This window comes from Marinobacter lacisalsi, assembly GCF_042651045.1.
GTDB lineage: Bacteria > Pseudomonadota > Gammaproteobacteria > Pseudomonadales > Oleiphilaceae > Marinobacter > Marinobacter lacisalsi.
The window spans coordinates 57,672-115,342 of record NZ_JBHSDI010000064.1 but is presented as its reverse complement, the minus strand read 5'-3'; the positions used below and the strand labels follow the sequence as shown (position 1 = coordinate 115,342).

The following is a 57,671-nucleotide window of genomic DNA, read 5'->3' as shown; positions in this document are numbered from 1 at the left end:
AGAATCAGCGCAATATCCACATGCTCCGGCACGTTCTCGATAAAACACCGACTGATCGTGGTCTTACCGGTGCCCACCTCGCCGGTAATCACAATGAAACCGCCCTGCCCCTGGACACCATACATCAGATGGGCCAGTGCTTCTTTGTGGCGTTCACTGAGATACAGATATCGGGGGTCCGGCGCTATGGAGAACGGCGGCTCCCGAAACCCGAAAAAATCGTAGTACATGGTATTCCAGTCAGCTGGCGGCCGGTTTCCGGGCCTGTCCCTTTCAGTTGAAGGCCCGCGTTATAGTGCCGGCCATGATACCGCCCGCGGCGGATACCTGTCACCACCGCCTGTCAACGGCTTCCCGTGGATGGGACCTGTATCCGGTAAGTGCAGGATGAACGCCAACCGGTGCTCAGAAGTCATCCAGCATCAGATCTTCGTCCTCACTCTGGGTGAAGGGATCCGAGCCGGTTTTACCGTCCCTGATCAGGTATTCGCGCCGTTGCAGGTAGGCATTGCGGACAAAGGTATAGCTGTCACCAGACATGAAGCCTTCCGCCGCCAGCAGGTCTGCCCGGGTGTCCACGATGAACAGGCCCAGCAGGTACCACTTCTCCGGACTCTCCATGTAGTCCCGGGCCGTTGGGAAAATCACGCTGTCGGTCAACGTACCCGTGAAATCACGGGGACTCGACGGCCCCATGAGCGGCAGTACCAGGTAGGGACCGGAACCTACGCCCCAGTAACCCAGGGTCTGGCCAAAGTCTTCCGGACGCTCCGGCAAGTCGAAGGCCGTCGCCACATCGAACAGACCGCCAAGGCCGAAAACCGTGTTGTAGGTAAACCGGCCAGCCGCAACCACTGCGTGCTCACCCTTCAGCTGAAGCACACTGTTGATGAAGTTGGGTACTTCCCCGAGGTTACTGAAAAAATTGGTGACCGCCCGGTCCGCCATATCGGGCATCACCCACTGATACCCCTCCGCAACAGGGCGGAGAACCCAGTCGTCGACGGTCTGGTTAAAAGCATAGACCTCGCGATTCCAGGGTTCCCAGGGGTCAACCTGTTGCGGGCCAGCATCGGAGGTCACCTCCGGGGGTTGCCCGGCGGAGGCGGTTTCCGTATTGCGGTCATCGGGTGAGGTAGCGCAACCGACAAGGGCCAGCGCACCGAACGTCAGCATTGTCAGCGCTCGGGAAATGTCACGAAGCATGGTTATTCCTGGTTAGCTGTCTTCGTCGGGTTACAGGACCGATTGAGTTCTGGCATTCCGCTCAACGCTTACGTACGACCACGCTGCCAATGGAGTAGCCGGCACCAAAGGAGCAGATCACGCCCAGGTCTCCAGCGCCAAAATCATCCTTGTTCAGGTGATAGGCAATTATTGACCCGGCGGAACTGGTGTTGGCGTACTCATCCAGAATCACGGGGGCTTCATCGATGGTTGCCTCCCGCCCCAGTACCCGCTTCGAGATCAGCTGATTCATGTTCAGGTTGGCCTGGTGCAGCCACATGCGGCGCAGATCGTCCGAGCCCAGTGACAGACTCTCCAAGTGAGCCACGATCAGCTCCGCCACCATCGGGGAGACTTCCTTGAAGACCTTGCGCCCCTGCTGAACAAACAGCTTGTCCGGTTTACCAACGCCGGCCTCATCACCCCGGTTCAGGAAACCGAAATTATTACGGATGTTGTTGGAGAATTTCGTCTTCAGACGGGTGCCCAGGATTTCGAAACCCTGTCCGGCACCAACCTGATCATCACGTTCCACCAGCACCGCAGTGCAGGCATCGCCAAAGATAAAATGACTGTCCCGGTCGCGGAAGTTCAGGTGGCCTGAACAGATTTCCGGACTGACCACCAGCACGGCATTCGCCGTGCCATTCTCCACCGCATTGGCCGCAGCCTGTATGCCGAAGGTGGCGGAGCTGCAGGCCACATTCATGTCGTAGGCAAAACCGTCGATCCCCAGCGCTTCCTGCACCTCGATGGCAACGGCAGGATACGCCCGCTGCAGGTTGGAACAGGCCACGATCACAGCGTCCACATCATCAGTGGTACGGCCAGCCTGCTTGAGGGCCTCCCGGGCGGCTACCACCGACATGTCACACTGGATGGACCACTCGTCATTACTGCGATCCGGCAAACTCGGACACATGCGCTCGGGATCGAGGATGCCATCCTTGTCCATGACATGGCGGCTCTTGATGCCCGACGCTTTCTCGATGAACTCCACAGACGATGGCTGCAGGGCGTCAACCTCGCCGTTGGCGATTTCCGCCGCATGGCGCTCGTTGAACAGCTCAACGTATTGGTTGAACGAAGCAACCAGCTCTTCATTGGTGATGGAGGCGGGCGGCGTATAAAGCCCGGTACCGGTGATAATGGCGGTAATGCTCACAAATGACCCCGACTTTTCTGGAAATTATTGTGGACTTCTATCCGGATGTGCCCGATGCGTGTTGGCGAAACGCATCATTACTGACTGTGAATAATATCACAAAGATAGTCCAGTGCCCGCCCGGGAGACCGAATGTCCATGATTTCACACCGGGTCCATGTGGCGGCGACCTGATACCAGCCCCGGCCCGTCAATGCACCTGCGACCACTGCCGGTCGAGGCGTTTGACCGACACCGGCATGGCCGTGCCGAGCTGCTGGGCAAAGAAGGACACCCGGTATTCCTCGAGCATCCACCGGTAGAGGCCGAGCTCGGGATCCAGGACGCCCTGGCGCCGATGCTGTTCAGCCTTTTGCTGGTAGCGGTTCCACAGCGGCTCAATGGTGTGGAGGAACTCCCGCTCCCGGCCCATTTCACGGGGCATCTTGTCCAGACGGATGTCCGCAGCTTCGAAATAGCGGGGAAAACAGGCCAGCCATTGGGGTGGTGTGGCGATCAGGAACCCGGGATAGACCAGCTGCTCCATCTGGAACTTCAGGTCGGCCATGCTATTGGCCACGGCAAGGCTGATCTTGCCCTTGAGCTGTTTCATGACGCGGTGGTAGCCCTGCATCAACTGGTAGAGTTGCTGGTCGGCCTCCTCCAGTGCCGGCAGGAAATCCCCCCGGCCGGCATCGTACACACGATCAAGTTCGGCAGCGCTGCGCGGCAGATCTGTGGACGGCTGGTCCGGCCCTCCCAGGAAGTGGTTCGCTGCACCGGCCAGCAGGAAATCGTCCAATAACACCCGCGTCTGCCCCACCGGAGCAAACATCAGCGCGGAATCGCGGAAATGGCGAAGCCGGCCGTCGATTCTTTCAAGGGTGTTGCCAAGCCGGTTGAGAATCAGCCGGGCCACAGCCCGGCGATGGGCATTCGCCGCCGTCAGCGGATCCAGGAAGCGGGTCTCCCGGACCTGATCACCGAGATCCTCCAGTGCCGGGTACACGGTCACCTGCATGCCGCCCCTATCGGTATGCACCGACGGAGAAAGGGAACCGAACTGCCAGTCAGTGCCCTGGCGGGCTGGTGCCTTGCCCTCTTCCTCGTCGATCTGGCTGAGGGCCTGCTCCGCCTGCTTTTCCAGTTTCTTCTGCAATTCGTCCGGGTCACGGCCCTGGGCCATCACCTTACCGCCCTCACCCAATACCTTGAGGTTCATCCGCAGGTGCCTGGGCAGACCGTCACGAGGCCAGTCTTCCGGAGCAATGCGCACTCCGGTCATGCGACGGAGCTGGTGGGCCAGCACGTCGGTGAGTGGTTCGTTGGATGGGGTCATGTTCTCCAGGGCCGCATCCACAAAATCCGGCACCGGCACGAAGTTACGCCGCACCGATTTGGGCAGCCCCTTGACCAGGGCGATGCATTTTTCCCGCACCAGCCCGGGCACCAGCCATTCCAGCCGGTGGCCAGGCAGTTGTTTGAGGGCCATCAGCGGTACCTGGATGGTCACCCCATCGTCATCGCCGGTGGGCTCAAACTGGTAGCTCAGGGGGTATTTCGCACCCTCCCATTCCAGCTCGTCCGGGTACTGCTCCAGTTCGTTGTAGTCCAGGTCCCGCTGGAGAATGTCTTTCTCCGTCAGCTCCATGGCCTTGAGATCTTCCGCCGACAGCGACTTCCACCAGCTCTCGAAATGTCGGCCACTGACAATATCCGCCGGCAGGCGCTGGTCATAGAAGGCCACCAGTTGCTCGTCATCCACCAGCAGGTCACGTCGGCGGGTCTTGTTTTCCAGGTTCTCGACGGTGTCCAGCAGCTCCCGGTTACGGGCAATGAACGGCGCCTTTGTGCGAAAGTCCCCTTCCACCAGGGCCCGGCGGATAAAGAGCTGACGGGATTCCACCGGGTCGATCTTGGCGTAGGGCACGCGGCGCTGGCTGACCACATCCAGGCCATACAGGCTGACCCGCTCAAACGCCATGACCTGGGCGCGCTTCTGTTCCCAGTGGGGCTCGGAGTAGTGGCGCTTGACCACATGTTCCGCCAGGGGCTCCACCCACTCCGGCTCGATCTTCGCCACCATACGGGCAAACACCCGGCTGGTTTCCACGATTTCCGCCGCCATGATCCATTTGGGCGACGATTTGGCCACCTTCGACCCCGGGAAGATGAACACCTTGCGATTGCGGGTGGCCAGATACTCCTTCTTCTCCAGCTTTGTGGCCACCTGCCCCAGCAGGCCCGAGAGGATGGCCTGGTGAACGGCTTCGTAACTGGCGGCGTTACGATTTAGGGTGAACTTCTGCTCCCGGCACAGCAGGGTCAGCTGGCGATGGATATCGCGCCACTCCCGCATGCGCATCCAGGAAAGGAACTGCTTCTTGCAGTAACGGCTGAGCTGATTGTTGGACAGTTCCTGGCGCTGCTCCTCGAAGTGATTCCACAGATTCAGCAGGGTGACAAAGTCGGACTCCTTGTCGGTCCACTGGGCGTGAGCCTGATCCGCCGCCTGCTGCCTGTCCTGGGGGCGCTCCCTCGGATCCTGCACCGTCAGGCCGGCAATAACCACCAGCAGCTCGGCGAGGCTGCCCAGCTCACTGGCCGCCACCAGCATACGTGCCAGCCGTGGATCCAGGGGCAGCCTCGCCATGGTCCGGCCCAGACCGGTGATCCTGCGTTTGCCGGAGACTGCGCCCAGCTCTTCCAGCAGCTTGTAACCATCGTTGATCTGCCGGTTGTCCGGTGGTTCGAGGAACGGAAACTGGCGGATATCCCCCAGCCCGAGGGTGACCATCTGCAGGATGACTGACGCCAGGTTGGTGCGCAGGATTTCAGGATCGGTGAACTCGTCCCGGCTGACAAAATCCTGTTCATCGTACAGACGAAAGCAGATACCCGGCGCCACCCGGCCACAACGACCCGCCCGCTGGTTGGCACTGGCCTGGGAGATGGCCTCCACCGGCAGTCGCTGGATCTTGGAGCGTACCGAATAGCGGCTGATACGAGCGACGCCGGTGTCGATCACATAGCGGATACCGGGCACCGTGAGCGAGGTTTCCGCCACATTGGTGGCCAGCACGATGCGCCGGCCCCGGTGGGCCTGGAAAACCCGGTTCTGCTCCTTGTTGCTAAGCCTTGAATACAGCGGCAGCACCTCGGTGTGGCGCAGGTCGGCGTGACGCAGCTGCTTGCTGAGGGAGCGTATTTCCCCCTCGCCGGGCAGGAACACAAGAATGTCGCCCGGTGGCTTGCTTTCAGAACGCTCGTGACTCTCAATTTCCTCCACCGCCGCGACCACGGCGTCACCCCACCCCAGGTCCCGTTCCTCGGCGTCGCCCGCCAGGGGACGGTAGCGAACCTCTACCGGGTAGGTGCGCCCGGACACCTCAATCACCGGCGCCTTGTTGAAATACTCGCTGAAGCGCTCCACCTCGATGGTCGCCGAGGTAATGATCACCTTCAGGTCAGGGCGCTTGGGCAACAGCTGCTTCAGATAGCCCAGCAGGAAATCGATGTTCAGGCTGCGCTCGTGGGCCTCATCAATGATGATGGTGTCGTAGGCGTCCAGGAAGCGGTCATGCTGGATTTCCGCCAGCAGAATGCCGTCGGTCATGACCTTGAGGCGGGTGGCCTCCGAGGTGGTATCCGTGAACCGCACCTGATAGCCCACCTGTTGGCCCTGCTCCGGCCCCAGTTCCTCGGCAATGCGACCGGCCACGGTGCGGGCGGCAATGCGACGGGGCTGCGTATGCCCCACCACACCACGGGTGCCTCGACCGGCATTAAGGCAGATCTTGGGCAGCTGGGTGGTCTTGCCCGAGCCGGTCTCCCCGGCCACGATAATGACCTGATGCTCCTCGAGTGCGCGGGTAATATCCTCCACCCGGTCGGATACCGGCAGACCTTCCGGGAAGCTGGCGGGGCGATGGGCCTTGCGGCGGGCCTCCGCCTTGTCCAGCCCCTGCTCCAGCCAGCGGTTCAGCTTGCGCAGCTCCGCCTCACCGGGCCGGTTCTGGGTGCGGGCCAGCAGCTTGAGAATACGGGCGGTTTCCCGCTGGTTGCAATCGCCAAGCTGGCTCCGGATCTGATCGGTGTCCAGCAGGGTCCGGGTGTCGGAAGCGTCGTTGCCGGGCGGGGTCTTGCTCATGAATGGTCCGGTTGGTCAATGAATGGCTCGGTTGGTGTGAGACGGGCGCTATTGTAGCGGAAGCGGGATGTTAACGAAAAAAGCCCTGCCGAGGCAGGGCTTCTTCATGAATCGGAACCCGGTTTACTGGTTCTTCTTCATTTCCTCGTCACGCAGCTCGCGACGCAGGATCTTGCCGACGTTGGTCTTGGGCAGCTCTTCGCGGATCTTAAAAGTCTTGGGCACCTTGTAGGCGGTCAGACGCTCGCGACAGAACTCCTTCAGCTCGTCCGGCTTCAGGCTCGGATCGGACGGCACCAGGAAGACCTTGACGGCTTCGCCGGTCTTCTCGTCGGGAATACCGACGGCCGCGCACTCGAGCACCTTCGGATGGCCACTGATCACGTCCTCGACCTCGTTCGGATAGACGTTGAAGCCGGATACGATGATCATATCCTTCTTACGGTCGACGATGCGGATGTAGCCGTCTTCCTGAACCAGGGCGATATCACCGGTGCGCAGGAAACCGTCCTCGGTGAAGGACTTCTGGGTCTCTTCCGGCCGCTGCCAGTAACCGCGCATGACCTGTGGCCCTTTAACACACAGCTCACCCGGCTCACCAAGGGGCAGGTCGTTGCCTTCCTCATCCACGGCCTTGCAGATGGTATTGCAAACCGGCAGACCAATGGTACCCAGCTGGATGGCATTGGGCGGGTTGATGGTGACCACCGGAGAAGTTTCCGTCAGGCCGTAGCCCTCGCCGATCTCGACACCAGTAACTTCCTGCCAGCGCTTGGCGGTGGCGCTGGTCAGTGCCATACCACCGGACGACGTCATCTTCATGTTGCTGAAGTCAAGCTGGCGGAACTCCTCGTTGGCCATAAGACCGTTGAACAGCGTATTCAGGCCTGCCAGCGAGGTGAACTTGTGGTTCTTCATTTCTTTCACGAAGCCCGGGATGTCTCGGGGATTCGGGATCAGCACGTTATGGGCGCCGGCCTCCAGCATGATGCCGCAATTCAGGGTGAAGGAGTAGATGTGGTACAGGGGCAGCGGGGCAATCATCACCTCCTGCCCTTCCACGATCTTGTCTTCCAGCAGCGGACGGGTCTGGAGCACGTTGGCCACCAGGTTGCCGTGGGTCAGCATCGCGCCCTTGGCCACACCAGTGGTACCGCCGGTGTACTGCAGCGCCGCCAGGTCGTCCTGGGTGGGCCTGGCCGGATCCAGTTTCTCCTTGGCGCCGGCTGCCAGCACGGCGGGCAGCTTGTGGGCCTGAGGCAGGTTATAGGGAGGCACCATTTTCTTCAGGTACTTGACCGCCGCGTTCATCAGGGTGCGCTTGAGCGGAGAATGCATGTCAGCCAACTCGGTCACGATAACGTGCTCGATCCCGGTCTGGGGCAGAACCTGCTCAGCATTGGCGGCCATATTGGCCAGAACCACCAGGGCCTTGGCGCCGGAGTCGTTGAACTGATGCTCCATCTCGCGAATGGTATAGAGAGGGTTGGTGTTAACCACCACCAGTCCTGCACGCATCGCACCAAAAACAACAACAGGATACTGGGAAACGTTGGGCATCTGGATGGCAATGCGGTCACCGGGCTTCAGATTGGTCTTGTTCTGAATCCAGGCAGCGAAATTGCGGCTCTGGGTATCAAGATCACCATAAGTCAGGGTCGCACCAACGGCACTGAACGCCGGCCGGTCAGCGAATTTCTTTACCGCCTGCTCAAAGAGGTCCACCATACTCTGGTATTTGTTGAGATCGATCTCACGGGGCACACCAGGTGGATACTTGTCCTGATAGAACTGTTCGAAGTCCATCGCACCATCTCCTGTCATTCATTACTTTATGATTATAGTTTCGCAGCCCTGCCTACCCGACGTCCCTGCCGGGGACAGCCAGGGACTGCCGCAGCATCTCGGGATACCATCCAGCCAGACCTTCGCGGGAACCTGCTCCGGCGAAAATACAAGCAGACTAAAGTATCAGCCTCAAAAGAAAGGCGAGAATACCAGTTTTGCGTGCTTTCAGGTAGATGCTGGCCCGCAACAGACTGAATGCGGACGATGAATGTGACGCCTTTCGCGCAATTCCGTCAGGCTTTTTTACAACTCATCTTATCGAGCGACTGACTCTGAACTAAAAGTCAGCACACCTCATTGTTTAAATTAAATTTTTCACTTCTGGCAAGGTAACTGCTTGGCAGTAAACCGACGCAGGTACTTACTGGAGGTGCCTCGCGTTAAATGCCGAGCTTGGCCGATACACACTCAACCGTGTATCGGCTTTTTTTATGGGCTCTGCATAAGATTCATCGTGAAGACAGTAACAAGACGATGGTGGCAAGCTGGTGGAGGAAGGTGAAAACTGACAGGAGACCGTTAAAGAACACGTCCCGCTCAACATCGGACACAGGACCATTGGTGCCGGCGCAACAACTCTGCCGGCACCGGGCGCGTTTATCAGGCGCCCAACTTCGACTCGCAGTTGGAAACGATCAGCTTGGAAGCGGTTTCCAGATCCATGCTTTCATCGGCGTAAATCTGGGCAACAGATTCCTTCAGTACGCTGGCGGAAGCCTCGCTGCTGGCGTTCTCGTCGATGGCGGAGTAGACCTCCTCGATAGCGGTATCGTTATCGCGGGCGCCCACCAGATCCGGTGCAGCAGCTTTCTGTGCCTCGCACACGGGGTTGGCCATGGCCATGGAGCTCATGCCCATTCCGGCAACCAGTACGCTGACAGCAAACAGTTTCTTGTTCATAGAACAGGTTCCTTCCTGAAATTGTAGGTGTTGGGGAGCCCCGGAATACGGCGCGAGGTTCCGTCTCGGCAAACCAGGGCATATCAGAGAGCCCCCTCAGGCTCAGGGCGAATTGAAGCATAATGAGACATTAACTGAAAATGTCTTATTTTTTACCACATACCAAAAAGCCCGGGATAGGACCCGGGCTGTTTCTGGCGTTACGCCGGAACTGGCACATTGTGACGACCATCACTGGAACTTTTTTCGTTCAGGCCGTTCCGGATGGCAACCTGATCACTTGCTGAGGTAACGCATGGCCGACTCAAGTCCGTCAATAGTGAGCGGGTACATGTGATCTCCCACCAGTTGTCGGGTTATGCCCAGTGAGCCTCCCCTGCCCCAGTAGCTCTCCGGTAACGGATTGATCCACACCACCTTGCGGAAATGTTCGTAAACCCGCTGGAACCAGACGGCGCCTGCCTCCTCGTTCCAATGCTCGATAGAGCCCCCCGGGTGGGTGATTTCATAAGGCGCCATGGTGGCGTCACCAATAAAGATGACCTTGTAGTCCGGACCGTACTTGTGAAGCACGTCCCAGAGCGGTGTGGTCTCATGGAGGCGCCGCACATTCCGGGTCCATACCGACTCGTAGATGAAGTTATGGAAGTAGAAGTACTCCATGTGCTTGAACTCCATCCTCGCTGCGGAGAACAGTTCCTCGCACACCCGCACGTGGGGATCCATGGATCCGCCCACGTCAAAGAACAGCAGTACCTTCACCGCATTGTGGCGCTCCGGCACCATTTTCAGGTCCAGGTAACCCGCATTGCGGGCGGTGGAGCGGATGGTATCGTCCATATCCAGCTGGTCTGCGGCCCCCTGCCGGGCGAACTTGCGCAGCCGCCTCAGGGCTACCTTGATGTTGCGTATGCCCAGGGTAATGCTGTCGTCCAGATCCCGGAACTGGCGTTTCTCCCAGACTTTTACCGCACGCCCGTGGCGCCCTTCGTTCTGACCGATGCGGAAACCTTCCGGATTGTACCCATTGGCACCGAACGGCGACGTGCCTCCGGTGCCTATCCACTTGTTACCGCCCTGATGACGCTCCTTCTGCTCCTCCATGCGCTTCTTGAAGGTGTCGATCAGCTCCTCAAGTCCACCGAGGGAATCGATCTTTGCCTTTTCTTCCTCAGAGAGCTGTTTCTCGAATTCGGCCCGCAGCCAGTCATCGGGAATCAGCGCCTCCATCAGCTCATCCAGGTTCTCGATACCCTTGAAATAGGCATCGAAGGCCCGGTCAAACTTGTCAAAATGGCGCTCGTCCTTCACCAGACACAGGCGTGCCAGGTAGTAGAACTCTTCCATGTTCGCGAAGGCGAGCCGCTTCTGCAGGGCCTCCAGCAGGTCCAGAAACTCGCGCAGACTCGCGGGCACCTTGGCCGCACGAACCTCCATGAAAAAATCTATCAGCATGACGTCCTCCCAGAAGAGGCCGGTGAATCAATAGTCCGCCGGGGCAAACAGCCCCGGACGCCCTGCGTTACTTCTTGCGGCGGGCCATGAAGGCCAGCTTCTGCAACAGGTGCACGTCCTGCTCGTTCTTGACCAGGGCGCCATACAGCGGCGGCAACGCGCTGCTGGTGTCCTTTTCCTGCAGCATCTTGCGGGACAGGTCGTCCGCCATCAGCAGCTTGAGCCAGTCGATCAGCTCCGAGGTGGACGGCTTCTTCTTCAGGCCCGGCACCTTGCGCACGTCGAAGAAGACCTCGAGGGCATCGCGGACAATATCCTGCTGAATACCGGGGAAATGCACATCCACGATGGTCTGCATGGTGTCGTGTTCGGGGAAATTGATGTAGTGGAAGAAGCAACGGCGCAGGAAGGCGTCCGGCAGTTCTTTCTCATTGTTACTGGTGATTACGACGATGGGCCGTTGCTTCGCCTTGACGAACTGCTGGGTCTCGTAAACGAAGAACTCCATGCGATCCAGTTCCAGCAGGAGGTCGTTGGGGAACTCGATATCCGCCTTGTCAATCTCGTCGATCAGCAGGACCACCTGCTCGTCGGACTCGAAGGCCTCCCAGAGCTTGCCCTTGACAATGTAGTTGCTGATGTCGTGAACCTTCTCATCCCCCAGTTGCGAGTCACGCAGACGGGACACCGCGTCATACTCATACAGGCCCTGCTGGGCCTTGGTGGTGGACTTGATGTGCCAGGGTATCAGCCTGAGCCCCAGGCCGGCGGCCATTTCCTCCGCCAGCAGGGTTTTACCGGTACCGGGCTCGCCCTTGATCAGCAGCGGGCGTTGCAGGGCGACGGCGGCATTGACCGCCATTTGCAGGTCTTCAGTGGCGACGTAGTTATCGGTACCGGTAAACTTCATGACAATGGATCCTGTGTTCGGTGTATCAGATCGATGGGTAGACAGGGTGATGGCGCGGGCTGGTCCCCCGGGCACATCACCCGTAATCGCTGGTAATGGTGGACGAGTATAAGTTTTTTACCCGTCGATGATAAGCAGCAGTGTCTGTGCGGCACAAACCGGCAAACTCCGGGTGTTACTCGTTCTTCTTCCTGCCGTCAGACGAAGGCTTTCCGCGTTCTTCGTCTTCCTCCTCGTTTTCCAGATCAGGCAGGTCGTCGATATCCGACAGGTCAAAATCCTCCAGGCCGAACTCCTCATCATCGTCGTCCGGCAGGCTGTCATCCGTATCCAGGGAGTCAGGGTCCGGTATCCCGGGGTCCTGGTCCGGGGACACTTGCTCAGCAGGCTGCTCCTGTTCCGGCTCCACCGGTGGCTCGTCGGTGGTGTCTTCGGCCGGGGCTTCCTCGGGTTCAGGGACATCTCCCGCCGCAGGCGTGGGCTCCGGTTCTTCATCATCCGGTTCCATCTCCGGGGGCGGCTCCTCAGGCTCCATGATGCTATCGGTTTCCATTTCCGGCCCGGTCACGCCGGTTGGGGTATCCTTCTCCGCGTCGGCTTCTGTCGGAGTGGCTTCGGCCGATTCAGCAGGGGACTGTTCCGCCGGACGGGGAGAGATCTCCTCACCCTCCTCTGCCGGTTCTTCCTTCTGACCACCCCGGCGTTTCAGTAACACCAGCGCCACAGCGCCCAGCATCAACAGCCCGACCACTCCCGCGGCCCATGGCCACCAGGCCAGCAATCGGTCTGTCAGCGACGGTTCAGCCTGTTCCGGCGCCGGCGAAGCCTCCACTTCCGGTTCAGAGACTGCTGCCGGCTCGGGCTCGGGTTCTTCCAGCTGACTCAGGTCGACGGGTCCTGCCGGTGGTTCCGGTTCCGATATGGGCTCTTCCGGCTCTTCGGCAGTCTCCGGTGCCAGGGGGATTTCGGTGCCCCCTGTGGTCGTCGGCTCCCCTTCCGGCGCCTCCAGTACCAGCGTCTTGCGGAATTTGCGGGAGAAGGTGCCGCCGTCGGCCTCCAGTTCAAGCAGGTACTGACCCGGTTCGGGCAGTCTGGAAATGGTGTCCTGATAGACACCGTCAGCTGGCGGCTCCCCCTCACTCAGGATGCGGGTGCCCCGCCGGCCATCCTCGGTGGTCATGCTCAGGCGAACGGTAATCACGCCGAGGAAGTCCGGGTCGGTGATGCGCTCCCCCTCCTCGGTGAAAAAAGCTTTAAGATCTGCTTCATCACCGAGCTGGAACCGGGCCGGCATGGGCTCCACCTCCAGTCTCAGATCACTGACTACGGTAACCCGGCTGCCCTCGCCCAGAACCCCTTCAAGCTGCCACTCCCCGGCGGCGGGCTGGTCAATGGTGATGAGGTCGTAGCCGCTCTCCCGCGCCCAGCGCACCTTGTCACTAGCACCAGACGCCCGGTACCGGCTCCCGTCGGGGCCGATCAGTGTGAGCTCCCTCTTATCCGGTGATGTGGCACTGAAGATCAGGGCGGTGAACTCCTCGACACCGCCGTCCACTGTGAACCGGTTGTTTTCCAGCGGCACCTCGTTGGCCGGCACCGCCTGGCCCAGGGTATCGGCAAAGATCCGGCTCAACTCCTCGGCGGAGTCCGCCACACGGGCGACACCACCGGTCATATCGGCAATGGCCCCCAGCAGATCAAGGTCGGCCTCACCGGACAGGGCAATGGTATGGATGGTCAGGCCCTGATCGGCCAGAGCCGGCACGAGATCGTCCAGTATCCGGTCCCGTTCCCGGTCGTTGCGGGCCTGGTTGGCGGAAATATCGACCTTGCCGTCGCTGAGCAGGATCAGGTGGGTATTGGCCAGGGAGCGGTCCGGGGCATACCAGTCGCTCGCGGCCTCCTCGATGGCGCCGCCGATATTGGTGCGCTGGGCCACCGAGTTGATGTCTTCGGAACCGTCAATCAGCCGGGCCCGCAGGTCATTGTCCAGGGAATCGTGGGGCACAAGCATGTTGACCATGCTGCCGAACGTCCACAGGCCAACGCCCGTGTCATCGGGCAGCAGGCGCGCAATGAGCCGGACGGCGGGCCGTCGGAGGTTGTCGGGGTCGTTCACCTTCATGCTGCCGGATATGTCCACCACCACGCGGACATCCCGTGCCGGCTTGCTCTGCCCATCCTGGGCCTGTGCCGGTGAAAGCGTCATCGTTACCAGAAGGGTTAACGTGAACAGCAGCTTTCGCATCGCCATGAACAGGTCCTCTTTCTTATTGTCGGATGGCTTCAGGCCCCATGGTCGTCTGACGGGAACACCACCAGCCCGGTATCAGCGACGGGTAAACCGGTAGCGCACCAGATCCAGTATCCAGACCAGGATCATGATCATGGCCGCGGCACCCATGTTGAAGAAGGCCCGGGCGGCCTCGGACGGGTCCCCCAGGAACGTCTCGTACCCGCCATAAAGCCAGGCCGGCACCCACCAGCCATCCACTGTGGCTGACTGCACCGGAGTGGCGATGAGGACGATCAGGGCGGCCTTCAGCAAGGTGCGCAAGCCGTACAGCGGCACCCAGCGGATCAGTTTGGACATGGCCCAGTAAAACAGCGCGAAGCCCGCCGCATAGATGGCCCAGAACAAAGCGTAGGCGGTCTGGGAGTCCGCATCCAGCGTGGAGATAGCCAGTGAGTCAGTCATAGGTCGAAATGAGTCCTTCACAATACCCAATGAATAATATGTTCCTGCCAGTCTTCCTGCGGCACCTGGTCCGCCGGTATTACCCGGTGAGCGACGGAGACGCCCGCCCGGTGAACCGAATCCGGATCACCGGAGCGCAGCGGATGCCACTCTGGCAGGGGCCGGTCCTCGGCGAGTGTCCTGTAGGCGCAGGTATAAGGCAGCCAATGAAACTGGCCGATGTTGTCCGGTGTCAGCACGGTACACTCCGGAACCACCTGCTGGCGGTTGCCGTAGCTTTGGCACTGGCAGGTGGCGGAGTCCATCTGGGAGCACGCCAGGTCGGTATAATAGACCTCTCCGGTCTGCTCCTCTTCCAGTTTGACCAGGCAGCATTTGCCACACCCATCGCAGAGGGATTCCCATTCCGCCTGGGTCATCTCCGCAAGGCGCTTGCGCTGCCAGAAAGGAATCTCCGCTATCACGCGCCGAAATCCCTGAGTTTTTCCTTGAATGCCACGATGTAACTATCTGACTTTTCGGGAAGCTGGAGATAATAATCTTTCTCACGGATAGCCTCCAGCACTTCCCGGCCAGTGGTGCGGGCCAGTTTGCGCTCCGGCGTCAGCACCAGGTCAAGGGCCGGAACCGGCTTGCCGAATATCTGCCGCAATGATTCCGGCAATTCGTTCCAGTCCTGCCCCCGCCGCACATACAGGTAGGTGTCCTCTTTCGCACTGCTGCGAAACACGGAAACAAAGGTTTTCTCAGTCATGGCTGTCCTGTTCTTCAAGCAAGGTCCTGATCTCGGGCAGGACAGGCTCAAGCACCTGCCCACGCCAGCCGGTATTGAATACGGCCAGGGTGTCCATGTCAGGCCGGTCATGTCTCAGCAACGCTTCAAGGCGCTTGCGCGGGGCCAGCAATTCCACTGGCACATCCGCCTGCTCGGCGGCGCGGACCATGTGTTTCTTGATCTTGCGATAGCGATCCTGCTGTGGCCGCGTCAGTGGCCGGTCGATCAGCACTCCCGGCACCTCACCTGACTGCTTCGCCTGCTGTACAAGCTCTATAATCCCGTCGCCATAACGACGCACCACCACCGGGGGCACGCCCTCCACCGCCGCCAGCGCACCGACACTGTCCGGTAGTCGTTCAGCAATACCAATCAGTGCGGCATCGGCCAGCACCCGGCTGCGGGGACGGTCACGACGACGGCATTCCTGTTCCCGCCACCGGGTCAGTGCCCTCAGTACATGCTGTCTCTCCGGGGACAGCGGCCATCCGCCCCGCAGTTTCAGGTAGGCATCCTCGGGGTCCGACTGGGCCAGCAAATCCGCCGCAAAACGGTCGGACTCGTCCGCCATGGCACCGTCCAGGCCGCGGGCCCGCAGGCGTTCGCTCACCCACTGGTACATTGGTTCCAGGAAGCGGATATCATCCAGGGCGTAGCGTTCCTGTGCCGGCGACAGTGGCCGCGCCAGCCAGTCAGACCGGGTGGCCGACTTGTCCAGCACCTCACCGAACAGCGACTCCACCAGCCGGGCATAGCCAACGGAAAACCCGGCTCCGGCAAGCGCAGAGCCCAGTTGGAGGTCCAGCAGACCTCGGGGTTCCAGGTCCAGCCAGTGTCGGAACAGTTCCAGGTCCTCCCCCATGGCATAGAGCAGCTTGGGCCGGCCCGCGTCCGCCAGGGTTTCCCGGAAACGTGCCGACTGCTCCGCCACGGAGGGGTCCACCAGTCGCAGGGACTCACCAGCGCCCAGCTGCACCAGCCCGGGTATGGGGTAGAACGTGGAGACGCGCTCGAATTCGGTGTCCAGCGCCAGGGGCTCGTGCTGATGTTCCGACAGCCACTGGTCCAGTTCAGCGGGGGTGGTCAGCCACCGTGGCGCGGATTCCTCCGGAATGGGGGGAACACGGGGAAACGCATGATTCATGAAAACTCCCGGTCAGTCATGGTTCAGTCCGCCAGGGGTTTGCGGCCGCGGAAGGCATGGGTCAGGGTGAAGCCGTCGACATAGCCCAGCTCACCTCCCACGGGAATACCATGGGCCAGCCGGGTGGTCAGCACACCGGAACCGTCGAGGCGATCGGCTATATAGTGGGCGGTGGCTTCCCCTTCCACGGTCGGGTTGGTGGCCAGGATCAGCTCGGTCACACCTTCCTCCCGGACCCGGCGCAACAATACCTCAACGCCAATGTCTTCCGGCCCGATGCCATCAATAGGTGACAGGTGGCCCATCAACACGAAGTAGCCACCCTGGTAGTCTCCTGCCTGCTCAATAGCCAGCAGGTCCGAGGGGCTTTCCACTACGCAAATGGTGCCACCGCGACGTTCGGGCTTCTCGCAGATGGGACAGATCGCCGTGTCGGAGAAATTCTGGCAACTGTCACAGCGGCGTACACCGCTCATCGCCGAGGAAAGCGCCTCGGACAGGCGCTCGCCGCCTGCCCGCCCTTTCTCCAGCAGATGAAAGGCCATACGTTGGGCCGTTTTCTGGCCGACGCCCGGCAGGCACCTCAGAGACTCGACCAGTTCATCCACCAGCGGGCTGAAAGCCATCCATACTCCTGCATTAACAACATTGGATCAAAAACAGACAACCGGGCCCCATGTGCGGGCCCGGTTATGTGGGTATCGGCCGTCAGAACGGCATCTTGAAATCGGATGGCAGCCCCATGCCGGACATCATGCCGGACATGCGCTCCTTCTGCTCTGCCTCCACGCGCCGCACCGCGTCGTTGACAGCAGCAGCGAGCAGGTCTTCCAGTACTTCCTTGTCTTCCGAGAGCAGGGAGTCGTCGATATCCACCTTACGCACGTCATGGCGACCGTTCATGGTCACCTTGACCAGCCCGGCACCGGATTCACCGGTCACTTCAGCCTTGGCGGCTTCCTCCTGGGCCTTCTGCATCTGCTCCTGCATCTGCTGGGCCTTTTTCATCATATCGCCCATACCATTCATCATGTCATTTACCTCGCAAAAGCTGTCAGTGTCGCTATCCGGCGGAATTCTCAAGGGGCCGGATACTGTCTTTGACGACCCGCCCCTCAAACCGTTCCACAATGGCATTCACATGGGGATCCTGCTCGATGGCCTGCTCCGCCTGCTGCTGGCGCCTGGCCTTGTCGCGGGTCTCCCAACCAATCGGAGTCTGTTCACCGGCGTCGCCCTGAGTCACTTCAAGGGTGGCATCCCCACCAAAAGCGGCACGGAGCCCCTCCAGGATCTTCTGCCGGTGGCGGTCGGTCATCAGCCGGTAATGCCCTTCATCCAGGGTCAACCGAAACCGGTTTCCTTCCCGATCACAGGAAGCCTGACTGGCCAGATTGCCTGGCATACCCACGATACCAAGCTGCCGAAAGTCCCGGGCCCACACAAACCCTTCGGCGTCGGCCAATGGCTCAGGCTCCGGTGGTACCGGCTCCTGCCCTGACGGCTCGGGCACCGCCGCGGCGGGCTCCGTCGGTGCAGCCTCTGAAGGCGCCGGTACGGACGGTGATTCCGGCTCCATGTCCCAGGGCACGCCATCATCAGCCGCATCCCCGCCACTGGCCATCTGATCGGCCATGGCCATCAGGCCGTCATCGTCGGGGTACGCCATGGGCGGCTGTTCCGGTGCGATCTCCGCTACCGGTGGTTCTCCGGGAACGGGCTGGGCTGCGGCATCAGAGCCTGCCGCACCGGTGTCGCCAGGGCTTTCTGCTGGCTCGGCCGTCGGAGGCTCGGCGGGCTCAGACTGAGAGCTCGCTACTGTACCGGGCTGCTGGCTGGCCGCAACGGCCTGCCCCGAGGCGCCACCCGCGTATTCATCCTCGGGTGATTGCTGTTGATTGGGCTGCTCCGCCGGACTTTCAAGCGCGGCGGGGGCAGGTTCCTCACCCTGGTCCCGGTCTCCGGTGCTGCTATCAGACGAGCTCTCCCGGGACCGGTTACGGTCCGGAGCGCCGGCACGGGCCACAGGCGGGTCACGGCGCTCGGCCCCGGGCCGGAAGGCCAGCATGCGCAGCAGGGTCATCTCGAAGCCCATGCGCGCGTCCGGGGTAATTTCCAGGTCTTTGCGGCCCACCAGGGCCGCCTGGTAGAACAGCTGTGCATCTTCCGCGCTCAGCTGACGGGCGAGCTCCTGCACCCGGTGGGCATCGCCCATGGAATTATCGGCGCTACCAGGGACCACCTGCTCCATGGTAATGCGATGAAACAACGACAGCAGATCGGCCAGAATCGCGCTGAAATCCGGTGCAAAATCCGAGATCCGGTCTATTTCCGTCAGCAGTTCGGGGCCATTGCTGTCCACCAGCGCATCCACCAGTTTTTCAATATCACGCTGGTCAATGGTGCCAAGCATGCTGCTGACGTCGCTGGCACCCAGCTTCTGGTTACCAAAGGCAATGGCCTGATCCGTCAGGCTGAGGGCATCGCGCATGCTGCCGTCCGCCGCCCGGGCCAGTTGCCACAGAGCAGGCTCCTCGAAGGGCACGGTTTCCTCACCCAGGATGTAACGGAGGTGGCTGACGATGTGCTCCGGTGTCATGCGCTTGAGGTTGAACTGCAGGCACCGGGAGAGCACGGTGACAGGAAGTTTCTGGGGGTCCGTGGTGGCCAGCAGGAACTTCACATGCTCCGGCGGCTCTTCCAGTGTCTTCAGGAAGGCGTTGAACGACTGGTTGGTCAGCATGTGCACCTCGTCAATGAGGTACACCTTGAAACGCCCGCGGGTGGGCGAATACTGCACGTTGTCCGTGAGCTCCCGCATATCGTCGACACCCGTGCGGGAGGCGGCGTCGATTTCGATCAGGTCAACAAAGCGGCCGTCCAGTATTTCCTGGCAGCTGGAGCATTCGCCGCAGGGGTCGGGCGTAATGCCTTTTTCACAGTTCAGGCAGCGGGCCAGCAACCGGCCAATGGTGGTCTTGCCCACGCCCCGGGTACCGGTAAACAGGTACGCATGGTGGAGGCGATTGTGCTCCAGGGCATGGACCAGGGCCTGGAGCACATGCTCCTGACCAACCATGTCACTGAACGTTCGGGGGCGCCATTTGCGGGCTAGTACCTGGTAACTCATGATCCATCAACTACGGCTGCTTGATGGCGCTAACCTTAGCACGGACCCGGTAGCAGAAGAAGGTGAAAAGTTCGCTTCCGGGCACCCGGCCAGGTAGCGGTAACATGCCGTTACCAGGCTTTACCCATTACCGCTCAAGGAGCTGATGACCCGGGCAGCGCACTAGGCTATGCTCTGAAAAAACAAACGGTAAGAGTCTGTCTCTTGAGCATCTTCCGCACAGCGTTACGTCTTGCCATACTGCTGGTAGCCCTGCCCCTGACCAGCCAGGCAGCTCCGGAACTACCGGAAATCGAGATCAACGCCCTGAGCGATCAGCTGATACGGTCACCCGCCGAATACCTCCGCACATCGGAAAAGACCACCTTCGGACAGATACAGGGTGGCGACTTTCAGCCCCTGACCCCTGCCAGCGTTAACCAGGGCATCAGTGGCGATACCTTCTGGCTGCGTTTCAGGCTGAGTAACCGCCAGGGGACAGACAGCGTTCGCTGGGTGCTCCACCATGAGACCAGTTACCTGGACAATATCACGGTGTATTTTTCGGACAATGACAGCCCGTTTCAGTCCGTTCACCTGAGCGACCGCAAGCCCTTCAATGAACGCATCCTGGCCTACCGCACCCTGGCCTTCCCCCACGAAACCACTGCCGCCGGTCATACCGATGTGTACGTGAAAATGGCCTACGACAAGGCCGATTCGGTCAGCCTTAACCTGGGCCTTTCAGAAGCAGATCATTTTGCGGAACGCTCCCGGGGCGAATATTTTGCCTATGGCATCTACTTCGGCGTCATGGCCACTCTGCTCCTGATTGCGTTGCTGGGTGCGGCTCTCCTCAGACAGATGGTCTACCTTCATTACGGGCTGTTCCTGGTCTTCAGCACCCTGATGTGGGCGGCCCTGAATGGATTTTCCTACCAGTACCTGTGGCCCTCTTCGGTCTTCCTGCACAATGAGGGGTTCCACATTCTGTTTCTGGCGACGTCGATTACCGCACTGCAGTTTTCCCGGCACTTCCTGAAAACCCGTGACAACTTTCCGCGCTTCAACCGTGTGATGGCGGCACTGCAGCTGATCATGCTCTCCGGTATCGGATTGCGATTGGCGGGGGTATACGATCCGGTACTGGTTCTTTCGTTCCTGTCATTGGCGATCCTGGCCGGGCTGCCAGTACTCGGGTACATAGCCTGGCGCCGCGGGCAGAACTACGCCCGCTGGTATGCGCTGGCCTGGCTTGTCTACGGAGTGGGACTTCTGGTCAGCGTGCTCAGCGCCGGTACACCATTGTTCAACTGGGGCATGGATCCACTGCTATTCACCCAGATCAGTGCGGTGCTGGAGTCCGTGCTGTTGCTGGTGGCGCTGGCGGAACGTCTGATCGCCTGGGAGCGGGACCGTCGTCAGGCGCTGACCCTGGCACGCCAGGACGCCCTCACAGGGCTCAATAACCGGCGTGTTTTCCCCCAGGCGCTGGAACATTACCAGGCCCGCTTTCACCAGACCGGCCACCCCGTCTACCTCATCATGATCGACCTGGACCACTTCAAGGAGCTGAATGACCAGTACGGCCATGACGCCGGTGATCGCGTCCTGCGGGAGTTCGGTCGGCTTCTGCGCAACCACTGTCGTCCGGGCGATACCTGCCTGCGGTACGGCGGTGAGGAATTTGCGATGCTGGTGCAGGTGCCCCGGGAGAGGGAAGCCACGAGGATCGCCGAACGCATTCGGCAGGCCTTCGAACGGCACCCGACCCAATACGACGGCGCTTTCATCCAGCATACCCTGACCGCGGGCCTGGCGCCGATTTTCTCCGCCGACCGTCTGGTCGCCTGGGATGACATCGTGCGCGAGGCGGACAAGGCGCTTTACCTGGCCAAGGAACAGGGTCGTAATAAAGTGGTGGTCTTTGAGACGCTGGCCAAAGCACGAGGTGATGAGCAAGCGGAGCCATCCATTGCGGGCGGCATGAAATCGAACAACAAAGAAGAAACAGACGCTTACAGGGAAGGAAAAACGTAGAGAGGAAAAACTGGGGGTGACCCCACCAGCGACACCCCGGCACACAAGTCCACCGCTGCGGCTGCTCCCTTCCGGGCCTGACCGGGTTCACGGTTTATCGTTGCGGGGGCACCAGCGGGGCCACCATAACGGCGGCCCGGTTTGCCCGAGCGCGGCGCGCATAGTAGCAGCAGGTGGGGGCGGTATCAATCCCCGCAAACAACTTCTGTAGTGCGCCGACGAGACACTGGTCAGACTCCGGTCAGCGGAACCGGCACCACATCCTGGCGGAACCAGCAGGCAATACTGTGGCGTGTGCGCTGGGCCGGCAGTACCTCGTGGGGCACTTCCTCGCTCAGGAATAGTACCGCCCTGCCCGATTCCGGCGCCACCCGACCGCATACCTCATCAGGGCTTTCCCGGTTGAATACCTGCAGTTCACCGCCATCGCCTGGTCGCCAGCCCTCGTTCAGGTACAGCACCAGGCTGACTACCCGGGACGCGCGCCCGCGGAAACTGTCCAGATGGCGGCGGTAGAAGTCCCCTGGCTGATAACTGGCATAATGGGCCTCAAACCGTTGAAGGCCCAGGTATAACCGACGATTCAGGCCCACGCGGATTTCCTCCAGGGCACTGAACAGTTGCTGCTGTTCCGGCGTTTCGCCGTTCATCCAGGCGATGCGGTCCCTGCGGACCGAACGATCGCGGGTAAATCCGGTTCCGCGGCCGACCCCGGCCCGTTCCAGTGCCGCTGTTTTCTCCAGGATGTCCACTTCGCGACGCAGGCTGGCAAGCAACTCCTCTCCCAGCCGGGACGAAAGATCCAGCGACAGCCAACCCCGTTCGGACAGGTCATCGGCGACATGGTCGAGCCACTGCTGGTCGCTGGTATCCGGGCCCGTTGCAGCCAAATCAGCTTTGGCGAGGGAAACAATGGTCATAGGGAGTTTTCCCCGCAGGTAAAAACCGGCATTCTAGAACTTTTCCGGGGAAGCGGAAGCTTCCGCGTACGATTTCCCGTAAGCATTTACCCTGAGGCCCCCCATGCACGAGCTGGACAACGCCCGCTACACGCAACTGGAAACCCTGGGAGACCTGGACGCCATCCGGATCAGCCATCCCCTGGTTGAGGCCACGGTGGTCCTGCAGGGAGCCCACCTTGTGCATTTCAGTCCGGCCGGCCAAGACAACTGGCTGTGGATGAGCCCGCTGGCACGGTTTGAAAAAGGTGTCGCCATCCGCGGCGGCATTCCGGTGTGCTGGCCCTGGTTTGGCGATCCTGCCCGGAACCCCGACCCCGTAAGGTCAAAAATAGACACGTCGGGGGCCCATGGGTTCGCCCGTACGGCGATCTGGACGCTGGAACGCCTCGAGGAACTGGAGGAAGCCGTTATGGTAACGCTAGCCCTCGACGCGACACCTGCCAGCGCCAGTTCCTGGAATGGCCATGCCCATGCAAGCCTGACCCTGCGCTTCTCCCCCGAAGGGCTGACGCTGGCGCTGACCACACGCAACGACGGCAAAGGGCCACTGGCGATCACCCAGGCGCTGCATAGCTATCTGCCGACGACGAACGTGTCGGATACCGTGATCCAGGGGCTCGAAGGTACCCGCTACCTGGACACCCTGGATGGCTGGGCACTCAGGCAACAGGAGGGCGTTATCACCTTCACCGGTGAAACCGACCGGATCTACCAGGCAGCCCGGGACATGCTCATCCAGTCTCCGCACCACCACACCCGGCTGACCTCCGACGGCAGCGCCTCCACCGTCGTCTGGAACCCCGGGCCGGTGAAAGCTGCCAGGCTATCCGATTTCCCGGACGACGCCTGGACGGGCATGCTGTGCGTGGAGACCGCAAATGCCGCCGACGATTATCGGGAGCTACAGCCGGGAGCCAGCCACACCCTGACCATGACGCTGGCCGGCGCCCCCATTGGCTGATTCGCTGACCTACCGGGCCACTGATAGCCCTGGGAGCAGGATGCCAGCGTCACGCAGCAGGTCAGCGCGGTACCCCGACAGGACACGATTAACTGATCCCGGTCAGAAAAACCGGAAAATCATGGATTCGCAAGCTGACGGCAGACGGCAATTGCCTATACTGCTACTGCGGAAACAATCAGAGGAAAGGAAGACCGATGAGTCTGGCAGAATTCCTGAAACGCCATCTGGTGTCCAAAGAACTGGATGAACAAATTGACCAGATCGGCAAGCCTATAGGTTCACTCGGCTACGATCCCTGGGGTTACAGCAATGAAAGCCTGAAAATCGGCTATGCCATCACCCGGGAAATCTACGAAAAATACTTCCGTGTCGAAGTGGATGGCATAGACAGAATACCCGCCCACGGCCCGGTACTCATTATTGCCAACCACAGTGGCCAGTTACCCATTGATGGCCTGCTGATCGGTTATGCCCTGGCCTCCCGGAAGGTAAGACCTCGCATCCCCAGGGCGATGATAGAACGCTTTTTTCCCACGGTTCCCTACCTTGGCAACCTGCTCAACCAGTTTGGCGCTGTTCTGGGTGATCCGGTGAACTGTGCCAAGATGCTGGCCAATGACGAGGCTGTCATCGTGTTCCCCGAAGGCATCCGGGGCTCCGGCAAACTGTACCGTGACCGCTACCAGCTCAAGCGTTTCGGCAACGGGTTCATGCACCTGGCCATGCAATACAACGCCACTGTGGTTCCGGTTGGTGTTGTGGGCTGCGAGGAAACCATTCCTGCCTTCGCCAACATCAAGCCACTGGCCAAACTGCTGGGGCTGCCCTATTTTCCGCTGGCGGCACCGGTGGTATTACCGGCCAAGGTTCACATCTGCGTTGGAGAACCCATGGTGTTCAGTAACGACAATATTCCCGAAGAGCAGGTCACCGCCCGGGTGGAGCAGGTCAAGGCCGCCGTCGGCGAAATGGTCAAGAAGGGACTGGATCAGCGGAAAAGGATATTCTGATGCCTGCAAGCAAACGGCCACAAATACTGGTAACGGGCGCCGCCGGCACCCTAGCCCAGGAAGTGATCAGCCAGCTCCGGGAAAGCTGCGATATAGTCGCGGTGGATTTTCGTGAGCAGGTCTGGCTGGGCGATGACATTCCCAGCTACTGCATTGACTTTAACAAGCGTGTGTTCGAGGACCTGTTTCGCCGCTTCCACTTCGACGGCGTCATTCACCTGGGCCGCATCATGTCGAGCCAGGAAACCCGGTTGCGGCGGTACAATGCCAATGTCCTGGGCACCCAGAAACTGCTGGATCTAAGCCACAAATATGGCGTCAGCCGGGTGATCATCCTGTCCACCTATCATGTCTATGGCGCCGTGCCCTTCAACCCCGCCCTGATTGATGAAGAGGCGCCACTCAAGGCGGCGGGGCTGACCATGGACCTGGTGGATTCGGTGGAACTTGAGAACCTGGCGAATATCTACCTGTGGCGCTATCCGGACCTGAATATTGCCATCCTGCGCCCCTGTAACATCGTGGGGCCGGGAGTCCGAAATGCCATCAGCACATTGTTATCCGGTGAACGGGCGCCCGTACTGGCCGGCTTCTCGCCCATGATGCAGTTCATCCATATTGACGATATGGCCGACGCCCTCGTGCTCACCTGGCGTGGTGAGAAACGGGGCATCTACAATGTGGCGCCCCATGACTGGGTGGCCTACCAGCGGGCACTGGAACTGTGCGGTTGTCGCCAGCTGCCAATACCCTCCATTCCGCCGGTCCTGCCACGGACACTGTTGCGAATTCTGCACCTGAGGCGTTTCCCTCCATACCTGATGGATTTCTTCAAGTATCCCGTGATTATCGACGGGCGACTGTTTGCAAAAGACTTCGATTTTCGCCCCAAGCGCAGCCTGGATGATATATTCCACTATTATCGGGAGAACAAACACCCCGTATAGGCGCCCGGCAAGGACTCGGTGTGGCAGAACGTCTGTATTGCTGTGACGTTGACTCCGCGCGGACTCCCGGGTGCCCTCAGTATCACAGGATGTGCCGTCGATGTTCAATGAATTCGGACTGATCAGTTACGCAGCCGCCGCCCTTGCCTTCCTGTTGCTGGGGGGGGCTGATCATGACCCGTTACCTGCGCCGGACGTCAGATCGGGTGTTACTGGTGTCCGCGATCCTGTCGTTTCTCTGGGCCGGCTCGCTGGTTACCCAGCAGGTCTGGGGCGAGCCCACCTTCATTATAAGGTATCTCCTGGAACTGCTACGGGACGCCGGCTGGGTGATGGTTCTTCTGGCGTTGCTGCGTGCAGCGGAACAGCCGAGGATGGGGTCGGACCGCACCCGCCGGGTGCTCGGCTTTCTCACCTTCTCTGTCATCTTTGTCCTGTTTACCCTCGCCGCGCTTGAATACCTGCTCAACTTCCCGCTGGTCAGTGGCAAGCTGAAAATCGTCGGGCAGATCGCCCTGTCACTACTGGGCATTTGCCTGGTGGAGCAGATCTGGCGGAACTCCGTGCAATCCAGCCGTTCCAGTATCCGTTACCTGTGCATCGGCATCCTGACGCTGTTCGCCTACGACTTTTTCATGTACACGGACGCCCTGCTGTTTGGCCAGATCTCCTCCGGGTTCTGGGATGCCCGGGGCGCCGTCAACACCCTCATCGTTCCGCTGCTCGGCGTGACCATGATGAACACCCGCAAGCAGCCGGTGGAATTCCAGCTCTCCCGCAACGCCATGTTCCATGTCAGTGCCCTGGTGTTTGCCGGTATCTACCTGCTGTTCGCAGCGGCGGGGGGCTACTACGTGCGGGTGCTCGGCGGGGATTGGGGCGACGCCCTGCAGATGCTGTTCATCACCGGGGCGCTGGCATTCCTGGCACTACTGCTTACCTCGCGACGGTTCCGTGCCCGCCTGATGATCTTCATCAGCCAGAACTTCTTCGACTATAAATACGACTACCGGGAAGAATGGCTGAAAATGACCCGGGAGCTCGCCAACCTCAGCGACGAACCGCCGCTGCCTGAACGGATCATCCGGATTCTGGCCGGCCTGGTAGAGAGTTCATCCGGTGCCCTCTGGGTCCGGGATGAAGATGGCAACTTCATGCTGCAGAGTGCCGTCAACCTCAATCAGCCCCGGTTCACCAGTATCGATGGTGACTGCGAGCTGGCCCAGTTCTTCAGTAGCCGCGAGTGGATCATCGACCTGGAGGAGTACCGCAACGACCCGGTGCGCTACAACCTGCTGGAGATCCCCGACCCGATCCTCAAGTTCGAACGGGGCTGGCTACTTATCCCCATGTACCTGGGTAATGAACTGTATGGCATCACCCTCATAGGTCGGGCGAACGCCCGGGTGGAGCTCAACTGGGAGAACTTCGACCTGGTCCGGGTCGTGGCCCGCCAGACCTGTAACCTGCTGGCCCAGGCCGACGCCCAGAACCGGTTATCCAGGGCCATGCAGTTCGAGGCGGTGAGTAAGGCCTCCGCGTTTATGGTGCACGACCTCAAGACACTGATTGCCCAGCTCTCATTGCTGGTGCGCAATGCCGCCCACCACCGGAACAACCCGGCCTTTATCGATGACATGATCAGCACCACCGATCATGCGGTCCAAAAGATGTCCAACCTGGTGGACCATATTCGCAAGCCAATGTCGGACCACGGTGACCAGGAACCCCTCGACCTGCAGAAGATGATCACCGAGCTGGCAGCGCACTATGCCCGCAACCAGCCACGCCCGAAGGTGCTGGGACCTCAGGACGCTGTCATGGTGAGAGCCGACCGCGATCAGCTATGGAGTGTACTGGGCCATCTGATCCAGAATGCCCAGGATGCCACGCCCCCTGACGGGGAGGTTTCCCTCACGCTCAAGGCATCCACCGGGCACGTGGTATTGTTCATCCAGGACAGTGGTACCGGCATGAGCGAGGAGTTCATTCGCATGCAGCTGTTCAAGCCGTTCGAGAGTACCAAGGGGCTCACTGGTATGGGCATTGGTGCCTATCAGGCCCGGGAATACGTTCGCCAGATTGGTGGTAATATCGATGTCACCAGTGAACCGGGCATGGGGTCATGCTTTTCAGTACTGCTGCCCACCGTGAAGATCGCCGCCCGCTCCGACCGGCAGCAAATCACCGATGAACCAGTCGAGCCAACCACGGCCCAGGCCGGCGCCGGACGGGCCGGAGGATTGCATTCCTCGTGATTTCATCCGACACTTACGACATACATAGTGTGTGTTATGTAACGGTTTCAGGCCAACAACGAAAAGGATTTGCTCTGTTGTGACCAAACGTTTGCTGATTGTTGAAGATGATCCGGGCCTCCAGAGCCAGATGCGCTGGTGTTTCAGTAGCGACCTGGAGGTAGACGTGGCGGCGGACCGGGCGACAGCCCTGGCGAGTCTCCGCCGCAACGAGCCCCAGGTAGTCACCCTGGACCTGGGACTGCCACCGGATCCGGGCGGCGCCTCCGAAGGCTTTGCCCTGCTGGACGATATCCTCCGCCTTTCGCCCATGGTCAAGGTCATTGTGGTTACCGGCCGGGAAGACAAGGAAAACGCGGTCAAGGCCATCGGTATGGGCGCCTCCGACTTCTACCAGAAGCCCCTCGACCCGGACATCCTGACGTTTGTGGTCAACCGCGCTTTCCGCCTGGCCGAACTGGAGCGGGAAAATCAGGAACTGGCCAGCCGCCAGAACGGCACCAACATCAAGGGCATTATTGCCGCGAGCCCGGAAATGCTGTCAGTCTGCCGTACCCTGGAGAAGGTGGCACCCACTGATGTCACTACCCTGATCACCGGCGAAACCGGTACCGGCAAGGAATTGCTGGCCCGCGCCCTGCACGACCTGAGTCACCGCTCGAACCAACCTTTTGCCGCCATCAATTGCGCCGCCATCCCCGAAAACCTGCTGGAAAGCGAACTGTTCGGGTATGAAAAAGGTGCCTTCACCGGTGCAACTCAGAGCAAGAAAGGCAAGATCGAGAGTGCCAACGGCGGTACCCTGTTCCTGGACGAAATTGGCGACATGCCCATGTCCCTCCAGGCCAAGCTACTGCGATTCCTGCAGGAACGTTCCGTTGACCGGGTGGGCGGTATCAAGCCGGTCGAAGTGGACGTACGGGTGGTATGCGCCACCCACCGTGATACCCGCCGCCTGATCGACGCGGGCGAGTTCCGTGAAGACCTGTATTACCGGATCAGTGAAATCACACTGGACGTACCCGCCCTCCGTGAGCGCCGGGGTGATCCGCTGCTTGTTGCCCGCTCTTTGCTGCAGAGTCTGGCCCGGCAGATGGACCGCCCCGCTCTCTCCTTCAGTGATGATGCGGTACGCGCCATCAATGGCTACAACTGGCCCGGCAATGTGCGCGAGATGATCAACAAGGTCAAACGTGCCACCATTATGGCGGAAGGCAAGCGCATCACCGCCGCCGACCTTGAGTTGAGCGGCGATGGCGAAACCGGTGAGAACCAGCTGAACCTCCGTCAGGTGCGGGAGGCGGCCGAGCGTAATGCCATCACCCAGGCCCTCAAGACCACCGGTTTCAACATGGCACAGGCATCCCGACTGCTTGGCGTCACCCGCCCCACCCTTTACAACCTGACGGACAAGTATCGCATCGATACATCGGCGGAACCCGTCCAGGTCTGACGCCCCTCCGGCCCGGATTCATCAGATCACGAACAGATCCATGAACTCCGGAACCGGCGTGATTTCCAGTTCATGCTGGTCGGCGCACAGCCCGTCAATACGCTGGCAGGTCTGGCCGGGAAACCGGGTTGCCAGGTTGCTGCGGAACTTGTCTTCCAGCAGGGGGATACCCTCCTCCCGGCGCCGGCGATGGCCTATGGGGTACTCGACCGCCACCTTGTCGGTACTGCTACCATCCCTGAAGAACACCTGAATGGCGTTGGCAATGGACCGCTTGTCCGGCTCCAGGTATTCCCTGGTGTACCGTTCGTCCTCGATGACGGTGATGCGGTCACGGATCCGGTCAATGATCGGGTGTGCCTCATGGAAGCCGTCCTCGTAGTGATCGGCGTTCAATGCCCCGAAAATCAGCGGCACCGCCGCCATATACTGCAGGCAATGGTCCCGGTCTGCGGCGTTGGCCAGTTTGCCCTGTTTCGAGATGATGCGGATAGCCGATTCGTGGGTGGTGATTTCGATACGGTCGATGTCGTCCAGCCGGTCCTTTACCTGAGGGTGCAGCGTTACCGCCGCCTCTGCCGCAGTCTGGGCGTGGAATTCCGCCGGGAAGGAAATCTTGAACAGGATGTTCTCCATCACGTAGCTGCCAAAAGGCTGCGAAACGGAAAACCGCCGCTGCGATTCCGGCTTGATGGCCTGGTCCCGGTTGGTCTTGCTGAACAGTACGTCGTAGAACCCCCACTGCGGGGCGGTCAGGGCCCCCGGGATGCCCATTTCCCCCCGCATCGCAATATCGGCCAGTCGCACGGCCCGGGAAGTGGCGTCCCCCGCCGCCCACGATTTACGGGAGCCGGCATTGGGTGCGTGGCGGTAGGTACGCAAGGCCTGCCCATCGACCCAGGCATGGGACAGGGCTGACAGCATCTGATCACGGTCGGCGCCCATCAGCCAGGCGGTCACCGCGGTCGAGGCCACCTTGACCAGCACAACGTGGTCGAGCCCCACGCGGTTGAAGGAGTTCTCCAGGGCCAGCACACCCTGGATCTCATGGGCTTTGATCATCCCCTCAAGCACGGTTTTCATGGTCAGCGGAGAATAGCCGCGGGCTACGCGTTGCCGCGACAGGTGATCAGCCACAGCGAGGATGCCGCCGAGATTGTCCGACGGATGCCCCCACTCCGCCGCCAGCCAGGTATCGTTGTAGTCCAGCCAGCGGACGATGCAGCCAATGTCCCACGCCGCCTTGACCGGGTCCAGCTCGAAAGACGTGCCGGGAACCCGTGCGCCGTCGGGCACAACCGTGCCCTGCACCAGTGGCCCCAGGTGCTTGGTGCATTCCGGGTACCTGAGCGCCAGCAGGCCACAGCCGAGGGTGTCCATCAGGCAGTGACGGGCTGTGGCCCAGGCCTCTTCACTGTCGATGGTTGTGTCGAGGACGTAGTCCGCGATCTGTTTGAGCAGGTCGTCGTAATCCGGGCGTTCGTTCAGGTCTGCGTTGGCCGTCATGGTTGCTCCTCGGTGTTGGTGTTCCACCAGGATAGTGTAGTACCAAGCCAGTGTGCCCCGGAAAGGAATGCTGAGGTGACCTGCAACCGGTCAGTTGCTGGCCAGCCGGTAACGCTCGTGGAGGATGCCGACCCGTTTTACGTAGGCCTGTGTTTCGGCATAGGGTGGAATGCCGCCATGGCGCCGGACGGCGCCCGGGCCGGCATTATAGGCGGCGGTAGCCAGTTTGATGTCGCCATTGTGGAGTGAAAGCATCCTGGACAGGTAGGTCACCCCACCGCGAATATTCTGCTCGGCGTCCAGGGCGTTACCGATGCCCACTTCGCGGGCGGTTGCCGGCATTAACTGCATCAGGCCCTGCGCTCCCTTGGACGACACCGCCTGCGGATTAAAGGCACTTTCCGCATGGATAACCGCCTGCACCAGCGCCGGATCAACATCATACTCCCGGGCGGTTTTCTCAATGGCGTCCTCATACCGGCCCACAAACAGGGGCGTCCTGTGCCAGTTCACCTTCGAGTCTGGACTGCAGGCGTAGCATTCAAACCGGATGACGTCGTAACGGGCGCCCGCCGGACGGGCTTCGCTGAACGTTACCACCCCGTTTTCGTCCGTATACTTATAGACGGTTTCGCTACGGGTACTGGCACGGGCGGATTTGCCCGACGAGGTATTGGTGAACTCCACCCGCCCGTCATCATGAACAATACGACGGACCGAATCTGCTGCTGCCGCTGAACACAGCATGACCAGGCAAAGGCAGGTAATGGCATGGGAGGTCAGGGATTTAACAGCAACTCGCATTGGCACCTCAGGGAAACATTCGGGCCCCATCACGATGACTGTGATATGGCCAGGATATTAACGAAAGTATAGCGAAATCACACGACTGAAACAGGAACCTGCCAGCATTTCCGCGAGTCAGATCACTGAATCGCCGGTGCTTTTCTTCCCGGCCTTACTCCCCTACCGCAGGAACGGGTCATTGGCTTGGTCGACCGGGTCACACCGGTATAAAACAGCTCACAATTTCAGACTGTTAAGAGGATATAACGTGACCGCGGGGTGACGTCGGGGCAAGGTTTCAACTCCAACGGAACTGGATTCGAGGCCCGAAACGTGAACATGCCTATTTCCGTAACACCCGCCCCCAGGGGCGCCGGCTATGGCGAACAACTGTGGCTCCGCCTTAGTGAGGTTGCCTCCAATAACGCGCTGATTGTCTGTCGCCTGCAGGGTGAAGTTGATCCGCACCGATTGGCGGAAGCCCTGCATCTGACCGCTGCCGCACATCCCATGCTCAGGGCCCGTGTCAATTACCGGGGCCGGAAGCCGGAGTTCGTATTCAGCCCCCTGCCCGCCATGCCCTGGCGTGTTGTCAACCGCCTGTCAGAGCAACACTGGGACTCACTGGTACGGGAGGAACTGGAGGACGCAATCTCACCGGACGATGCGGCGCTCTGGCGCGTCACGCTGGTGCATGGCTACGACCGCTCGGAACTGATCATTACCTGCAATCACGCCATCACCGATGCCCTGTCATTGCAGATGATTCTCGACCAGGTACTCAAACTCTGTTCCGGTGAGGAGTCCAGGCCAACGATCCGGCCGATGTGCCATACCTATGAACACTTTCTGGCCAGCTCGGGGCGCCTCAGGATCCTCGCCAAGGGGTTGTCGTCCATGGCCCGTCAGGCCCTCAGGCCGGCACCACCCTCCTTTCGAACGCCGGTCAACCCCGCCTATCAGGCCGGAGACCGCCTCACCACGGGGTTCCAGCTGATGGAAGTGGACCCCCACCGCAGCCGGGAAATAATCGACGCCGCCCGCGAGCACAAACAAAGCCTTCATGGTGTGATAGCCGCCATCAGCCTGCTGGCGGCCAGACAGGCGCTGAAGGATCGTGACCAGGGACCACGCAGCATGTCCCTGGGGACGGCCGTGAACGCCCGCAGCAAGCTGACCCGGGCCTTCGACCAGGATGTCGGCTATTTCGTCAGTGGTGTGGAATCCCGGCTTTCCGTCTGCCCGGACACCGAATTCTGGGAACTGGCAGACAGGGCGAACCGCGACGTGCAGTCGCGGTACACAGCAGACAACCTGGCATTCGGCATATGGCTAAAGCGTATCGCCCTTAAACTACGGCCCAGGCCGGACAGCCTCGTGGGTTCTGCGGCCCGGATCGCGCGAACCAACCTCCACCTGACCAATCTGGGCCGGCTCATGGTCAAGCCAACCTATGGCCGGATCGTCGTTAAATCCGCCTGCGTCATCCCATCGGCTCATTTCCTCCCCATCCCGGTGGTGTGTCTGGAGACCCACTATTTCGATGGCAAGCTCCATTTCGGTTTTGTCTACCCACAACCCATTACCGACCCGGAATTCATACGCGCGCTTTGTGCCGGCGTTGAATACCAGATCAACCGCATGGTTGCTCAGCCGCCGGGCGCGCACCCCCAGAGCAGAGGCATCCGGGTAACGAAAACCAAAGGACCACGTTATGCACGACCGGAACTCCACTCCTGAGGGCTTGGTCCGTGAGGACAGCCACGACTTCGTGACCACCTACACCCCCGCGGGTGATAACAGCATCAGCACGCTGCATCAGGTATTCAACGATCACCGTGACTATTTCCGGCGGCAGATCGCCGAACGGGGTGTGTTGCTGTTCAGGGGCTTCCAGCCCCACAATCACCAGCAATTCCATGAGCTGGTAACCGGTGGGCTGGGCCTTGAGGTGTGGAATGGCTTCAACCTGAAAAAAACCCCGGGCGTGATCACCAGCTGGTTGCGGAAGTACAGCGAGGGCCTGGTGGGCGGCGGCGACTACCGCCGTTACCTGGACCGGGATACGGTGCGCCTGGGACCGGTAGAGTCGTCAATTCAGGGGCCTCATACCGAAGGTGGTGTGCGCTCGGAACGTTCCCGTTACATTGCCCTCTGCTGTCTGGAACCCGCACCTCACCTTGCCGAAACGGGCATGGCGGACCTGCATCAGGTCTATCGTGATCTGCCCGGGGACCTTAGAGCCCGTTTCGACACCGCCTGGAACCGTTTCAGCTATCGCTCGGCCCGCAGACTGAACCCCTTCGACCGGCTGATACTCCGGTTAAGTCCGTTCCAGGTCACAGAACGCCCGGACGGCCTGGCGGATATGGCCCTGCCTCCCTGTCCCGCTGCCTGCGCGGTACCGGAGACCGGCAAGGTCTGTATTCAACCCTGGGCATTCGCCCGAAACACCAACCGCCAGGTACGGGACGCCGCCCGAAACATATTCAAGGGCCGTGGCGGCATCGGCCTGGACTCTACCGCCGAAGGCATGGAACTCACCTGGGACCTTTGCGACGATCAGGGCAACCCGGTCGCCTGGACCGAGGAAGAGCAACGAGTGGTATTCGAGGCCATATTTCGCGGGGCGTTGCTGATGGCCTGGCAGAAAGGGGACATCGCCCTGGTGGACAACGTGCGTATCGGACACTGGCGAATGAACGGCGAACAGGGTAACCGCAAACTGGTGCAGATCCAGGCAACCGCCTTCAATGCCGAGCCTTTCCATCCGGCACGCCTGCATCAGGGAAGTGAGGCCAGCACCGAGCTCGCCGGGGCCTGAAGCGGACAGACCGCAACCATATTGCCGGGACGCGCGCAAAAAACCCCGCCGATGATCCAGCCATGGCGGGGTTCTCCACTACCAGATTCAGACCTGCTGTCAGGGCAGACTGTGATCCTTCAGGAAGTCCCAGCTTTGCTGGGCGTCCCAGGCACTGTGGCTACCAAAGCGCGACGTGCACAGCACCACCTCGGTGCCTCCGTCACAATCGCTGTAGGCTTCACAACCATTACCGATGCTCTGCGGCCTACCGCTGCAGTTGTTCAGTTCACCCCACTTCTCGAAGGAGCCTTCCGCCCCCAGGAAGTGAATCGGGTCAAGTCGATAGGAGGTGGGCGGCGTGGATTCGCCACCGTCGTAAGGCACTATAAAGTCCAGCTGCCCCCTGTCGGCGAAGACCGACACCGGCCGCTGTGGTTCGCACTGCAGCTCTTCGATCATGTCGAAAGCCGCCGGGGCAACCGCCGCGAACTGGTCTGCCGCATCGCAGGCCAGCTTGTAGGACATGCCGCCGCCATTGGAGTAGCCGGTGGCATAGACCCGCTTTTCATCCACACAGGCCTGGCCACTGATCTCGTCCACCACGGCGCGGGCAAAAGCCACATCGTCCACCTGACGGGACTCGGTACAACAGGGGCCGATGTTCCAGGCGTTATCAATACCCTGGGGATAGGCCACAATGAAGCCCTCATTGTCAGCGACGTCGGCAGTGCCACTGTTTTCACTCTGGTAGTCCGCCCCGGAACTCAGCGCATGGAAGTCCAGCAACAGGGGGACATCGTTCTCACCGGTATAGCGAGGGGGAACATGAAGGATATACTCGCGGCGACGACCATCCACGGTGATCGAACGCGTGGTGGTACCCGGCGACAACTGGTTGGCATCACAGGCTGCACCCGGGTCCGGATCAGGTGTCGGCTCATTTCCGCCACCACTGCCGATGGCGAATGCTGCCAGGGGGCCTGTCATCAGTACCGACAGAGTAAAGGCTCTTGTTCTGTTCATTTTCAAAGCTCCGTTTCATCCAACGTCCATAAAGGATTGGCCGGACTACCACCTCAGCCAGTGAAGGGAACATTCGGGCTGAATGTTCATTCCGCACCCTAGTTCGGCAACCTCAGGGGGGGCAATGGGTAAGACATGAAGTTTCTTAAAATTGTGATAGCCCTTGACTTCGGGAAGACCTGACAAGCAGGGTCTGTGGCATTGCAACCGTTGAGGTGACCCGGGACACTAGTCTGCAGGGGAGCTGATGCCCACGGCACCGGGCCACTTATGCAGGCCTCGCACACGAACCGGATTGGGGTGAGTCTATGTTGACCTTCGAGGAACGTATTCGGGCCATCGTTGCGGACAGGGAGCACGGGTCATCCACCCTGCTGCAGTGGACCCTCGATGCCCTTGGCGACAAGGACGGCACCTCGCCCACCCGGGCGCAACAGCGCTGGGCGCTCCATGAACTGAAAGGCATTGACCACTCGATGGTGGTGGTTCATCACCTGCTGGACACCCTCGGAACCGAGCCAGGAAACGACCTCCCCGAACGGGTCAGGGCCTATGCCCGCCAGTGGTCCGACATCCCCGCCCGGGTGGCCCGGCAACTGCTGTCAGTGCGCGACTGGAGCAATGCCCGGGTATTGCTTCACAGCCACAGCGGCATGTTGCTTTCAGCCGTTGAGCACATGCACCACTCAGCGCCGGGTATAGTTTTCTGGCAAACCCGCTCACTTCCCGGAGGGGAAGGCGTTACCCAGTACCGTCGACTTCTGGACCGGGGAATTGACTGTGAGCTGGTGGACGATGCAGACGTTGCTGATCTGGCGCCGTCGCTTGAGGCCGCCTGGCTGGGTGTAGACCAGTTTGACTCGCGGTGCTTTGTCAACAAGGTCGGTAGCAAACGGATTGGTGAGGCGATGACAAATGCGGGTAAGCCACTGTTTGCCCTGGGTGATTCACGTAAGCGGGTGCAGCAGGTGCGCTACTCGACGGAACTGTTCGAAGCTGTTCCCCTCAGCAAAGGGATTTACCTGGTTACCGAAAGCGGAGCCTGTCCTTCGGTACCTGGCACAGACGAATTTTTCGTAACATCACAAACACCGCCAATTTGAACCATACTCACGTCATCAGTGGCTCAATTCGCCCACCCACCCATGATGTGGAGGATGCAATGGAAAAGATCTGGATTCTGGTTGCCGATAGCGCCCATGCGAGAATTCTGGCCACCACTGCCCGTACGGCCATGCCCACCGAAGTGACCCGACTGGAACACCCCGAGAGCAGGCTGAAGGAAAGCGAACTGGTGTCCGACCAGCCCGGTCGGTCCCGGGAGACCCGGGCACAGGGGCATGCAATGGAAGAAGCAAGCGCGACCGCGCACGAAGAGGCGGCCTTTGCTGGCGAGATCATTCACACACTGGACAAGGCCCGGCAGGAAGGACGCTTCAACAGCCTGATTCTGGTTGCCAGCCCCCATTTTCTGGGAGTGCTACGTCAGAAACTGAACGGGCCACTGGAAAAAGCGGTCATCCAGAGCGTCGACAAGAACCTGGTGAATGAGAGTGAAAGCGTCATCCACCAGAACATCTTCAACTGACCCCGGTCTTTCAGGCCCTGCCGCCCGGCAGGGCCCTGTTCCGGAACTTACAGCAGGACCACGTGGCCCTTCGCCGGGTCCACCTTGCCTTCCACCAGTGAATGGATCAGTGAGCGGGCTTCTTCCAGCCCCTTATGCTCCTCAATCCGCATCCAGGGCGAATCCGGCTGCTGCACGCGGTCAATGAACGCCAGCTGGGCCTCATTGAACCGGCGCGTTACCTCAGCCGGGCCCCAGTCTGCATTTCGCTTGCGGATCTGATCGGGAGCGAAATAACGCTTTGGCGCCGGCCCCGGCAGATTCCACTCGGCTTCGCTGATATGCTCGTGATTGTGGGCAGAGCCGGCATAGCAGTTGTGAACCAGCGAGTCGACCAGGTGATGGTGAAGGCTGGCACGCAGCTTGTCATTACCGGAAAAGTCCACATAGAGGGTCGGCACTGACGGATCAAGGTCGGTCACGTTGTCATATCCGATGACCCGGTCGTAACAGCCCAGGCTTTCCACAAACGCGGCATTGGACGACGACGTCAGGGCGACTACCTCGAGATCATCCCGCTCCTGCAGGCAGAAAACCGTGCCATACGCGGTCTTGCTGGACGCACTGGAGATCACCACACGTTTCGCACCAAAGAACTGGTTGTCCTCGAGGTAATCCGCCAGCATGAACGACGTGATGAACAGCGGCCGCAACAGCATCTGGTAGTTCTCATTCTCCGCACGATAAGCCGCGTCGGTTTCCACCCGCTGGTACTGATTGTAGGCTGAAACCAGGTCCAGGCGATGCTCGCTGCCATCATAGAAGCCCCGCTGGGTAACCCGCACCGGCTCAACCACAACATGGGTGGCGATCGGCCAGAAGCCGTAGAAACGCTCACCTGGCTCCAGACCCTCAACGGTGGATTCCACGACCTCGGCGAAACCCCAGGCCGGCATCTGCCCCCAGCCCTGCTCCGCTACCGGGTAGTAATCCCAGTAACGCAGGTGGGGCGTGTGCCCGAAGGCGGCATAAGTGATATTGTTGGTGGTCACCGCCAGACGGTCGATGCGCATCAATGCCTGACCGTCGGCCAGCGATGAAACCTGCTCTTCAATCAGTTTTGAAGAGCCCAGTGACTGCTGGTCTGTCACCAGCCGGGTGATGTCCGTCATAGGCCTGATCCTTGAATGGGGTTATTATAGCGAGCTGTTCGACTGGCAAATTTCCGCCAGATCGGCGTCGCCCCGTTACAGATCAATTGTATCCATAGTGCCAGCGTCCGTGGTTCGGAAAGCCCATGACCAGATCCTCACCACCCGCAAGTGCCCGTACCAAGCCGCTGAAGCGCCCCCGGCAGGCCAGGGCAAGATTCACTGTTCAGGCTATTTACGACGCCTATGTTCGGATTTGGCAACGGGACGGATGGGACCAGCTGACCACCCGCAAGGTGGCGTTGGAAACCGGTATCGCCGTGGGCACCCTGTACGAGTACTTTCCCAGCAAGGAAGCCCTGCACTCAGGCTATGTGCGCCACTGTATCGAGCAGATGCTCCGACTGATCGAGGAGCGGGTCATTGCACCGGCAGAACTCACCTGGCAGCAACGTGTCCGGGGACTGATACGGCACCTGGCCGGACTGGAATCCGATCGCACCTGGTTTTCTCCGGACATGATGCGACTGGAACCTGTTGTCGCCGACCTTCGCCACCAGAAACGAGCCTACGACGAGCTGCTGGGTGTCTGGCAACGTTTAGTCGCGGCCTGCCCTGACCTGTCCCCCACGCCATCACCGGAGACCATAGAGGCACTCCACCTGGCGATCTGGGGCGGACGCCGGTACGCCCTTCAGGTAAACCTCGATACATCACGCATCGAATCCTGGGCCGAGCAAATGGAACGCCTGTGTGTGCTGGCCATGGAACCCACCCGAAACAACTGATTTACATTTGAGATACCACTTTTTATTGACTGGACATGAACTTTCTGCAACCTTCTCTCACTCATTAACCAAGGAGGTTTGCTGTAATGAGTAATGAAGTCACCACCCCATCCAAGTCCAGTAATAAGGGAATAATTGCCGCCGTTGCTGTTGTCGTGATACTGGCCATCCTGTATTTCGTGGTTACCGGCGTGGTCAATTCCAAAGTAGAAGCAAAAGTGGTCGAGGCCATTGAGACCATTGAACAGGAAAGTGATGGGGATGCCATCATTACTTATGGCAGTGTCAATTCGTCGCCATTCTCCAACTCCGCCACCCTCAGTGGTGTTCAGGTCAGCAGCAAAGAGGAAGGCGATATCTTCAAGGCTGACAGCATTACAGTAGTCATGGACGGCTATTCCGAGAATGAACGCCTCCCGGACACGTTCAGCATTGCCGTTGAGAACCTGCTGATTCTCAACGAGGAAGTGCTGGCGGAAATGTCTACCTTTGCGGACATCGACTACCGTGAACACCCGATGGACTTTGAGTTCGGCTATGACTTCAGCGATAGCAACAACAAGCTGGCCACAAACCTGAACTGGTCCACCGAGGGGCTCAGCAACTTCTCTCATGAACTGACCGTATCGGAAGTAGCCGGCAGCTGGGAGGCGATCCAGACTGCTTACCAGGAAAACCAGGGCAACACCGAATTCTCACCGGCACAGCGCCGCGCCCTGGAGAGCGAACTTCAGAATGTGCACTTCAACAGCACCATGGCCCGCTACGAGAACGATGGCGAAGTCGAGCTGATCCTTGACGCCATCGCCCGCAACAACGGTGTCTCCGCCGACGATCTCAAGGCCCAGATTCTGGCCGGTATTGATCAGCAGCTTGGTGACTCCGACGTCGCCAGTGAAATTCGGGCGTTTATCGACAACCCTGAACAGCTTTCGGTGTCCATTGAGCCCGAAGAACCACTCAGCGTTGAAGAGCTGACCCAGGTCAGCATGATGCTGATGATGGGCGCCACCGCCGAGGCCACCAAGACCCTTGGTCTGACGGTAGACGCCAACTAAGGAACCGATGCCCCGGTGCTCGCCCGTAGCGCCGGGGTTTCCACCTCCCGACCTTCCGCCCCTTTTTTCGACAGGTTTTCCCTTTATTTCCAATCCGTTGTCGGGAGAACTTCATGTTCTCTGCAACTCCAGACCTGCCGGTGTCTCAATGCCCTGAATCGCGCCGTTCACATTGTCTGTGGCGGGACTTTTTGTTCTGGTACTTCTGGTTCACTATAGAGTGACATTCATGGATCAGGACACATCGCTATGCCAATGATCGGCTGGTTATTCCTTTTATTATCGCTGGCCCTGGTTGTAGGCGGCCTGCTGATGCTGAAAGACTCGGCCAACATGCCCATTTCCCGTGAGAAAATGGCGAGGATCAAGAAGCGCAAGGCGGAAGTGGAAGCCGAGGAAGAACAGGAAAAAGAGAAAGAGAAATGGTAGCCGAAGGGACTCAACCCTTCACGTGTCTAGCCCGCTGACGCCTCCGCCTTGCTACGCCGCACCTCAGCCAGCGCGTCCTGCGAGATCAGCCCGTGCTCGGCCGCATGCTCGGCCAGTACCCGGTTGTCATCGCTCAGCACCAGTTCGCAGCCACCCTCTCCCGCTTCCTCAGCCAGTCTCGCAATGGCTTCGGAACGTTCGGGATCAGCGCTCACATCGCGTATGTAGATAGCGAGGATCCGGCCGGGATACCCCCGCAGAATACGGCTGTACACCTCCGGGTCATGCTGCCCCGAATCCCCCACCAGCACGAACTTCATCGGGTGATACAGATCCAGCACATGGCGGATGGCATCCAGCTTGTGGTCCCGGGCCCGGCGCGGCAACAGGCTGCCCCGCTTCATGCCCCACTCCCGCAGGATCAGGATGGGCCCGTTGGGAATACGGTGCATGCGGAACATTTCCACCAGCACCTGATAGATACTCCAGGGACCGCGGGACACGTAGATCAGCGGGTTAGACTGACTGCCCTCAGGGCCCTCATGGAAACCCTGGTAGAGCTCTGGTACGCCCTCGAAGATCACCCGGCTGTCCGCCCCCTGGGCGAATAGCCGCCACATCATCTTGAGGGTATTGGCCACCCCGGTGTAGACCACGGTGTCGTCGATGTCACTGATGACGCCATAGCTTGCGGTATGAGGCGGGGTAAAGAACTCACCGGTGGTGGTGGCCCGTTCGTCGGTGGGCTGGTCCAGCGACAGCTCCACCGAGTGCCAGGCCACGTCCGAGGGCATCTCGCCGAGGCTCATGTCGACCCGGAAGAAACCATGCCGATCGGTCTCGACAACCGCTGTGGTGCCCTTGTAACGAACCCGCACCCGGGCACCCACTATTGGTTTGCGCAGCAGACGCCGCATCAGATCCAACAGGTCACGGCGCAGCCAGTCCTCCTGCAGCGAAGCACCGAAGCCGGGCTGACGGAATACCCGCCCCATCAGGAACACCCGGTCGCGGGAACCATAACCCCGGTATGCCTGGATGAACAGCCCGCCGCGGCCGCTGTCGCCCTTGACCGGTGCCGCCAGTATATGGAGCCCCCGGCGCAGGGACACCAGGTAACGACGGAACCGTTTGCGATCAGGCATTCATTCCTCCACGGCGGTTTCACGGATATCCCGGCCCTGCCCGGGGCCAACGGGTTTCCGTCATTGTAACCTGAAGGTAGCCATCGCCTCGACAGAGCCAGGATTTCACCTCCTATTCAAGGGCCCCCTCCAGACCCATGTCAGCGGCAGCACCACTCTCCGGGCCGATGTGCATGAAGGTATCGTTGGTTGTGGTATAGGCCGGCCAGTTCAGACTGCCGGTACCGGGGTCGCCGCTTTTGGCAAAGTTGGTCCAGAAGGTCATGGTCAGATCGGTGATTGCCAGGTCATCGGCCCCGTACTGCATGGAGGTAAAGATATCCGCTGTGTCACCCTCCGTTCCTGACACTCCGTTGCCATTGAGATCACCGATCGCCGGGGTTTCTCCCTCCGGGGTCTGTACCAGGTTGAACAGATAGTTCTGCACCATACCGGCTGGGTAGTTGAATACGTAGGGCAACTCACAGCCGTGGCAACTGTTCAGGCCCAGGGCATCCCAACCATCCGGCACCCGGCTGAACACATACACAAACTGTTCAGACTGGTAACCAGGCGAACGCTGATCAAGCCACACCGGCAAGGCCGCACGCAGGGTGTCATAGTCGCCGTTGGTGGCACCCGCCATCAGGGGCACGTCGCTGGGCATGCCGTCCTGCACATTCTGGTAATAGGTGTTGGTCTGATAGTGGAAATCCACGTTTGGCCGGTAAGTCTGTCGGGGTATGTTGTTATCCAGGTCCGCCTGGGTGATCTCGGTCCAGGATAATGCCCGCGCCTCCTCCAGGGTGGAGACTCCCAGGCGCTCGAATAGTGCTGTACCCACGGCTTCCGAGGCCGCCAGGGAGTCTTCCGGTGCGCTCTCCGGATCCAGGGGCGCGAAGCCACTCTGCACGATGGCCTTATGGAAAAGCCCGGTTGCCTGAGGCGAGTTCATCAGGGAGTAGGCTTTACCGCCACCACCGGACTGCCCGAAGAGGGTGACATTATCAGGATCACCACCGAAGGCCTCGATGTTGTCCTGGACCCACTGCAGCGCCAGGACCAGATCCATCTGGCCATAGTTGCCGGAGCCGTTATAACCGCTTTCCTCGGTCAGCAACGGGTGGGCAATGTAGCCGAACGGGCCCAGCCGGTGGTTGACCGTCACCAGTACCACCCCCTTGGTGGTCAGGCTGTCCGGGTTGTTGTACTGCCGGGAGTTGGCGGAGAGGATCGAGAAGGAACCGCCATGGAACCAGACCATCACCGGCAGATCGTCAGCGTCCTTCGGGGTGGTAATGTTCAGGTAGAGGGAGTCCTCGCTCATTCCTCCCTCATTGGCCGACTCCAGGGTGGGATTCTGGGCTGACTGGTCAGCCCAGGATACTGCCATCCGTACCCCATCCCAGGGCTCAGCGGGCTCTGGCGGACGCCAGCGCAGGTCTCCGACCGGTGGTTTCCCGTAAGGCACTCCCAGAAACTGCCAGGTGTCCTCATTGGCCTCGAAACCCTGCAGGTCGCCCCCGGTGGTCGCCACTGTCATACCAGCACTGCGGCTGCGTTCGAAGTGCTGCTTTGCATCGGCGGCTTCCCGGGCCTGGCGCGGACGGGGATCCAGGTCAGTGAAGGCTCCCGATTCCTCCAGCGCGGTCAGAACAGTGTCCAGGCTGCCCCTGAAATCCTCCGGCGCCTGATTGAAGTTGATGGTCATGGCTTCCGCCGAGACCTGGTCGCGAATCCCGTCGCTAATCTGGATTCCGTTGTTCAGATCACCATCGGCATCCAGGGACTGCAACAGGATCAGCCGGTTGGTCACCGCCGGGTCATCAACGGTATCCGCGCCGTCGCTGATGGACAGGGGCGTGACCACCTCTGCGCCCTCTGCGGCGCCCAGCTCCAGGTCACCAATGGCAAAAGTGATGGTCTCCCCTTCCCGGTAGCGGAACTCACCGCGTTCGTTGGTGCGACCGGCAGAGCTATCCGAACCGGTGTAGTCGAGCCCCGCAACGGGGCTGTCGACAAAGGTGCCTGTACGGGTATCGTCCGACGATCTACTGTCATCATCGTCGCCACAACCGCTCAGCAACAGGGCCGCGGGCGATACCGCGGCCAGCATCATTACCGTGCGCCAGGTTTTTCTGTTTTGTCGATTCTTCATGATTCTCTCCATGGCAGTGTGGGTCCTATTCCTCGGTCAGTGCGTCTGCAAGGCCGCTCTTCACTTGGGCTTCAGCGCCAATCTCCACGTAGGACTGGGTCGCCGCGTCGTACTCGGGATAGTCAACATCGCCCTCAATATCCGGATTGCCGGTTTTGGCGAAGTTGGTCCAGATGGTGAGCATGCGGTCGATCACCTGCTCATCGGTCTCATCAAAACCCGCAGAGGCAAAGATGTCCGCCGGGTCCCCGGCCGAACCGGACACGCCGTTGCCATTGAGATCACCGATTTCCAGAGACTCACCGGTAGCCGGGTCAATAACCAGGCCCAGCTGGTAATGGGTGATCACGCTGCGGGGCATGTTGAACACGTAGGCCAGATCAGCAGCGTGGTAGGCTTCCACGCCCCGGGCTTTCCAGCCGGCGGGTTGGTGGCTGAACAGGGTGGCATACATGGGTTCACTGTTGAGCGGCGCCATCCACGGGAAGACATCGATCACCGTTTCAGTCGGGTCCGGCGTGTCGTTGGTGTTGATCAGGAACATGAACGGCACATCGTTCTGGTTGCCACTTTCGAAACTGACCCTTTCGGTATGGGGCAGATAGAAGTTGTCCACGTTGGTATAGGGCACCAGCGAGGCCGAAGCCGCTACTACCTCGGTCCAGCTGGCATCGCGCATCTGGGCCAGTGAAGAGGCGCCCAGCCCGGACTGCAGCTGCTCGCCAATGGCTTCCGCGGAATCGAGGCTGCGGGTGTCCGGGTACAGTGTGCCGCTCTGGCTGATGGCCTTGTGGAACAGGCCTTCGGCTTCCGGAGACGCCATCAGCGAAAGTACTTTGCGCCCGCCACCGGACTCACCGAAGATGGTCACATTGCCCGGATCGCCACCAAACGCCTCGATGTTGTCACGGACCCATTCCAGGGCCGCGATCAGGTCCATCTGGCCGTAATTGCCGGAGCCTCCGTAGCCGCTTTCGGCACTCAGGTCCGGATGGGCGATGTAGCCGAAGGGACCCAGACGGTGGTTCACCGATACCTGAACCACGCCCTTTGTTACCAGCGCCTCGGGATTATTGAACGGTATGGTATTGCCGGTCAGGGAGGTAAAGCCCCCACCATGGAACCACACCATCACCGGCAGCTTGTCAGCGCCCTTGGGGGTAGTAACGTTCAGATAGAGGGAGTCTTCGCTCATGCCCCCTTCCCCGAAGCGCTGCAAAGCCGGGTTCTGGGCAGACTGGTCGCTCCAGGACACCGCTTCACGCACGCCTTGCCAGGATTCCGGCGGCTGCGGCGGACGCCAGCGCAGTTCTCCCACCGGCGGCTGGGCGTAGGGAATGCCCAGGAACTGCCAGGTGTCCGGGTCGGCCTCAAAGCCGCGCAATTCGCCGGTGGTGGTTGCCACCACGTGGCGCGAGCTGGTGGCGCGGCGGAAGTGCTCCGCAGCATCACCGGCAGAGACCACCGCCCTGGGCCGTGGGTCGCTGTCGGTAAACGCCTCATCTTCCTCCAGTGCTGTCAGAACCGGCGCCAGCGCAGCGCTGAAGTCCTCCGGGGTCTGATCGACGTCCAGACTGTCGGAGCTGGCTGACACCCGGGCGCGGATGGCGTCCGTCAACTGAATGCCGTTGTTCAGGTCGCCATCGGCATCCAGGGTCTGCAGGAGCACCAGCCGGTTAGTGACACCAGGGTCTGTGGCATCAACAGCACCGCTGGTGATATCCACCGGAGTCACCACATCGGCACCAGTTGCAGCCCCCAGGATGAGGTCGCCAATGGAGAAAGTGATGGTCTCTCCTTCCCGATAACGGAACTGGCCGTTGTCGTCTGTCATGGCTGCAGATGTCTGCTCCCCGGCATAGTCCAGACCCGCCACGGGGCTATCCACAAAGGTACCGGTGCGGGTGTCGGATGAGTCCGACGAGGAGGAGTCATCGTCCCCACAGCCGCTGAGGGTCAATAACCAGGGTGTGATCGCGACCGCGAGCAGTGCACGGCGGCACAGATCCCGGTCAGGGATGGGATTGTTCATGCAGATATCCTTTATTGTTGTATTCGTCGCTCTTCCTGAATACCGCCGGACCCGCCTGATGCGCGGACCTGACGTACTGCATTCACATTGACACGGTGTTGGCGCAAACGCTTTCGGGTCTATCACCTCCGTTGTTATGTCTTTTTTGTGAGTCGAAATGACTATAGGTCTCACATCGCGAAAGCGCAAAGTCGGGAGGGGAACCGGACAGCGACCCCCGGGCAGAAAAGATAACGCCTGATTGGCACGAAGCCATTCAGAGGTGCTAGCTTGAATGAGCAGGCTGACCGGAATTTCCGAGCGTTAGTGCCTGATCGCCATCCGCTGCGAGATAAGGAGATCACCATCAACCAACGCACACCGCCGACCCCATACCGGGATGCACTCAAACTCTATGCACGGTTCGGCTATGCCTCTCGCGGCATTGTCTATCTGCTGGTTGGCGGTCTGGCAACCCTGGCTGTACTCGACCAGGGCGGAGAGACCACCGACAGCAAAGGCGCCCTGCAGAGACTGCTACTGGCCCCTGCCGGGGACATTCTGCTGGTCATTATCGCCGTCGGACTGGTGGGACACTCGCTCTGGCGATGCCTGCAGGCCATACTCGACGCGGACGCCCACGGTATCGGACCCAAGGGCCTGGTTATCCGTAGCGGGCTGCTGGCAAGTGCGGTTACTCACACATTGCTGGCCATTTTTGCCCTCAGCCTGGTGTTCACCCTGGGCCAGTCCGGCGGTGGTGGCGGCCAGGGCCTGGCCAGCTGGCTGATGAAGCAGCCCTTCGGGCAATGGCTGGTCGGCATAGCCGGCGTCATGTTCATCGGTGCCGGCATCGCCCATATCGTCAAGGCGGTGAAAGGCGGTTTCGACCGTCATCTCGACATGGCCGAGCGCACCAAGCGCTGGGCCTATCCTATTTGTCGTTTCGGTTTGTCGACACGCGGCGTGGTGTTTCTGATCGTGGGAGGCCTGTTTATCCTGGCTGCCTGGCATTCGGCGCCGGATCGGGCAGGCGGTATGTCAGAAGTGTTCTCCCTGCTGAGTCACCAGATTTTCGGCCGCTGGCTTCTCGGGATCATGGCGACGGGCCTGTTTGCTTTCGGGTTGTACAGCCTGTTGCTGTCGGCCTATCGCCGAATTGACCCGAATCCAAAGGACTGACAGACGATGGCCTTCCAGTCTGAACGGGCCCGGCGCTGGTTTTACCGCATCAGCAGATCCCGGCACATGCTCTGGCTGCTGGGACTGCTCTCGTTCCTGGAGACCATTATCGTGCCGGTTCCCATTGAAGTGGTGCTGATTCCACTGATGGCCGCCAACAGATCCCGAATCTGGACACTTGCCACCGTCGTCACCGTGGGCTGCCTGCTTGCCTCACTGCTGGGCTACGGCGTGGGTATGGTGTTGTACCAGTCAGTCGGCACCTGGTTTATCGAGACCATGGGTATGCAACAGGGCTATGAGGCCTTCCAGTCGTTTTTCGATCAGTACGGGTTTGTGGCGATCCTTGCGCTGGGTATCGTACCTGTGCCCTTCCAGATTGCCATGATTACGGCGGGCCTGTCCGGGTACCCGATTTACCTGTTTGTCTTCGCCGCACTGATCGCCCGGGGCATCCGCTACTACGGGCTGGCCTGGCTGGTGTACCATTTTGGCGACCGCGCCCAGCAGCTGTGGCAAAAACACGCCGTACTCACCAGCCTCGCGGCCGCTGCCATTGTCATTGGCGTCTCGCTCGGTATGCAGGCACTGGCCAATGCGTTGCTTTGATCCTTCGCACAGGGTCTCATGGTGTTTTCAGGCAGCCGTTCCGCCACTTGCAGCGTCAAATTCTTCCACGCCATACCGTCCGAACTGCAGCGTCGTGGACCAGTAGTCACCGGGCAACCCTGCTTTTCGTTTGAGGTGGCGGACAAACTCCCCGGGGTCGGGCAGTTGCTCCCAGACGCTGGGCAGAAAGGTGGCGCGCCGCCCTCCCTCAACCAGAACCAGGCCATCTTCTCCCGGACGAAGCCGGTCCAGCAGTTCGGCTTCGGAACCGACAGACAGTGGCCTTGGTGGCTCCAGTACGGAGATATGGAGCTGCAGCAACGGGTATTCCGCCGCTGTCACCGGGGCAAACCTGGGATCCCGGAACGCGGCGGCGAACGCATTGGCCGCACAATCTTCCGCCAGCGGGCGCAGAGCTTCGAGGCTTCCGATGCAGCCCCGTAGCTGCCCCTGCAGCCTGAGCGTGACAAACGTTGTGCCGGGGCTGGCAAGATGTGGCGTCACGTTCTGGAGCTCCACCTGCAGCGGAGTGCCGGTCACCAGGCCTTCGCCTATGGATGCATCCGCCAGCCCCAGCAGCTGGCTGCGTTCAATTCCGGACAACATGGTCAGGCCGAATCCCCGGTCAGGACATAGGCACCATACCCGACTACCCGGTCCCGGGAGCCGGCGGTATCACCGGAATTACACAGATCCAGCGTGGTCATGCCAAGGCCTCTTTGTTTCGCCAGGTACAGCAGCCCATTCACCGGGTTACGACCGCAGGCGTCGTCATGCTGGATATGCTGGTAGTCGAGGGTCTCGATGTGATGGCTGGTGCGAGTATCCCGCTTCCTGGCATCCTCATAGGGATGGTAGTGGCTCAGGTCTGAGCTGATGACGATCAGCGTTTCCGCACCACCCCAGAGCGTCTCGAGCACTTCAGCCACCAACTCTGGTCTGGTTTCACCCACCACCAGCGGTACCAGCGTGAAGTCATCGAACAGACTCTGCAGGAAAGGCAGATGAACTTCCAGGCTGTGTTCCAGCCGGTGGGCCTCATCCAGGTAACTCACCTGTGGCAGATGTTCCAGGCCGCGAATGGCCGGCTGGTCCACTGGCACATTGCCCAGTGGGCTTTCAAACAGTTCCGCAGTGGGCGCGGCGATGCCCCGCAGGGGCACCCGGTGCGACGGGCCCAGCAGGACCACCCGGCGAATGCGATGCCTCAATGGCGCCAGACGCGCATAGGCCCTGGCCGCCACAGCGCCGGAGAACGGATAGCCGGCATGGGGCACAATGATGGCCTTGGGTGGCGGCCCGTCAGCCTGCGCCGAGTTCAGAAACCCGTCCACCATGGTTTTCAGTTGACCCGGGTCGTCAGGGTAGAACAACCCGGCAACCGCGGTATGACGTATGGAAGCAGACATGGTTGGCACCTCCCGCCTGCGGCTTTCCGGTCCTTTGTCTCTGGTGTTTTTGACACCAGCCCAGACCAACACTATAGATGATAGCTGAGTACTCGGTAACCGGGTTTCAAGGAGGTCAGACCATGGCTGACATTCCCATCCAGCAGGGGCTCTCCGTAGGCTACTGGCATTTTCTTGAAGACGGACGGATCCAGTGCGACCTGTGCCCAAGGTACTGCAAGCTGCACGAAGGCCAGCGCGGGCTGTGCTTTGTCCGGGGGCGCCTGAACGACACCGTTGTCCTCACCACCTACGGCCGGTCATCCGGTTACTGCATAGACCCCATCGAGAAGAAACCCCTTAACCATTTCCTGCCCGGTACACCGGTACTTTCCTTCGGCACGGCCGGGTGCAACCTGGCGTGCAAGTTCTGCCAGAACTGGGACATCAGCAAATCACGCGAGACCGATGAACTGGCCGACCAGGCCAGCCCGGAGGCCATCGCCCGGGCCGCTGTCGCCAACGGATGCAAGAGTGTCGCTTTTACCTACAATGATCCCGTGATTTTTCACGAGTACGCTATCGACGTGGCTCAGGCCTGTCATGAGGTGGGCGTCCATGCTGTCGCTGTTACCGCAGGCTATGTGACCGCCGAACCACGGGCCGAATTCTATCGCCACATGGATGCCGCCAATGTCGACCTGAAGGCATTCACTGACCGGTTCTATCACCGCATCACCGGCGCCCACCTGGACCCGGTCCTGGAAACCCTGGAGTACATCCGGCATGAAACGGACACCTGGCTGGAGCTCACCACCTTACTGATACCGGAGCAGAACGATTCCGACGAGGAACTCCACCGCATGACCCGCTGGGTGGCAGAGCACCTGGGCCCGGATGTGCCCATGCACTTCACCGCCTTCCACCCGGACTGGAAAATGATGGACTCGCCACCCACGGAACCGGCCATTCTCGGCCGGGCCCGCCGCATCGCCCTGGAGAACGGCGTTCGCTATGCCTATACCGGCAATGTGCACGACCATGGCGGCTCCAGCACCTATTGCCACCACTGCGGTGAAATCCTCATCGGGCGTGACTGGTATGTGCTGGACGACTGGAACCTGAGCGACGACGGTCATTGCCTGAACTGCGGTACCCGCTGTGCCGGTGTGTTCGACGGTCCGCCCGGGAACTGGGGCGCCCGACGGCAACTGGTGCGGTTACGGGACTATATCTGACACCGAATCCCGCGCTGTGTCGTCTTCCCGGATATCGGTCAGCTGACGGTCACTGACCAACCGGCTTCAGGGCCCTTTTATTTGTCCTGATCATCCCAACAGTCACAGCCACGGCATCAGCCAGAGACCCATTCGCTTCCAGTAAACAGGGGCGTAAGACCGATGCAGAAAACCATCACCAGCCTGTCGTCACTGATCCTCAGTATTATCCTGCTCATCATGGGCAACGCCTTCCTGATGACCCTCCTCGGCCTGCGCCTCAGTATCGAGGATTTCAGCGCCAGTGTTATCGGCTGGATCCTGGCGTTCTATTCCATCGGCTTCGTAGCCGGTACCCTCTACGCCGGGCGCATTATCGAAAAAGTCGGCCACATCCGGGCATTTGCCGTGTTCGCCGCAGTGCTTGCGGCGTCCATTCTGGTCTATCCCATGGCGGTGGAGTCCTGGTTGTGGGGCTTTCTGCGAGCGGCGGGCGGCTTCATGATGGCCGGCCTGATGATCGTGATGGAGAGCTGGTTCAGCAGCAAGGCCGACAACCGCAACCGGGCCAGCCTGTTTGCCATCTACCAGATTATCTTTTTCCTCTCCACGGCTGGCGGCCAGGTGCTGATCCGGTTGGCAGACCCGGCTGGCTTTATTCCCTTTTCACTGGCGACCATCCTGGTGGTGCTGGCGCTGACGCCGCTGTCGATGACCCGGCGCGAATCCCCTACCATCACCCAGGGAGACCGCCTGTCACTGCGCAAACTCTATGACAAATCCCCCACCGGTACGCTGGGGGCGCTTATCGCCGGGTTATTGATAAGCGCTTTCTATGCCATGGGGCCGGTCTATGCGAACCGCATTGGCCTGGACCTTGACCAGCTTTCCAACTTCATGGCGTCGGCCATCGTCGCGGCCATGTTGCTGGCCTGGCCCATTGGCCGCCTGTGCGACCATTTCGACCGTTATCGGGTCATGCTGGTGGCCGCCGTGGTGGCCGCTGCCTGCAGCCTGATCGCTGCGTTTATCGGTCAGGTCAACATGATCGTGCTGGTCTTCTTCGTTGGCCTCTACATGGGCATCAGCGCGGCGATCTACCCCATCGCCGTTGCCATTACCAACGACCTGATGGAAAGCCACCAGGTTACAGCGGCCAGTACCGCACTGCTGCTGAGTTATGGGCTGGGCAGCATCATCGGGCCACTGGTGAGCGCCCTGTTCATGGATCTCCTGGGGCCGAAGGGCCTGTTTATCAGCAACGCGCTGATGCTTGGGGGGCTGATCCTGTTCATGGTGGCCGGCCCGCAACGCCGCCACCCGTCCGTGGAAGAGCAGGAGCATTACTACCCCACCATGCCGGAAGCTGCCCTGGGCGTTGCGGAGCTGGATCCGCGGAATACGGAATTTGAAGAAAGCACCGACGACACCGCAGGGGAAAACGATGCCCATAGCGATGATGAAAAGCCCCGGCAACAGGAATAGCCGGGACCCCAGGCACCTGAAGTTCGGGACGAAAGCCCGCACCGACGTAGCCGGCTCGGGCGTTACTGACTGGCCGGCGTCGGCCGCACCAGGATCTCGTTGACGTCCACATGGGCGGGTTGCGCCAACGCATAGGTGACAGCGCGGGCAATGTCCTCGGGCGCCAGTGCATTATCCGGGCGCTGGTCGAAGAAAGGCGTGTCCACCATGCCCGGTTCGATCAGGGTCACCCGAATGCCACTGCCCCGGATCTCTTCACGCACACCATATCCGATCGCAGACACCGCCCATTTGCTGGCGCTGTACATGGATCCGGGGATGGTTGCGCGCCCGGCGGCGGAACCGGTAATCAGTATGTGACCACGGGACTCCTTCAGTGCCGGCATACACACCTGAAGGGTGATACCCACCCCTAGGATATTGGTGAGAATCATGTCCTTCCAGACCTCCGGGTCGGCCCCCGAAAAACCACCGGGCTCGCCACCGCGACCAGCATTGGCAAACACCGCGTCGATGCGGCCAAACGCTGCCAAGGCCCTGTCCACCATGGCTTTCTGGTCAGCCACCGACTGCACGTCGCAGGTGGTTATGACAACCCGTTCTTCACCACCCAGCGCCTGCTGCAAGGCCTGTAGCTTGTCGTCCGAACGTGCCGCCAGTACCAGTCGATAACCGTCAGCGGCGGCTGCCCGGGCGGTTTCCGCACCGATACCGGAAGATGCGCCGGTAATCAGTAGTACCGGATCATTGGATTGGCCCATGGGACCTCCTCATTCAGTATTGCGTGGGTTTAAAGATCACGATTGCGTATCGCCGGAAGCTGACGCCACGCTCAGTACCGTAACCGTCACCAGGATAAGCACCATACCGGCGACCTGCATGCCGGCCAGCCTTTCATCAAGAATGAAGACGCCAAACAGGGATGCTGTCACCGGTTCAACCATTGCCACCACAGAGGCCACAGCCGGGGCGGTATGGTCCAGACCTACAACATACATCACGAACGACACCCCCGCACCAAGCAGGCCAAGGGCCATAAAAAGTGGCAGGTCTGAAGAACTCAGCGCGGCAAGGGCCTGATCAAAATCCACCAGCCCCATCAGGGAAATACACAGTGTGCCGAACGCCATCACCAGAATGGACTGGGGGCTGCCGTGGGGCGTTGCGTACTTGAAGCCAAAAATGAATATGGCATAGGAAAGGCCGGCAAGCAGACCCGCGACAACGCCCATGGTGGTGATGCTTGTCTCGCCAACGTTGTAGACACGGGTGAGCAATACGATACCAAGCGTCACCAGAAGGATCGCCACGCCCTTGAGCGGGGTCAGCCGTTCCAGCTTGAGGATGAATGACAGGATGTAGACGAACACGGGCGCGCAGTACATCAGGGTTGCCGCCACCGCGACACTGCCCTTCGAGATGCTCAGGAAATAGAACGTGAAGTTGCCAGCCACACCCAGACCGGCAACAACAGACCAGAACCACAACCGGGGATTTGTGAAATCAGTGGTGACGGGGCGCAGCCCGACCCAGAGGGCAATACAGACCAAGCCGGTAGCACCACGATAGAACGCAAGCACATACGGGTCCCACCCATCGGCCATCAACCAGCCGCCGAGCCCCCCGGCCAGACCCCAGCATATAGCGGCCAGCACCACCAGGACTGACCGCGTGTCGAAATCCGGAGAGCCCTTCACCATAAGGCAATGAACCCCGCTTTGCTTCTGAATGTCTTGCGCCCCACAGCAGGTCAGCGAACCAACCGAACGAGACGCTTGTGTTCAGCATGGTCGCACCTGTCAGTGGAAAAACAAGGGGATGACCTTCGGGGTCACGGGCACCCGCATTGTGACTTTTACCTACCGCTTTTGACTGCTTCCCCCCCCCTCCATCAGGACTTTGATTTTCCATCCTTCCGGGGACGGCCGTAGATCTCTCTAAGCTCATCCTTGGCCTGTTCAAGCCTCTGTCGCTGGCTATCCGATAGCTGGCTGCCGGCACGGTTGACGTAGAACGTAAGCATGGACATGGCCGAGCGGTACGGGTCTGCCTTGCGTCGCTCACTGCGCTCGGCGGATTCCTTCAGTGAACGCGCAATGTCCCGCGGATCCTCCTGCGAGAATACGCCCCTTTCAAGATCCAGTGAGTGACTGGAACGGGTGACCTGTTGCGACCATCTTTCGTTACCCCTGGTTGCCGTGGTTGAGTGTGATTTCGACATGGCGTCGCCCTCCTCTTCCTGACTCTGCCTGACCCGGGATCAGAACACCGCGATCATCCAGCCCTTCAAAAAAAGCGTAGTCCAGGAAAGACGCCGAAACACCTGTTGCCACGGAGTTCAACCAGGGAAATCCCGTGACCCAGCTCCAGCAGGCTCAGTAGCTGCTACGCTTATTGACTAAACTCAATGACATCCTGATATACCACAGGGGGAACCTATGGGACATATCATCGCCGGACGACTGGACGTCCAGGAACACGCCGAAGAACTCACCAGGTCCATTGAGGGCCTGGGTATCACCCGGGACAAAATTTCCGTGTTTTACGTCAACCCTGACGGGCAACACCATCTGTTGCCAATGGGGGGCGACAAGAGCACTTCGCCTGGCGCCGCCAAAGCGGGCAAAGGCGCCTGGGTCGGTGTTGGTGTCGGGGCGGCTGCCGGTGCCGCTGCCGGTTCGGTCGCCGGCCCGATAGGAGCCGCTGCCGGTGCCGGCGTAGGCGCCTATACCGGCTCCCTGGCGGGTGCCGTCAGCGAAACCGATGACGAGGCTGATTCGTCAGACAAGGCTTCCGGAGAGGCCCCCGTCGTGGACCGTAAAGCAGGACTTCACGTGGCTACTGAGGTAGATAGCAGAACCCGACAGGACGTAGTGGCGCTGATCCGGCAACACGACGGTGATCAGCTTGAGGAGACGGAAGGACAGATTGAAAACGGCGAGTGGGTGAATTTCGATCCGACCCGCCCTGTACGTCTTATTTCCTGAAGCCATTGCTCCGCCCGTCCATGCGTGGCCGGGGAGAAGCCACGACCCACCCGGGCCTGCACAACCGGGTGTCTGATCCCGTTGTGCACCGTTACGACAGCCGGAAACCGGAAGACGTCTGGTTCAGGGTCTCGGAACAATCCCCCAGGGCCCGTGCGTGGTTCTCCAGGTGGCCCCGTATCGAGCGGGATTCCACCGCATGGCCGTGGATATGCTCTACCTTCTGGGCAATCTCCTCGGTGGTGCTGGAAATGCCCTCCACCGAGGTGACCACCTGATCCATGTCCCCGGCAAGTGACTGAATGGACTGGGTGATGCGTTCGATCACCGATACCGCCTCACCAGCGCTCTGCTCGCCGGAACTCGCCTGCTGAAGCCCCTGTTCCATCAGTGCCGAGATTTCCCGTGTCTCCCGGTTCAGCGCCTCGACGATCTGCGCAATACCGCTGGTGGCCGAAACCGTCTTCTCGGCCAGCGAACGCACTTCATCCGCCACCACCGAGAAGCCGCGCCCAGCCTCTCCTGCACGAGCGGCCTCTATTGCCGCATTAAGGGCCAGCAGGTTGGTCTGCTCGGCCAGTCCGTTGATGGTGTCCACAATGGTGTTCACTTTCTCACCGGTCTTGCTCAGGCTTTCGACCTGCTCGTGGGTTTGCCGGATCTTGCTGGAAAGGTCCTGCATCACCTCGCCATTGCTGCGAACCACCTGTGCCCCATGCTGGGACGCTTCGTTGGCTTCCCGGGTGGACTGATTGACCGTGTTGGTCAGCTTGGCAATGTCCGCAGCCGTGTGTGAGATTTCCTGCACGGCGGCTGCAGCCTGTTCGGTCTGGGCCTCCACCTGATCCCCGTTGGTGCTCATCTGGCCGACCAGTTGCTGCAATTCCCCCTGAAGGCGGGACAGGTCGCGGTTGCCGTCAAGCACTTTACGGATCACATCGGACACATCCTCAACCATCTGGTTGGAGGCGCTGCCCAGAGCATTGAACTCATCGTTGGAATTTCTGCCCAGCCGCAGGCGCTGGCTCAGGTCACCCCCTGCCACGCGCGAGAGCAGACCCACGGCGTCGTGCAGCCGGCCGACCAGGGTGCGGGAAGCCTGCACCAGGGTAACCACCAGAACCACCAGCACGACCGCCGATACAATAACGATCAACCAGGTCGACGCATTCTTTGCCTGTTCCGCACTGGCAACGGTCTCGGCGATCAGACTGCTTTTCAGGGATTCGTTCTGGCGCTCAATCACGGCTTCCAGGTCATTACCCAGTGACGCCAGTTGCTGCTCGGTTTCAAGGATGGTGTCAATCTGGGCTTCCGCTCGCTCGAAGGCCTCGGCAAAGGTACTCACTGCCAGACCCAGGTCGTTGTCCTCCCAACCCATGTCGGAGATGATTGCCTGCATCCCTTCAATGGCCTGATTGGTCTTTTGCGCGGACTCCGGCGTGAAGTTATTGACGTAGTCCGAATAGGCCGTCCTGGCCATCTCGATATCATCGTTCATGATCGAGATGCTGATTTCCCGCAGGCCCTCTTCCATGGCCCTGGTCAGATCACCATAGATGCCCCCGGATGGGCTCATGCCCAGGGTCTGGCGCTGTTCAAGCCACTGGCGGCGCAGTGCCACATACTCGTCCACCCGCTTCTCGATCTGCGCGGCTGTGGCCTGGATATCGTCACCGGGGATACGGTTCGCGAGCGTCGCCAGCTGGCCGGCCTCTGCCGCAAGGGCATCCAGCAGCTGCTGGAAGCGCTCAGTTTCGTCGGCGTCCAGGTCCGCACTGAGGCTCTCCACTTTCAGCCACTCATTCCACAGGGCCAGCGACGCGTTTTCGTACGCATTGGCGTCAGACCGGGCCTCATAGGATACCGACACCTGATCCAGGCCACGCAGGGCAGCGAGCGCGACCAGAACGAGCCCGACAAGTGTGGCAACGATCAGCAACCAGAATTTCTGCTGCCACGAGAGAGAAAGGCGCTTCACCGGTGAGTTACTCCTGAAGGTTTGATCTTGTCAATTGTGCTTACTGTACTTCAGCGTATCGGCAATGCAGTTCGTTTCTTGAAACGTTTTGTTAACCGCCCGCTCCAGGATCCTGACCACTCACAATGCCCGGCAATTTGGCAGCCAGAAAACCCGCCAAAGCCTGGACAGATGGCAGCTGGCCACGGCGGAATGGCATCAGCAAACTTAACTGGGCGTGGCCGGCGCTCCACCCTGGCAACAACTGAACCAGGCTTCCCTCATTGAACTCCGGGCGGCAGATATACCCCGGCAGGGCCACGATACCGAGCCCCGCCATGGCCGCGCGCTTGAGCCCCGTCATATCATCGCTGCAGAAACGCGCGGTAAAAGGAAGGGTTGCATCGCCCTGCTCTTTCGATGCCAGGGAGCGTAGTTGCCAGCGCCCTTCCGCCGTATCGGACCCGAGCTTCAGAGCGGAGTGACCTGGCAGGTCCGCAGGCGATTGCGGCGTGCCGTGTTGTTCAAGGTAGTCCGGCGCTGCCGCAAGACACCAATGCGTTGAGGCCAGGTTTCGCTGTACCAGGGAAGAATCTGGCAAGGGCCCGGTATGGGCTCGCAGCACGAGGTCAAACCCCTCGCCCACGGCGTCAACGTAATGGTTGCTGGCGTGTTGAATCACGTCCACCCGCGGATAGTCGGACATGAAACGGGGTAAGAGATCCGACATCACGAACTGGGCCATGGCAACAGAACACGCGAACCGGACCACGCCCAGAGGCTCCCCCTGACGCTGGCGCACCGCGGTTTCAGCGGCTTCGGCCTCCACCAGCATGGCCCGCGCGTGACGGTACAGCGCCTGCCCCGCATCCGTTAACGCCATCTTGCGGGAACTTCGGCTCAGCAAACGGGTTTCGAGAGCCTGTTCAAGAACCGCTATTCGGCGGCTCAGGCGGGACTTGGGGAGGTTGACTGCTCGCCCCGCCGCACTGAAACCGTGATGGTCCACCACCAGAACAAAATAATAGAGATCGTTGAGATCCAACATGCCACCGCCCAATCGTCCTTTTAATAGAACGATACTTCCTATTCGTGGAGGTTGTCCACTATACGTCCCACCAATAGGATATTGCTCAGGAGACACCCATAGCAGGAGAGAAGAAATGAAAGACCTGGCACCCACAAGCGCTGTTACTGAATCCGATGTTGTTTCACCCACCGCCCTGGAAGTGGGGTCCGGGTTTTCCGCCCGCCAGTTTCGGCATAGCCAGTTTTCCGGGCTGATGGATCCCTTGCTCATGGTGGATGACTACACCATGACCGAACCCACCTTTGGCGCCCATGCCCATGGCGGTATCTCGGCGGTAAGTCTGCTTTTTGAGGATAGCCAGGGAGACTTTTTCAACCAGGATTCACTGGGCAACAACCTGGCGCTGGGTGCC

The 57,671-nt window shown here is 60.3% G+C and carries 50 protein-coding genes and 1 other RNA gene (2 of these 51 cut by a window edge); 19 read left to right on the top strand and 32 right to left on the bottom strand.

The window, feature by feature from the left end; all coding sequences use genetic code 11:
* From ACFOZ5_RS19515 to dnaX, 16 genes are all read right to left on the bottom strand, one after another.
* On the bottom strand, positions 1-230 hold the start of the coding sequence (locus tag ACFOZ5_RS19515; protein WP_379890543.1) for an ExeA family protein. The gene continues 1,555 nt to the left of window position 1, outside the view; the window shows 230 of its 1,785 coding nt (coding positions 1-230); its start codon is at positions 228-230; its stop codon lies beyond the left edge, outside the window.
* 175 nt (positions 231-405) lie between these two features.
* Entirely contained in the window at positions 406-1,206 is an 801-nt protein-coding gene (locus tag ACFOZ5_RS19510; protein WP_379890541.1) for an MlaA family lipoprotein, read from the bottom strand.
* Between the two features lie 61 nt (positions 1,207-1,267).
* Positions 1,268-2,386 (bottom strand): beta-ketoacyl-ACP synthase III, encoded by a 1,119-nt coding sequence (locus ACFOZ5_RS19505; RefSeq protein WP_379890575.1) that lies wholly within the window; start codon positions 2,384-2,386, stop codon positions 1,268-1,270.
* Positions 2,387-2,582: 196 nt separating this feature from the next.
* Positions 2,583-6,521: an ATP-dependent RNA helicase HrpA gene (gene hrpA, locus ACFOZ5_RS19500; RefSeq protein WP_379890539.1), complete on the bottom strand. Its 3,939-nt coding sequence runs from the start codon at positions 6,519-6,521 to the stop codon at positions 2,583-2,585.
* Between the two features lie 123 nt (positions 6,522-6,644).
* On the bottom strand, positions 6,645-8,327 hold the full coding sequence (locus tag ACFOZ5_RS19495) for an AMP-binding protein (RefSeq protein WP_379890538.1): 1,683 nt from the start codon (positions 8,325-8,327) through the stop codon (positions 6,645-6,647).
* Between the two features lie 642 nt (positions 8,328-8,969).
* On the bottom strand, positions 8,970-9,269 hold the full coding sequence (locus tag ACFOZ5_RS19490) for a hypothetical protein (RefSeq protein ID WP_379890536.1): 300 nt from the start codon (positions 9,267-9,269) through the stop codon (positions 8,970-8,972).
* Positions 9,270-9,545: 276 nt separating this feature from the next.
* Positions 9,546-10,724 carry a vWA domain-containing protein gene (locus ACFOZ5_RS19485; protein ID WP_379890534.1) on the bottom strand — a complete coding sequence of 393 codons (1,179 nt, stop codon included), beginning with the start codon at positions 10,722-10,724 and terminating at the stop codon, positions 9,546-9,548.
* Positions 10,725-10,791: 67 nt separating this feature from the next.
* On the bottom strand, positions 10,792-11,634 hold the full coding sequence (locus tag ACFOZ5_RS19480) for an AAA family ATPase (protein WP_379890531.1): 843 nt from the start codon (positions 11,632-11,634) through the stop codon (positions 10,792-10,794).
* A gap of 175 nt (positions 11,635-11,809) precedes the next feature.
* Positions 11,810-13,888 carry a VWA domain-containing protein gene (locus ACFOZ5_RS19475; RefSeq protein ID WP_379890529.1) on the bottom strand — a complete coding sequence of 693 codons (2,079 nt, stop codon included), beginning with the start codon at positions 13,886-13,888 and terminating at the stop codon, positions 11,810-11,812.
* Between the two features lie 75 nt (positions 13,889-13,963).
* Positions 13,964-14,332 carry a hypothetical protein gene (locus tag ACFOZ5_RS19470; protein WP_379890526.1) on the bottom strand — a complete coding sequence of 123 codons (369 nt, stop codon included), beginning with the start codon at positions 14,330-14,332 and terminating at the stop codon, positions 13,964-13,966.
* 17 nt (positions 14,333-14,349) lie between these two features.
* The gene (locus tag ACFOZ5_RS19465; protein WP_379890524.1) at positions 14,350-14,796 is read right to left on the bottom strand and encodes a YcgN family cysteine cluster protein; all 447 of its coding nucleotides are present in this window, start codon (positions 14,794-14,796) and stop codon (positions 14,350-14,352) included.
* Complete coding sequence (locus ACFOZ5_RS19460) at positions 14,793-15,086, bottom strand: YcgL domain-containing protein (RefSeq protein ID WP_379890522.1); 294 nt, start codon at positions 15,084-15,086, stop codon at positions 14,793-14,795. Before ACFOZ5_RS19460 ends, ACFOZ5_RS19465 begins: the two co-directional genes overlap by 4 nt.
* The gene (locus tag ACFOZ5_RS19455) at positions 15,079-16,251 is read right to left on the bottom strand and encodes a ribonuclease D (RefSeq protein ID WP_379890520.1); all 1,173 of its coding nucleotides are present in this window, start codon (positions 16,249-16,251) and stop codon (positions 15,079-15,081) included. Before ACFOZ5_RS19455 ends, ACFOZ5_RS19460 begins: the two co-directional genes overlap by 8 nt.
* 23 nt (positions 16,252-16,274) lie before the next feature.
* The gene (gene recR, locus ACFOZ5_RS19450) at positions 16,275-16,877 is read right to left on the bottom strand and encodes a recombination mediator RecR (RefSeq protein ID WP_379890518.1); all 603 of its coding nucleotides are present in this window, start codon (positions 16,875-16,877) and stop codon (positions 16,275-16,277) included.
* Positions 16,878-16,959: 82 nt separating this feature from the next.
* Positions 16,960-17,283 (bottom strand): YbaB/EbfC family nucleoid-associated protein, encoded by a 324-nt coding sequence (locus ACFOZ5_RS19445; RefSeq protein ID WP_379890515.1) that lies wholly within the window; start codon positions 17,281-17,283, stop codon positions 16,960-16,962.
* 31 nt (positions 17,284-17,314) lie between these two features.
* The gene (gene dnaX / locus ACFOZ5_RS19440; protein ID WP_379890513.1) at positions 17,315-19,381 is read right to left on the bottom strand and encodes a DNA polymerase III subunit gamma/tau; all 2,067 of its coding nucleotides are present in this window, start codon (positions 19,379-19,381) and stop codon (positions 17,315-17,317) included.
* A 204-nt stretch (positions 19,382-19,585) separates the two neighbouring features.
* Here dnaX and ACFOZ5_RS19435 point away from each other — a divergent pair, with 204 nt between their 5' ends.
* Positions 19,586-21,400, top strand: a complete 1,815-nt coding sequence (locus ACFOZ5_RS19435; RefSeq protein WP_379890510.1) for a sensor domain-containing diguanylate cyclase — start codon at positions 19,586-19,588, stop codon at positions 21,398-21,400.
* Between the two features lie 20 nt (positions 21,401-21,420).
* Here the strand turns inward: ACFOZ5_RS19435 and ffs are convergent.
* Both ffs and ACFOZ5_RS19425 read right to left on the bottom strand, forming a co-directional pair.
* An RNA gene (gene ffs, locus ACFOZ5_RS19430) (signal recognition particle sRNA small type) lies at positions 21,421-21,517 on the bottom strand.
* Between the two features lie 113 nt (positions 21,518-21,630).
* On the bottom strand, positions 21,631-22,320 hold the full coding sequence (locus ACFOZ5_RS19425; RefSeq protein WP_379890508.1) for a 2OG-Fe(II) oxygenase: 690 nt from the start codon (positions 22,318-22,320) through the stop codon (positions 21,631-21,633).
* Between the two features lie 103 nt (positions 22,321-22,423).
* On the opposite strand from ACFOZ5_RS19425, the gene ACFOZ5_RS19420 reads away from it, so the two are divergent.
* From ACFOZ5_RS19420 to prsR, 5 genes are all read left to right on the top strand, one after another.
* Positions 22,424-23,323, top strand: a complete 900-nt coding sequence (locus ACFOZ5_RS19420; RefSeq protein WP_379890506.1) for a D-hexose-6-phosphate mutarotase — start codon at positions 22,424-22,426, stop codon at positions 23,321-23,323.
* A 197-nt stretch (positions 23,324-23,520) separates the two neighbouring features.
* On the top strand, positions 23,521-24,336 hold the full coding sequence (locus ACFOZ5_RS19415) for a lysophospholipid acyltransferase family protein (protein WP_379890504.1): 816 nt from the start codon (positions 23,521-23,523) through the stop codon (positions 24,334-24,336).
* On the top strand, positions 24,336-25,283 hold the full coding sequence (locus ACFOZ5_RS19410) for an SDR family oxidoreductase (RefSeq protein WP_379890502.1): 948 nt from the start codon (positions 24,336-24,338) through the stop codon (positions 25,281-25,283). Before ACFOZ5_RS19415 ends, ACFOZ5_RS19410 begins: the two co-directional genes overlap by 1 nt.
* A 173-nt stretch (positions 25,284-25,456) precedes the next feature.
* Positions 25,457-27,541, top strand: coding sequence for an XrtA/PEP-CTERM system histidine kinase PrsK (gene prsK / locus ACFOZ5_RS19405; protein ID WP_379890500.1), 2,085 nt, complete (start codon positions 25,457-25,459; stop codon positions 27,539-27,541).
* Between the two features lie 79 nt (positions 27,542-27,620).
* The gene (gene prsR / locus ACFOZ5_RS19400) at positions 27,621-28,994 is read left to right on the top strand and encodes a PEP-CTERM-box response regulator transcription factor (protein WP_379890498.1); all 1,374 of its coding nucleotides are present in this window, start codon (positions 27,621-27,623) and stop codon (positions 28,992-28,994) included.
* Positions 28,995-29,015: 21 nt separating this feature from the next.
* On the opposite strand, the gene ACFOZ5_RS19395 is transcribed toward prsR, so the two are convergent.
* Entirely contained in the window at positions 29,016-30,500 is a 1,485-nt protein-coding gene (locus ACFOZ5_RS19395; protein WP_379890496.1) for a bifunctional 2-methylcitrate dehydratase/aconitate hydratase, read from the bottom strand.
* A 90-nt stretch (positions 30,501-30,590) separates the two neighbouring features.
* Positions 30,591-31,304: a transglycosylase SLT domain-containing protein gene (locus ACFOZ5_RS19390; RefSeq protein WP_379890493.1), complete on the bottom strand. Its 714-nt coding sequence runs from the start codon at positions 31,302-31,304 to the stop codon at positions 30,591-30,593.
* Positions 31,305-31,625: 321 nt separating this feature from the next.
* Here ACFOZ5_RS19390 and ACFOZ5_RS19385 point away from each other — a divergent pair, with 321 nt between their 5' ends.
* On the top strand, positions 31,626-33,026 hold the full coding sequence (locus tag ACFOZ5_RS19385) for a condensation domain-containing protein (RefSeq protein WP_379890490.1): 1,401 nt from the start codon (positions 31,626-31,628) through the stop codon (positions 33,024-33,026).
* Positions 33,001-34,110 carry a TauD/TfdA family dioxygenase gene (locus ACFOZ5_RS19380; protein ID WP_379890488.1) on the top strand — a complete coding sequence of 370 codons (1,110 nt, stop codon included), beginning with the start codon at positions 33,001-33,003 and terminating at the stop codon, positions 34,108-34,110. The genes ACFOZ5_RS19385 and ACFOZ5_RS19380 overlap by 26 nt, the downstream gene beginning before the upstream one ends.
* Positions 34,111-34,209: 99 nt before the next feature.
* On the opposite strand, the gene ACFOZ5_RS19375 is transcribed toward ACFOZ5_RS19380, so the two are convergent.
* Positions 34,210-35,115, bottom strand: coding sequence for an alpha/beta hydrolase family esterase (locus ACFOZ5_RS19375; protein ID WP_379890486.1), 906 nt, complete (start codon positions 35,113-35,115; stop codon positions 34,210-34,212).
* A 308-nt stretch (positions 35,116-35,423) separates the two neighbouring features.
* Between ACFOZ5_RS19375 and ACFOZ5_RS19370 the strand changes: the two genes are divergently transcribed.
* Together ACFOZ5_RS19370 and ACFOZ5_RS19365 are read left to right on the top strand one after the other, a co-directional pair.
* A complete protein-coding gene (locus tag ACFOZ5_RS19370; protein WP_379890484.1) occupies positions 35,424-36,218 on the top strand; it encodes a hypothetical protein in 795 nt (264 codons plus the stop codon).
* Between the two features lie 59 nt (positions 36,219-36,277).
* Complete coding sequence (locus ACFOZ5_RS19365) at positions 36,278-36,703, top strand: host attachment protein (RefSeq protein ID WP_379890482.1); 426 nt, start codon at positions 36,278-36,280, stop codon at positions 36,701-36,703.
* Positions 36,704-36,750: 47 nt separating this feature from the next.
* Here ACFOZ5_RS19365 and ACFOZ5_RS19360 read toward each other — a convergent pair whose 3' ends face one another.
* Complete coding sequence (locus tag ACFOZ5_RS19360; RefSeq protein WP_379890480.1) at positions 36,751-37,854, bottom strand: DUF2855 family protein; 1,104 nt, start codon at positions 37,852-37,854, stop codon at positions 36,751-36,753.
* A gap of 125 nt (positions 37,855-37,979) precedes the next feature.
* Between ACFOZ5_RS19360 and ACFOZ5_RS19355 the strand changes: the two genes are divergently transcribed.
* The 3 genes from ACFOZ5_RS19355 (at position 37,980) to ACFOZ5_RS19345 (ending at position 40,108) form a co-directional block, all read left to right on the top strand.
* Positions 37,980-38,621, top strand: coding sequence for a TetR/AcrR family transcriptional regulator (locus tag ACFOZ5_RS19355; protein WP_379890478.1), 642 nt, complete (start codon positions 37,980-37,982; stop codon positions 38,619-38,621).
* 86 nt (positions 38,622-38,707) lie between these two features.
* Entirely contained in the window at positions 38,708-39,679 is a 972-nt protein-coding gene (locus tag ACFOZ5_RS19350; RefSeq protein ID WP_379890476.1) for a hypothetical protein, read from the top strand.
* Between the two features lie 249 nt (positions 39,680-39,928).
* The gene (locus ACFOZ5_RS19345) at positions 39,929-40,108 is read left to right on the top strand and encodes a DUF2897 family protein (protein ID WP_379890474.1); all 180 of its coding nucleotides are present in this window, start codon (positions 39,929-39,931) and stop codon (positions 40,106-40,108) included.
* A 26-nt stretch (positions 40,109-40,134) separates the two neighbouring features.
* On the opposite strand, the gene ACFOZ5_RS19340 is transcribed toward ACFOZ5_RS19345, so the two are convergent.
* The 3 genes from ACFOZ5_RS19340 to ACFOZ5_RS19330 all read right to left on the bottom strand — a co-directional run bounded on the left by ACFOZ5_RS19340 (position 40,135) and on the right by ACFOZ5_RS19330 (position 45,422).
* Positions 40,135-41,253, bottom strand: coding sequence for an App1 family protein (locus ACFOZ5_RS19340; RefSeq protein WP_379890472.1), 1,119 nt, complete (start codon positions 41,251-41,253; stop codon positions 40,135-40,137).
* Positions 41,254-41,365: 112 nt separating this feature from the next.
* Positions 41,366-43,390, bottom strand: a complete 2,025-nt coding sequence (locus ACFOZ5_RS19335; protein WP_379890470.1) for a carboxylesterase/lipase family protein — start codon at positions 43,388-43,390, stop codon at positions 41,366-41,368.
* 25 nt (positions 43,391-43,415) lie between these two features.
* Positions 43,416-45,422: a carboxylesterase/lipase family protein gene (locus ACFOZ5_RS19330; protein ID WP_379890468.1), complete on the bottom strand. Its 2,007-nt coding sequence runs from the start codon at positions 45,420-45,422 to the stop codon at positions 43,416-43,418.
* A 306-nt stretch (positions 45,423-45,728) separates the two neighbouring features.
* Between ACFOZ5_RS19330 and ACFOZ5_RS19325 the strand changes: the two genes are divergently transcribed.
* Positions 45,729-46,583 carry a DUF1206 domain-containing protein gene (locus ACFOZ5_RS19325; protein ID WP_379890466.1) on the top strand — a complete coding sequence of 285 codons (855 nt, stop codon included), beginning with the start codon at positions 45,729-45,731 and terminating at the stop codon, positions 46,581-46,583.
* Positions 46,584-46,589: 6 nt separating this feature from the next.
* The gene (locus ACFOZ5_RS19320; RefSeq protein ID WP_379890464.1) at positions 46,590-47,192 is read left to right on the top strand and encodes a YqaA family protein; all 603 of its coding nucleotides are present in this window, start codon (positions 46,590-46,592) and stop codon (positions 47,190-47,192) included.
* A 27-nt stretch (positions 47,193-47,219) separates the two neighbouring features.
* On the opposite strand, the gene amrA is transcribed toward ACFOZ5_RS19320, so the two are convergent.
* Both amrA and amrB read right to left on the bottom strand, forming a co-directional pair.
* Positions 47,220-47,798 (bottom strand): AmmeMemoRadiSam system protein A, encoded by a 579-nt coding sequence (gene amrA, locus ACFOZ5_RS19315; protein ID WP_379890461.1) that lies wholly within the window; start codon positions 47,796-47,798, stop codon positions 47,220-47,222.
* A 2-nt stretch (positions 47,799-47,800) separates the two neighbouring features.
* Positions 47,801-48,601 (bottom strand): AmmeMemoRadiSam system protein B, encoded by an 801-nt coding sequence (amrB, locus tag ACFOZ5_RS19310; RefSeq protein ID WP_379890459.1) that lies wholly within the window; start codon positions 48,599-48,601, stop codon positions 47,801-47,803.
* Positions 48,602-48,723: 122 nt separating this feature from the next.
* On the opposite strand from amrB, the gene amrS reads away from it, so the two are divergent.
* Positions 48,724-49,818 carry an AmmeMemoRadiSam system radical SAM enzyme gene (amrS, locus tag ACFOZ5_RS19305; RefSeq protein ID WP_379890457.1) on the top strand — a complete coding sequence of 365 codons (1,095 nt, stop codon included), beginning with the start codon at positions 48,724-48,726 and terminating at the stop codon, positions 49,816-49,818.
* A 162-nt stretch (positions 49,819-49,980) separates the two neighbouring features.
* The gene (locus tag ACFOZ5_RS19300; protein WP_379890455.1) at positions 49,981-51,282 is read left to right on the top strand and encodes an MFS transporter; all 1,302 of its coding nucleotides are present in this window, start codon (positions 49,981-49,983) and stop codon (positions 51,280-51,282) included.
* Between the two features lie 62 nt (positions 51,283-51,344).
* Here the strand turns inward: ACFOZ5_RS19300 and ACFOZ5_RS19295 are convergent, their stop codons facing one another.
* The 3 genes from ACFOZ5_RS19295 to ACFOZ5_RS19285 form a co-directional block, all read right to left on the bottom strand.
* Positions 51,345-52,043 (bottom strand): SDR family oxidoreductase, encoded by a 699-nt coding sequence (locus tag ACFOZ5_RS19295; protein ID WP_379890453.1) that lies wholly within the window; start codon positions 52,041-52,043, stop codon positions 51,345-51,347.
* 36 nt (positions 52,044-52,079) lie between these two features.
* A complete protein-coding gene (locus ACFOZ5_RS19290) occupies positions 52,080-52,982 on the bottom strand; it encodes a DMT family transporter (protein ID WP_379890451.1) in 903 nt (300 codons plus the stop codon).
* A 191-nt stretch (positions 52,983-53,173) separates the two neighbouring features.
* On the bottom strand, positions 53,174-53,503 hold the full coding sequence (locus ACFOZ5_RS19285; protein WP_379890449.1) for a DUF3175 domain-containing protein: 330 nt from the start codon (positions 53,501-53,503) through the stop codon (positions 53,174-53,176).
* A gap of 217 nt (positions 53,504-53,720) precedes the next feature.
* Between ACFOZ5_RS19285 and ACFOZ5_RS19280 the strand changes: the two genes are divergently transcribed.
* The gene (locus ACFOZ5_RS19280) at positions 53,721-54,269 is read left to right on the top strand and encodes a hypothetical protein (RefSeq protein ID WP_379890447.1); all 549 of its coding nucleotides are present in this window, start codon (positions 53,721-53,723) and stop codon (positions 54,267-54,269) included.
* 91 nt (positions 54,270-54,360) lie between these two features.
* On the opposite strand, the gene ACFOZ5_RS19275 is transcribed toward ACFOZ5_RS19280, so the two are convergent.
* Both ACFOZ5_RS19275 and ACFOZ5_RS19270 read right to left on the bottom strand, forming a co-directional pair.
* The gene (locus tag ACFOZ5_RS19275) at positions 54,361-56,250 is read right to left on the bottom strand and encodes a methyl-accepting chemotaxis protein (protein ID WP_379890445.1); all 1,890 of its coding nucleotides are present in this window, start codon (positions 56,248-56,250) and stop codon (positions 54,361-54,363) included.
* 91 nt (positions 56,251-56,341) lie between these two features.
* Positions 56,342-57,277, bottom strand: a complete 936-nt coding sequence (locus ACFOZ5_RS19270; RefSeq protein WP_379890443.1) for a LysR substrate-binding domain-containing protein — start codon at positions 57,275-57,277, stop codon at positions 56,342-56,344.
* A 115-nt stretch (positions 57,278-57,392) separates the two neighbouring features.
* On the opposite strand from ACFOZ5_RS19270, the gene ACFOZ5_RS19265 reads away from it, so the two are divergent.
* Positions 57,393-57,671, top strand: partial view of a pirin family protein gene (locus ACFOZ5_RS19265; protein WP_379890441.1) — the 5' end (the start) only. Its footprint extends 606 nt past the window's final position; 279 of the gene's 885 nt are visible here — the first part of the coding sequence; the start codon lies at positions 57,393-57,395; the stop codon falls past the right edge of the window.

Bases quoted from the DNA above. Each gene is read 5' to 3' on its own strand.
- ACFOZ5_RS19510 (WP_379890541.1), bottom strand. From the start codon at position 1,206: ATGCTTCGTGACATTTCCCGAGCGCTGACAATGCTGACGTTCGGTGCG.
- hrpA (WP_379890539.1), bottom strand. From the start codon at position 6,521: ATGAGCAAGACCCCGCCCGGCAACGACGCTTCCGACACCCGGACCCTG.
- ACFOZ5_RS19495 (WP_379890538.1), bottom strand. From the start codon at position 8,327: ATGGACTTCGAACAGTTCTATCAGGACAAGTATCCACCTGGTGTGCCC.
- ACFOZ5_RS19490 (WP_379890536.1), bottom strand. From the start codon at position 9,269: ATGAACAAGAAACTGTTTGCTGTCAGCGTACTGGTTGCCGGAATGGGC.
- ACFOZ5_RS19485 (WP_379890534.1), bottom strand. From the start codon at position 10,724: ATGCTGATAGATTTTTTCATGGAGGTTCGTGCGGCCAAGGTGCCCGCG.
- ACFOZ5_RS19480 (WP_379890531.1), bottom strand. From the start codon at position 11,634: ATGAAGTTTACCGGTACCGATAACTACGTCGCCACTGAAGACCTGCAA.
- ACFOZ5_RS19475 (WP_379890529.1), bottom strand. From the start codon at position 13,888: ATGGCGATGCGAAAGCTGCTGTTCACGTTAACCCTTCTGGTAACGATG.
- ACFOZ5_RS19470 (WP_379890526.1), bottom strand. From the start codon at position 14,332: ATGACTGACTCACTGGCTATCTCCACGCTGGATGCGGACTCCCAGACC.
- ACFOZ5_RS19460 (WP_379890522.1), bottom strand. From the start codon at position 15,086: ATGACTGAGAAAACCTTTGTTTCCGTGTTTCGCAGCAGTGCGAAAGAG.
- ACFOZ5_RS19455 (WP_379890520.1), bottom strand. From the start codon at position 16,251: ATGAATCATGCGTTTCCCCGTGTTCCCCCCATTCCGGAGGAATCCGCG.
- recR (WP_379890518.1), bottom strand. From the start codon at position 16,877: ATGGCTTTCAGCCCGCTGGTGGATGAACTGGTCGAGTCTCTGAGGTGC.
- ACFOZ5_RS19445 (WP_379890515.1), bottom strand. From the start codon at position 17,283: ATGATGAATGGTATGGGCGATATGATGAAAAAGGCCCAGCAGATGCAG.
- dnaX (WP_379890513.1), bottom strand. From the start codon at position 19,381: ATGAGTTACCAGGTACTAGCCCGCAAATGGCGCCCCCGAACGTTCAGT.
- ACFOZ5_RS19425 (WP_379890508.1), bottom strand. From the start codon at position 22,320: ATGACCATTGTTTCCCTCGCCAAAGCTGATTTGGCTGCAACGGGCCCG.
- ACFOZ5_RS19420 (WP_379890506.1), top strand. From the start codon at position 22,424: ATGCACGAGCTGGACAACGCCCGCTACACGCAACTGGAAACCCTGGGA.
- ACFOZ5_RS19415 (WP_379890504.1), top strand. From the start codon at position 23,521: ATGAGTCTGGCAGAATTCCTGAAACGCCATCTGGTGTCCAAAGAACTG.
- ACFOZ5_RS19410 (WP_379890502.1), top strand. From the start codon at position 24,336: ATGCCTGCAAGCAAACGGCCACAAATACTGGTAACGGGCGCCGCCGGC.
- prsK (WP_379890500.1), top strand. From the start codon at position 25,457: ATGACCCGTTACCTGCGCCGGACGTCAGATCGGGTGTTACTGGTGTCC.
- ACFOZ5_RS19395 (WP_379890496.1), bottom strand. From the start codon at position 30,500: ATGACGGCCAACGCAGACCTGAACGAACGCCCGGATTACGACGACCTG.
- ACFOZ5_RS19390 (WP_379890493.1), bottom strand. From the start codon at position 31,304: ATGCGAGTTGCTGTTAAATCCCTGACCTCCCATGCCATTACCTGCCTT.
- ACFOZ5_RS19385 (WP_379890490.1), top strand. From the start codon at position 31,626: ATGCCTATTTCCGTAACACCCGCCCCCAGGGGCGCCGGCTATGGCGAA.
- ACFOZ5_RS19380 (WP_379890488.1), top strand. From the start codon at position 33,001: ATGCACGACCGGAACTCCACTCCTGAGGGCTTGGTCCGTGAGGACAGC.
- ACFOZ5_RS19375 (WP_379890486.1), bottom strand. From the start codon at position 35,115: ATGAACAGAACAAGAGCCTTTACTCTGTCGGTACTGATGACAGGCCCC.
- ACFOZ5_RS19370 (WP_379890484.1), top strand. From the start codon at position 35,424: ATGTTGACCTTCGAGGAACGTATTCGGGCCATCGTTGCGGACAGGGAG.
- ACFOZ5_RS19365 (WP_379890482.1), top strand. From the start codon at position 36,278: ATGGAAAAGATCTGGATTCTGGTTGCCGATAGCGCCCATGCGAGAATT.
- ACFOZ5_RS19360 (WP_379890480.1), bottom strand. From the start codon at position 37,854: ATGACGGACATCACCCGGCTGGTGACAGACCAGCAGTCACTGGGCTCT.
- ACFOZ5_RS19355 (WP_379890478.1), top strand. From the start codon at position 37,980: ATGACCAGATCCTCACCACCCGCAAGTGCCCGTACCAAGCCGCTGAAG.
- ACFOZ5_RS19350 (WP_379890476.1), top strand. From the start codon at position 38,708: ATGAGTAATGAAGTCACCACCCCATCCAAGTCCAGTAATAAGGGAATA.
- ACFOZ5_RS19345 (WP_379890474.1), top strand. From the start codon at position 39,929: ATGCCAATGATCGGCTGGTTATTCCTTTTATTATCGCTGGCCCTGGTT.
- ACFOZ5_RS19340 (WP_379890472.1), bottom strand. From the start codon at position 41,253: ATGCCTGATCGCAAACGGTTCCGTCGTTACCTGGTGTCCCTGCGCCGG.
- ACFOZ5_RS19335 (WP_379890470.1), bottom strand. From the start codon at position 43,390: ATGAAGAATCGACAAAACAGAAAAACCTGGCGCACGGTAATGATGCTG.
- ACFOZ5_RS19330 (WP_379890468.1), bottom strand. From the start codon at position 45,422: ATGAACAATCCCATCCCTGACCGGGATCTGTGCCGCCGTGCACTGCTC.
- ACFOZ5_RS19320 (WP_379890464.1), top strand. From the start codon at position 46,590: ATGGCCTTCCAGTCTGAACGGGCCCGGCGCTGGTTTTACCGCATCAGC.
- amrA (WP_379890461.1), bottom strand. From the start codon at position 47,798: ATGTTGTCCGGAATTGAACGCAGCCAGCTGCTGGGGCTGGCGGATGCA.
- amrB (WP_379890459.1), bottom strand. From the start codon at position 48,601: ATGTCTGCTTCCATACGTCATACCGCGGTTGCCGGGTTGTTCTACCCT.
- amrS (WP_379890457.1), top strand. From the start codon at position 48,724: ATGGCTGACATTCCCATCCAGCAGGGGCTCTCCGTAGGCTACTGGCAT.
- ACFOZ5_RS19300 (WP_379890455.1), top strand. From the start codon at position 49,981: ATGCAGAAAACCATCACCAGCCTGTCGTCACTGATCCTCAGTATTATC.
- ACFOZ5_RS19295 (WP_379890453.1), bottom strand. From the start codon at position 52,043: ATGGGCCAATCCAATGATCCGGTACTACTGATTACCGGCGCATCTTCC.
- ACFOZ5_RS19290 (WP_379890451.1), bottom strand. From the start codon at position 52,982: ATGGTGAAGGGCTCTCCGGATTTCGACACGCGGTCAGTCCTGGTGGTG.
- ACFOZ5_RS19285 (WP_379890449.1), bottom strand. From the start codon at position 53,503: ATGTCGAAATCACACTCAACCACGGCAACCAGGGGTAACGAAAGATGG.
- ACFOZ5_RS19280 (WP_379890447.1), top strand. From the start codon at position 53,721: ATGGGACATATCATCGCCGGACGACTGGACGTCCAGGAACACGCCGAA.
- ACFOZ5_RS19270 (WP_379890443.1), bottom strand. From the start codon at position 57,277: ATGTTGGATCTCAACGATCTCTATTATTTTGTTCTGGTGGTGGACCAT.